Origin of the sequence: Variovorax pasteuri (genome assembly GCF_051216435.1) — a bacterium.
GTDB lineage: Bacteria > Pseudomonadota > Gammaproteobacteria > Burkholderiales > Burkholderiaceae_C > Variovorax.
In genome coordinates this window covers 55,995-111,057 of the sequence record NZ_JBPJZS010000009.1, presented here as the reverse complement: position 1 = coordinate 111,057, position 55,063 = coordinate 55,995, and the positions used below count along the sequence as shown (strand labels likewise).

The 55,063-nt window shown below is 69.3% G+C and carries 53 protein-coding genes (2 of these 53 only partly in view); 30 read left to right on the top strand and 23 right to left on the bottom strand.

Going from position 1 to position 55,063, the window contains the following annotated elements; translation table 11 throughout:
- A protein-coding gene (locus ACSFBM_RS27170; protein ID WP_435487187.1) for a Bug family tripartite tricarboxylate transporter substrate binding protein crosses the window boundary here: on the bottom strand, positions 1–860 show its 5' portion. The gene continues 136 nt to the left of window position 1, outside the view; only the first 860 of its 996 coding nucleotides appear in the window; its start codon is at positions 858–860; its stop codon lies beyond the left edge, outside the window.
- A gap of 124 nt (positions 861–984) precedes the next feature.
- Here ACSFBM_RS27170 and ACSFBM_RS27165 point away from each other — a divergent pair, with 124 nt between their 5' ends.
- Entirely contained in the window at positions 985–1,929 is a 945-nt protein-coding gene (locus tag ACSFBM_RS27165) for a LysR family transcriptional regulator (RefSeq protein WP_435487186.1), read from the top strand.
- Here the strand turns inward: ACSFBM_RS27165 and ACSFBM_RS27160 are convergent.
- The 11 genes from ACSFBM_RS27160 to argE all read right to left on the bottom strand — a co-directional run bounded on the left by ACSFBM_RS27160 (position 1,914) and on the right by argE (position 14,886).
- A complete protein-coding gene (locus tag ACSFBM_RS27160; protein ID WP_435487313.1) occupies positions 1,914–2,216 on the bottom strand; it encodes a Dabb family protein in 303 nt (100 codons plus the stop codon). The genes ACSFBM_RS27165 and ACSFBM_RS27160 overlap by 16 nt on opposite strands.
- 17 nt (positions 2,217–2,233) lie before the next feature.
- Positions 2,234–2,545 (bottom strand): YciI family protein, encoded by a 312-nt coding sequence (locus ACSFBM_RS27155; RefSeq protein WP_435487185.1) that lies wholly within the window; start codon positions 2,543–2,545, stop codon positions 2,234–2,236.
- A gap of 135 nt (positions 2,546–2,680) precedes the next feature.
- Complete coding sequence (locus tag ACSFBM_RS27150; RefSeq protein WP_435487184.1) at positions 2,681–3,844, bottom strand: acyl-CoA dehydrogenase family protein; 1,164 nt, start codon at positions 3,842–3,844, stop codon at positions 2,681–2,683.
- Positions 3,845–3,854: 10 nt separating this feature from the next.
- Complete coding sequence (locus ACSFBM_RS27145; protein WP_435487183.1) at positions 3,855–5,015, bottom strand: acyl-CoA dehydrogenase family protein; 1,161 nt, start codon at positions 5,013–5,015, stop codon at positions 3,855–3,857.
- A gap of 25 nt (positions 5,016–5,040) precedes the next feature.
- Positions 5,041–5,952, bottom strand: a complete 912-nt coding sequence (locus tag ACSFBM_RS27140) for an SDR family oxidoreductase (RefSeq protein ID WP_435487182.1) — start codon at positions 5,950–5,952, stop codon at positions 5,041–5,043.
- Between the two features lie 34 nt (positions 5,953–5,986).
- The gene (locus ACSFBM_RS27135) at positions 5,987–7,876 is read right to left on the bottom strand and encodes an acetyl/propionyl/methylcrotonyl-CoA carboxylase subunit alpha (protein WP_435487312.1); all 1,890 of its coding nucleotides are present in this window, start codon (positions 7,874–7,876) and stop codon (positions 5,987–5,989) included.
- A gap of 118 nt (positions 7,877–7,994) precedes the next feature.
- Entirely contained in the window at positions 7,995–9,605 is a 1,611-nt protein-coding gene (locus ACSFBM_RS27130; protein ID WP_435487181.1) for an acyl-CoA carboxylase subunit beta, read from the bottom strand.
- A 104-nt stretch (positions 9,606–9,709) separates the two neighbouring features.
- Positions 9,710–10,489 carry an MHYT domain-containing protein gene (locus ACSFBM_RS27125; RefSeq protein WP_435487180.1) on the bottom strand — a complete coding sequence of 260 codons (780 nt, stop codon included), beginning with the start codon at positions 10,487–10,489 and terminating at the stop codon, positions 9,710–9,712.
- 137 nt (positions 10,490–10,626) lie between these two features.
- Positions 10,627–12,318, bottom strand: a complete 1,692-nt coding sequence (locus tag ACSFBM_RS27120) for a Vgb family protein (RefSeq protein WP_435487179.1) — start codon at positions 12,316–12,318, stop codon at positions 10,627–10,629.
- A 121-nt stretch (positions 12,319–12,439) separates the two neighbouring features.
- Entirely contained in the window at positions 12,440–13,672 is a 1,233-nt protein-coding gene (locus ACSFBM_RS27115) for a DUF445 domain-containing protein (protein WP_435487178.1), read from the bottom strand.
- Between the two features lie 47 nt (positions 13,673–13,719).
- A complete protein-coding gene (gene argE / locus ACSFBM_RS27110; protein WP_435487177.1) occupies positions 13,720–14,886 on the bottom strand; it encodes an acetylornithine deacetylase in 1,167 nt (388 codons plus the stop codon).
- Positions 14,887–14,985: 99 nt separating this feature from the next.
- Here argE and ACSFBM_RS27105 point away from each other — a divergent pair, with 99 nt between their 5' ends.
- The 3 genes from ACSFBM_RS27105 (at position 14,986) to ACSFBM_RS27095 (ending at position 18,566) form a co-directional block, all read left to right on the top strand.
- Positions 14,986–16,182 carry a glycerophosphodiester phosphodiesterase gene (locus ACSFBM_RS27105; protein WP_435487176.1) on the top strand — a complete coding sequence of 399 codons (1,197 nt, stop codon included), beginning with the start codon at positions 14,986–14,988 and terminating at the stop codon, positions 16,180–16,182.
- Positions 16,183–16,272: 90 nt separating this feature from the next.
- On the top strand, positions 16,273–17,475 hold the full coding sequence (locus tag ACSFBM_RS27100) for a M20 aminoacylase family protein (protein ID WP_435438876.1): 1,203 nt from the start codon (positions 16,273–16,275) through the stop codon (positions 17,473–17,475).
- Positions 17,472–18,566 (top strand): M14 family metallopeptidase, encoded by a 1,095-nt coding sequence (locus ACSFBM_RS27095; RefSeq protein ID WP_435487175.1) that lies wholly within the window; start codon positions 17,472–17,474, stop codon positions 18,564–18,566. Before ACSFBM_RS27100 ends, ACSFBM_RS27095 begins: the two co-directional genes overlap by 4 nt.
- Here the strand turns inward: ACSFBM_RS27095 and ACSFBM_RS27090 are convergent.
- Positions 18,556–19,686: an ABC transporter substrate-binding protein gene (locus tag ACSFBM_RS27090; RefSeq protein WP_435487174.1), complete on the bottom strand. Its 1,131-nt coding sequence runs from the start codon at positions 19,684–19,686 to the stop codon at positions 18,556–18,558. The genes ACSFBM_RS27095 and ACSFBM_RS27090 overlap by 11 nt on opposite strands.
- A gap of 51 nt (positions 19,687–19,737) precedes the next feature.
- On the opposite strand from ACSFBM_RS27090, the gene ACSFBM_RS27085 reads away from it, so the two are divergent.
- Genes ACSFBM_RS27085 through ACSFBM_RS27075 form a run of 3 tightly spaced genes read left to right on the top strand, consistent with a single transcriptional unit; the run spans position 19,738 to position 23,232 of the window.
- Complete coding sequence (locus ACSFBM_RS27085; RefSeq protein ID WP_435487173.1) at positions 19,738–21,801, top strand: molybdopterin-containing oxidoreductase family protein; 2,064 nt, start codon at positions 19,738–19,740, stop codon at positions 21,799–21,801.
- Complete coding sequence (locus tag ACSFBM_RS27080) at positions 21,798–22,925, top strand: aminopeptidase (RefSeq protein WP_435487172.1); 1,128 nt, start codon at positions 21,798–21,800, stop codon at positions 22,923–22,925. The genes ACSFBM_RS27085 and ACSFBM_RS27080 overlap by 4 nt, the downstream gene beginning before the upstream one ends.
- Positions 22,918–23,232: a polyhydroxyalkanoic acid system family protein gene (locus tag ACSFBM_RS27075; RefSeq protein WP_435438881.1), complete on the top strand. Its 315-nt coding sequence runs from the start codon at positions 22,918–22,920 to the stop codon at positions 23,230–23,232. Before ACSFBM_RS27080 ends, ACSFBM_RS27075 begins: the two co-directional genes overlap by 8 nt.
- Positions 23,233–23,253: 21 nt before the next feature.
- Here the strand turns inward: ACSFBM_RS27075 and ACSFBM_RS27070 are convergent, their stop codons facing one another.
- A complete protein-coding gene (locus ACSFBM_RS27070; RefSeq protein ID WP_435487171.1) occupies positions 23,254–24,780 on the bottom strand; it encodes an FGGY-family carbohydrate kinase in 1,527 nt (508 codons plus the stop codon).
- Positions 24,781–24,872: 92 nt separating this feature from the next.
- Here ACSFBM_RS27070 and ACSFBM_RS27065 point away from each other — a divergent pair, with 92 nt between their 5' ends.
- On the top strand, positions 24,873–26,111 hold the full coding sequence (locus tag ACSFBM_RS27065; RefSeq protein ID WP_435487170.1) for a CaiB/BaiF CoA transferase family protein: 1,239 nt from the start codon (positions 24,873–24,875) through the stop codon (positions 26,109–26,111).
- Positions 26,112–26,123: 12 nt separating this feature from the next.
- On the opposite strand, the gene ACSFBM_RS27060 is transcribed toward ACSFBM_RS27065, so the two are convergent.
- From ACSFBM_RS27060 to ACSFBM_RS27035, 6 genes are all read right to left on the bottom strand, one after another.
- Positions 26,124–26,381 carry an acyl-CoA-binding protein gene (locus tag ACSFBM_RS27060; protein ID WP_198083495.1) on the bottom strand — a complete coding sequence of 86 codons (258 nt, stop codon included), beginning with the start codon at positions 26,379–26,381 and terminating at the stop codon, positions 26,124–26,126.
- 63 nt (positions 26,382–26,444) lie between these two features.
- The gene (locus ACSFBM_RS27055) at positions 26,445–27,281 is read right to left on the bottom strand and encodes a tetratricopeptide repeat protein (RefSeq protein WP_435487169.1); all 837 of its coding nucleotides are present in this window, start codon (positions 27,279–27,281) and stop codon (positions 26,445–26,447) included.
- Between the two features lie 4 nt (positions 27,282–27,285).
- Positions 27,286–27,993, bottom strand: coding sequence for a TetR/AcrR family transcriptional regulator (locus tag ACSFBM_RS27050; protein WP_435487168.1), 708 nt, complete (start codon positions 27,991–27,993; stop codon positions 27,286–27,288).
- Positions 27,994–28,138: 145 nt separating this feature from the next.
- The gene (locus ACSFBM_RS27045; protein WP_435487167.1) at positions 28,139–28,651 is read right to left on the bottom strand and encodes a phasin family protein; all 513 of its coding nucleotides are present in this window, start codon (positions 28,649–28,651) and stop codon (positions 28,139–28,141) included.
- 88 nt (positions 28,652–28,739) lie between these two features.
- Entirely contained in the window at positions 28,740–29,189 is a 450-nt protein-coding gene (locus ACSFBM_RS27040) for an acyl-CoA thioesterase (protein WP_435438887.1), read from the bottom strand.
- Between the two features lie 97 nt (positions 29,190–29,286).
- Positions 29,287–30,183: a LysR family transcriptional regulator gene (locus ACSFBM_RS27035; RefSeq protein ID WP_435487166.1), complete on the bottom strand. Its 897-nt coding sequence runs from the start codon at positions 30,181–30,183 to the stop codon at positions 29,287–29,289.
- A gap of 144 nt (positions 30,184–30,327) precedes the next feature.
- Here ACSFBM_RS27035 and gtdA point away from each other — a divergent pair, with 144 nt between their 5' ends.
- From gtdA to ACSFBM_RS26995, 8 genes are all read left to right on the top strand, one after another.
- The gene (gene gtdA, locus ACSFBM_RS27030; protein ID WP_435487165.1) at positions 30,328–31,389 is read left to right on the top strand and encodes a gentisate 1,2-dioxygenase; all 1,062 of its coding nucleotides are present in this window, start codon (positions 30,328–30,330) and stop codon (positions 31,387–31,389) included.
- Between the two features lie 63 nt (positions 31,390–31,452).
- The gene (locus ACSFBM_RS27025; RefSeq protein WP_435487164.1) at positions 31,453–32,157 is read left to right on the top strand and encodes a fumarylacetoacetate hydrolase family protein; all 705 of its coding nucleotides are present in this window, start codon (positions 31,453–31,455) and stop codon (positions 32,155–32,157) included.
- Between the two features lie 28 nt (positions 32,158–32,185).
- A complete protein-coding gene (locus ACSFBM_RS27020; protein ID WP_435487163.1) occupies positions 32,186–33,457 on the top strand; it encodes a 3-hydroxybenzoate 6-monooxygenase in 1,272 nt (423 codons plus the stop codon).
- Between the two features lie 68 nt (positions 33,458–33,525).
- Positions 33,526–34,503: a Bug family tripartite tricarboxylate transporter substrate binding protein gene (locus tag ACSFBM_RS27015; RefSeq protein WP_435487162.1), complete on the top strand. Its 978-nt coding sequence runs from the start codon at positions 33,526–33,528 to the stop codon at positions 34,501–34,503.
- Between the two features lie 79 nt (positions 34,504–34,582).
- Positions 34,583–35,560, top strand: a complete 978-nt coding sequence (locus ACSFBM_RS27010) for a Bug family tripartite tricarboxylate transporter substrate binding protein (RefSeq protein ID WP_435487161.1) — start codon at positions 34,583–34,585, stop codon at positions 35,558–35,560.
- Positions 35,560–36,909 (top strand): FAD-dependent oxidoreductase, encoded by a 1,350-nt coding sequence (locus ACSFBM_RS27005; RefSeq protein ID WP_435487160.1) that lies wholly within the window; start codon positions 35,560–35,562, stop codon positions 36,907–36,909. Before ACSFBM_RS27010 ends, ACSFBM_RS27005 begins: the two co-directional genes overlap by 1 nt.
- A 42-nt stretch (positions 36,910–36,951) precedes the next feature.
- Positions 36,952–37,665 (top strand): hypothetical protein, encoded by a 714-nt coding sequence (locus ACSFBM_RS27000; protein WP_435487159.1) that lies wholly within the window; start codon positions 36,952–36,954, stop codon positions 37,663–37,665.
- Positions 37,666–37,768: 103 nt separating this feature from the next.
- Positions 37,769–38,677: an acyl-CoA thioesterase gene (locus tag ACSFBM_RS26995; protein ID WP_435487158.1), complete on the top strand. Its 909-nt coding sequence runs from the start codon at positions 37,769–37,771 to the stop codon at positions 38,675–38,677.
- Here ACSFBM_RS26995 and ACSFBM_RS26990 read toward each other — a convergent pair.
- Positions 38,643–39,371, bottom strand: a complete 729-nt coding sequence (locus tag ACSFBM_RS26990; RefSeq protein ID WP_435487157.1) for a GntR family transcriptional regulator — start codon at positions 39,369–39,371, stop codon at positions 38,643–38,645. The genes ACSFBM_RS26995 and ACSFBM_RS26990 overlap by 35 nt on opposite strands.
- A gap of 147 nt (positions 39,372–39,518) precedes the next feature.
- Here ACSFBM_RS26990 and ACSFBM_RS26985 point away from each other — a divergent pair, with 147 nt between their 5' ends.
- The 13 genes from ACSFBM_RS26985 (at position 39,519) to ACSFBM_RS26925 (ending at position 52,083) form a co-directional block, all read left to right on the top strand.
- The gene (locus ACSFBM_RS26985; protein WP_435487156.1) at positions 39,519–40,298 is read left to right on the top strand and encodes an SDR family NAD(P)-dependent oxidoreductase; all 780 of its coding nucleotides are present in this window, start codon (positions 39,519–39,521) and stop codon (positions 40,296–40,298) included.
- Between the two features lie 45 nt (positions 40,299–40,343).
- The gene (locus ACSFBM_RS26980; protein ID WP_435487155.1) at positions 40,344–41,558 is read left to right on the top strand and encodes an ABC transporter substrate-binding protein; all 1,215 of its coding nucleotides are present in this window, start codon (positions 40,344–40,346) and stop codon (positions 41,556–41,558) included.
- 16 nt (positions 41,559–41,574) lie between these two features.
- Positions 41,575–42,477, top strand: coding sequence for a branched-chain amino acid ABC transporter permease (locus ACSFBM_RS26975; RefSeq protein WP_435487154.1), 903 nt, complete (start codon positions 41,575–41,577; stop codon positions 42,475–42,477).
- Complete coding sequence (locus tag ACSFBM_RS26970) at positions 42,474–43,457, top strand: branched-chain amino acid ABC transporter permease (RefSeq protein ID WP_435487153.1); 984 nt, start codon at positions 42,474–42,476, stop codon at positions 43,455–43,457. The genes ACSFBM_RS26975 and ACSFBM_RS26970 overlap by 4 nt, the downstream gene beginning before the upstream one ends.
- Positions 43,458–43,518: 61 nt before the next feature.
- Complete coding sequence (locus tag ACSFBM_RS26965; RefSeq protein WP_435487152.1) at positions 43,519–44,295, top strand: ABC transporter ATP-binding protein; 777 nt, start codon at positions 43,519–43,521, stop codon at positions 44,293–44,295.
- Entirely contained in the window at positions 44,288–45,007 is a 720-nt protein-coding gene (locus ACSFBM_RS26960; RefSeq protein WP_435487151.1) for an ABC transporter ATP-binding protein, read from the top strand. Before ACSFBM_RS26965 ends, ACSFBM_RS26960 begins: the two co-directional genes overlap by 8 nt.
- A 25-nt stretch (positions 45,008–45,032) precedes the next feature.
- Positions 45,033–45,782, top strand: coding sequence for an SDR family NAD(P)-dependent oxidoreductase (locus ACSFBM_RS26955; protein ID WP_435487150.1), 750 nt, complete (start codon positions 45,033–45,035; stop codon positions 45,780–45,782).
- Between the two features lie 25 nt (positions 45,783–45,807).
- Positions 45,808–46,551: an SDR family NAD(P)-dependent oxidoreductase gene (locus ACSFBM_RS26950; protein ID WP_435487149.1), complete on the top strand. Its 744-nt coding sequence runs from the start codon at positions 45,808–45,810 to the stop codon at positions 46,549–46,551.
- Positions 46,551–48,266, top strand: coding sequence for an FAD-dependent oxidoreductase (locus ACSFBM_RS26945; RefSeq protein ID WP_435487148.1), 1,716 nt, complete (start codon positions 46,551–46,553; stop codon positions 48,264–48,266). Before ACSFBM_RS26950 ends, ACSFBM_RS26945 begins: the two co-directional genes overlap by 1 nt.
- A 51-nt stretch (positions 48,267–48,317) precedes the next feature.
- Entirely contained in the window at positions 48,318–48,926 is a 609-nt protein-coding gene (locus ACSFBM_RS26940) for a glutathione S-transferase (RefSeq protein WP_435438907.1), read from the top strand.
- 5 nt (positions 48,927–48,931) lie between these two features.
- Positions 48,932–49,576, top strand: a complete 645-nt coding sequence (locus tag ACSFBM_RS26935; protein ID WP_435487147.1) for an SMI1/KNR4 family protein — start codon at positions 48,932–48,934, stop codon at positions 49,574–49,576.
- Between the two features lie 75 nt (positions 49,577–49,651).
- The gene (locus tag ACSFBM_RS26930; RefSeq protein ID WP_435438909.1) at positions 49,652–50,365 is read left to right on the top strand and encodes an SDR family oxidoreductase; all 714 of its coding nucleotides are present in this window, start codon (positions 49,652–49,654) and stop codon (positions 50,363–50,365) included.
- A 260-nt stretch (positions 50,366–50,625) separates the two neighbouring features.
- On the top strand, positions 50,626–52,083 hold the full coding sequence (locus tag ACSFBM_RS26925) for a SulP family inorganic anion transporter (protein WP_435487146.1): 1,458 nt from the start codon (positions 50,626–50,628) through the stop codon (positions 52,081–52,083).
- Between the two features lie 41 nt (positions 52,084–52,124).
- On the opposite strand, the gene ACSFBM_RS26920 is transcribed toward ACSFBM_RS26925, so the two are convergent.
- Positions 52,125–53,090: an AraC family transcriptional regulator gene (locus ACSFBM_RS26920; RefSeq protein ID WP_435487145.1), complete on the bottom strand. Its 966-nt coding sequence runs from the start codon at positions 53,088–53,090 to the stop codon at positions 52,125–52,127.
- Positions 53,091–53,168: 78 nt separating this feature from the next.
- Between ACSFBM_RS26920 and ACSFBM_RS26915 the strand changes: the two genes are divergently transcribed.
- Positions 53,169–54,380, top strand: a complete 1,212-nt coding sequence (locus ACSFBM_RS26915) for a multidrug effflux MFS transporter (RefSeq protein WP_435487144.1) — start codon at positions 53,169–53,171, stop codon at positions 54,378–54,380.
- On the opposite strand, the gene ACSFBM_RS26910 is transcribed toward ACSFBM_RS26915, so the two are convergent.
- Positions 54,377–55,063: the 3' portion of an ABC transporter ATP-binding protein gene (locus tag ACSFBM_RS26910; protein ID WP_435487143.1), read on the bottom strand. It continues 33 nt past the right edge of the window; only the last 687 of its 720 coding nucleotides appear in the window; the start codon falls outside the window, past its right edge; its stop codon occupies positions 54,377–54,379. The two genes, ACSFBM_RS26915 and ACSFBM_RS26910, sit on opposite strands and share 4 nt — an antisense overlap.

The window sequence follows — 55,063 nt, the reverse complement described above, 5'->3', positions numbered from 1 at the left end:
TGCGGGTTCTTCAGCGCTGCTGCAATCGCGGCGTTCAGCCGCTCGGCCACTGGCTGTGGCGTGCCCTTGCGCACCATGTACGAGGTCCAGATGCCGAAGTCGAACTCCTTCATCTCCTTGCTCTGCGCGCTGGTCTGCAGCGTGTCGAAGGGCGCGGGCAGGCGCTTGCCCGGCGAGAGCGAGCCGACGAGGCGCAGGCGGCCCTGGTTCACGTAGTCCACATAGAAGGCCTGGTAGGGCATGAACGCGAAGTCGATCTGCCCGCCGAGCAAGTCCTGGATGATCGGCGCGCCGCCTTTGTAGGGCACGTGCGTGAGTGCCGCGCCAGTGCGCTTGGTGAAGAGCTCGCCCAGCAGGTGGTACAGCGTGCCCGCGCCCGGCGTGCCGTAGCTCAAGGGGGCGTCTTTGCGGGTGCGCGCCAGCGCCACGAACTCGTCGAGCGTGTGCACCGGCAGCTTGCTGTTGACCACCAGCACCAGCGGCGAGGTCGCCACCGGCGCGATCCACTGGAAGTCTTCGGGCTTGTAGCGCGTGCTCCTGTTCACCAGCCCCGACAGGATCAGTTCGTTGGGCGAGCCCTGGAACAGGTAGTGGCCGTCGGCCGGCGCGGCGAGCACCTTGGCCGCGGCGATGGCGCCGGTCGCGCCGCCGATGTTCTCCACGATCACCGGGCCGCCGAGCGCCTTGGCGAGGGGCTCGCTCAGCGCCCGCGCTGTGAAGTCGCTGGCCGCGCCGGCCGGGTAGGGAACCAACAGCGTGACCACCTTCGAGGGGAAGGTGGCCGTCTGCGCCTGCGCCGTCCCTGTCGTTGCGCAGCCTAGAAAAGCGAGCGCGCAGAGCCATCGAGCGAACCGTTTCATGGGGAATTCCTGGGTCTTGAGTGGTATGCGCTGGATGCTAGGAATCGTTCTTTCATCCGTCCAATGCATTGTTTTTGTCATTACCATGCGCACTACTCATGCATACGACAACTCGCCGCCCGCCATGAACCTCCAGCAACTCGACCATCTGCTCGCGCTCGCGGAAACCGGCTCCTTCAGCCGTGCTTCAGAGAAGGTGCACCTCACGCAGCCGGCGCTCAGCCGAAGCATTCAGATGCTCGAGCAGGAACTGGGCATGCAGCTCGTTGACCGCATTGGCAAGCGCAACGAGCTCACACCCTTCGGCGCGATGGTGCTGGCGCGCGCCAAGCGCATCTCCACGGAAGCGCACGAACTCAAGCGCGCCGCCGCGCTGCTGGCCGACGGACAGGCGGGCTCGGTGAGGCTGGGGCTCGGCGCGGCGCCCGGCGCGTTGTTCTCGGGGCCCTTGCTGATCGAGATGCTGCGCAACCATCCACGCGTGGGCCTGCAGCTGCACGGCGGCAGCCCTGAGCTTCAGCTGGCGGCGCTGCGTGCGCGCACGCTCGACGCGCTGGTGCTCACCTACCGTGCGGTGCCGCCGCGCGAAGACCTGCACATCGAGGTGCTTCCGACCATGCGTTCGGGCTTCGTCTGCCGGCGCGACCATCCGCTGCTCGAGCAGGGTCGCCGCAAGCCCGTGCGCTTCGACGCGCTCACGCGCTACCCGGTGATCTCGACGATGGTCAGCGACGACGTGGCACGCACGCTGGTGGCGCGCTACGGCAGCGACGCCAGCCCGCAGCGCTGGCTGCACGTGTCATCGGAAGACATCGGCGCGCTGATCGGCGCTGTGCGCAACACCGACGCCATCTTGCTGGGCGTACTGGCGGCCACGCGTGCGCTGCAGGACAGCGGCGAGCTGGCCGAGTTGAAGGTGCATCCCGCGGCGGGGCTGAGCGCGCAGTTCGCTTTCGTCACGCTCGAAGGCCGCACCGAGGCGCCAGCGCTGCAACTGGTGCGCAGCTTCTGCGTGGCGCAGGCGCGCTCCGGCGCCGGTCGACCCGCCTCGGATCAACCTGCCGTGTAGTCCACCTGGTGCCGCGCAATGCGCAGCTCGCCCAGCTCTTCGCGAATGCGCAGGTGCGCGGGGTGCGTGGCGTAGCCGTCGAGCGCGGCCTGGCTGTCGAACTCGCTGTAGAGCACCACGTCGCAGGCGTAGCCCACGCCGCTTGAATCGACGCCCACTTCCAGGTGCCGCAGGCCCGGCACCTGCCCGCGCAGCGACTCGAACTTGCGCTTGAGCAGCTGGCAGGCCTGCGCCTTTTCTTCCGGCGTGTCGCCGCGCAGGTTCCACATCACGATGTGCTTGACCATGGAGGCAGCGCGCTCGCTCATTCGGCCGGCGCAAAGCCGGCCTTCTGCGGCCACAGGTTGGTGAAGGCCAGGACCGAGCTCGAATTGCTGGCATAGAGCCCGGCGCGCGTGAAAGGCTCGTTCGCCTGCCATTGCTCGGCAGCCGCGCGGCTGACGAATTCGATGGCCAGCAGGCTGCCCACCATCGTCTTTCCGTCGTCGGCCAGCAGCGGGCCGGCGAAGGCCATGCGGTCGGCCACCTGCGCCAGGTAGGCCTTGTGCTCCGGGCGCACCGCGGTGCGCAACGCGGCCGAACCGGGTTTGTCGAGAAGATGGAAGACGAAGATCACACGGGGCTCCTGCTGTGGGTGGCCGCTCGATGCTAAGCAGGCGCGGCGCAGAACGCCATGCACCGGCAGCCTCGCCGGTGAAGAACAGTTTTCCGCTGGCGTGCGATCGGTCTGCGGTGCGCCCGGCCTGGCCGCTCACCAGCCCATCTGCCTGGCCGCCAGCTCCTTCATGATCTCCTCCGCCCCGCCGCCGATCATCATGACCTTCACCTCGCGGTAGATGCGCTCGCTGACGGTGCCGCGCATGAAGCCCATGCCGCCCAGGATCTGCACCGCCTGGTCGGCGCAGAACTGCATGGTCTGCGTCGCGTGGTTCTTCAGCATGCAGATCTGCGCCACCCACTCGGGCGCATTGAAGCGGCCGGCCGCCTCGAGCGCATCGCCCTCGGCCGACACGGCCTCGATCCATGCTTCGGTGGAGGCGATGCGCATCTGCATGTCCACCAGCTTGTGGCGCACGGCCTGGTGTTCGATGAGCGCGGTGCCGAAGGTCTTGCGCTCACGCGACCAGGCCAGTGCTTCGTCGAGGCAGGCCTGCGCGAAGCCGAGCGCCCCGGCGGCCAGCCCGATGCGCTCGCCGTTGAAGTTGCCCATGACCATGCGGAAGCCCGCGCCTTCGTCCCCCAGCAGGTAGCGCGCCGGCACGCGCACGTTGTCGAAGTGCAGCGTGGCGGTGTCGGAGCACAGCCAGCCCATCTTCGCCAGGCGCGTGCGCGAGAGGCCCGGCGTGTCGCCCGGCACCAGCAGCATCGAGATGCCGCCCGCGCCGCGGCCTTCGCCGGTGCGCACGGCCACGGTGATCCAGTCGGCGCGCATGCCCGAGGTGATGAAGGTCTTCTCGCCGTTCACGACGTAGTCGTTGCCCTCGCGCCGTGCGGTGGTGCGCAGCGCCGCCACGTCGGAGCCGCCGCCGGGCTCGGTGATGGCCAAGGCCGCGATCTTCTCGCCGCGCAGCACCGGCGGCACCACCTCCCGGCGCACCGCCTCGCTGCCGTGCAGCACCACGGGCGGCAGGCCGATGTTGTGCGAGAACAGGCTGGCGAGCACACCGCCGCTGCGTCCATGGCGCGCGAGCGCGATCCATGCAGGCAGCTTCAGCGAATACGAGGCGGGCGTGCCGCCCAGTTCCTCGGGATAGCTCAGGCCCAGCAAGCCGAGCTCGGCGGCGCGCGTGTAGAGCGCGCGCGGAAACTCGCCCGCGTCGTCCCATGCCTGCACGTGCGGCGCGATCTCGGTTTCGGCGAAACGCCGCACCGTGTCGGCGAGCGCGGCGCGGTCGGCTTGCAGTTCGGCGTTCATGGCCGCGTCTTCAAACGCGCGGCGCCCGCTTGGCGATGCCCATGGTCTTTGCGAGGATGCCCAGCATCACCTCGTCCGCGCCGCCGCCGATGGAGCCCAGCCGCCCGTCGCGGTACAGGCGCGACACGCGGTTTTCCAGGGTGAAGCCCATGCCGCCCCAGAACTGCAGGCAGGTGTCGGCCACCTGCCGCGTGAGGCGCCCGGTCTTGAGCTTGGCCATCGAGGCGAGCTCCAGCACGTCCTCGCCCTGCACATGCAGGTCGCAGGCGCGGTAGGCGAGGGCACGCAGGGCTTCGACTTCGGTCTTCAGCTCGGCCAGCTTGAACTGCACCCACTGCTGGTCGGCCAGCGTGCCGCCGAACATCTGGCGCTGCTGCGCCCATTCGATGGTCTGGGCGATGCAGTCTTCCATCGCTTCGAGCGAGCTCGCCGCGGCCCACAGCCGCTCTTCCTGGAACTGCTGCATCTGGTAGATGAAGCCCTGGCCCTCCTCGCCGACGCGGTAGCGCTGCGGCACGCGCACGTTGTCGAAGTAGATGAGCCCGGTGTCGCTCGAGTTCATGCCGATCTTGCGGATCTTCTTCGCCTTCTCGATGCCGGGGCTGTCCATCGGCACCATGACGAGCGACTTGTTGCGGTGCACCGGTCCGTCGCCGGTGTTGACCAGCATGCACATCCAGTCGGCCTGCAGGCTGTTGGTGATCCACATCTTCTGGCCGCTGATGAGGTAGTCGTCGCCGTCCTTGCGCGCATGGCTCTTCAGGCCCGCCACGTCGCTGCCCGCGCCGGGCTCGCTCACGCCGATGCAGCCGACCATGTCGCCCGCGATGGCGGGCGCCAGGAACTCGCGGCGCAGTTCGTCGCTGCCGAAGCGCGCGAGCGCGGGCGTGCACATGTCGGTCTGCACGCCGATGGCCATGGGCACGCCGCCGCAGCTGACGTGGCCGAGCGCCTCTGCCATGGCCATGGCGTACGAGTAGTCGAGCCCGCCGCCGCCGAAGGCCTCGGGCTTGTTCAGGCCCAGCAGGCCCAGGTTGCCGAGCTTCTTGAAGACCTCGTGCGCGGGGAATATTTCGGCGGCTTCCCATTCGTCCACGTGCGGATTGATCTCTTCGTCGATGAAGCGGCGCAGGGTCTTCTGGATCTCGAGGTGCTCGTGCGTGTACTGCATGGGGTTGTCTCCGTTCGTTCTTTCTTCACTTGTCCTGCGCGTCCTGGAACACACGCGGCGTCTGCGCCAGGTGGAAGCCGTCGAAGGGCTTCACCGCGCCGCGCTGCCGCGCCTGGGCATCGGGTAGTTCCATCGGCCAGCCCATGCGCACCTGCGGCCGCGCGCCGTCCACGCGCAGCACGGTGCCGCTGATGAAGCTGGCCGCGGGGCACAGCAGGAAGGCGATGGCGGCGGAGGTCTCGGCCTCGGTGCCGAAGCGGCCCGCGGGCAGGGTCTTGCGCATGGCGCGCAGCATGTCGCCGGCCTCGGGCGGGTAGTGGTCCATGCCGCTCGATGCGATATAGCCCGGCGCCACCGCGTTCACGCGCACGCCGCTCACGGCCCATTCGGCGGCGGCCGTCTCGGTGAAGCTCACCATGCCGGCGCGCGCCGCGCCGCTGTGGCCCATGTTTGGCATGGAGCCCCAGATGTCGGCCACGATGTTGACGATGGCGCCGCCGTGCGCCTGCATGCTTTGCACATAGCACTCGCGGGCCACCAGGAAGCCGCCCGTGAGGTTGGTGTGGATCACCGCCTCCCAGCCCTTGGCCGAGATGGCGGCCAGCGGCGTGATGTACTGGCCGCCCGCGTTGTTGACGAGCCCGTCGATGCGGCCCTGCGCGGCGACGACGGCGCCGATGGCCGCGCGCACCGCGTCTTCCTGGCGGATGTCGAAGGCCTGCGTGCTGGCATGGCCGCCGGCGGCCTCGATCTCGGCTCTCACCGCGTCGAGTTTTTCCTGTTTGCGGCCCACCAGCACCACGTGCGCGCCCAGCGCCGCGAGTTCGTGCGCGGTGCAGCGGCCGATGCCGGAGCCGCCGCCGGTGACGACGATGACCTGCCCGTCGAACAGGCCGGGGGTGAAGACGGAGCGGTAGCGGGAAGAAGAGGCGTTCATGCGAAGGACTTTCGGAAACTTGTCTTGCGGTGCGTCATGCGCCGACGACCTCGGCCACCACATGCCGCGCGGCCACCTGCGCGCCGACCGCGACGTGCAGCGCGACGCGTCCGGCGCGCGGTGCGCAGTGCACGTGCTCCATCTTCATCGCCTCCAGCGTGACGAGCGGCTGGCCCGCGGCGACCGCATCGCCTTCGGCCACCAGCAGCGCGATGACGCGGCCGTTCATGGAAGCGCGCAGCAGGCCGTCGCGGCCGGCATCTGCGGCGCGTGCCACGGCCACGTGCGTGAGGTTGTCGAGCCGGAACGCGCGGCCACGGAAATGGAAGAAGACGCGGCCGGCCTCGCGCACCACCAGCGCCTGCTCGGCCAGTCCGCCGCACGAAAAGCGCAGCGTGCCGTCGTCCTGCAAGGCCACCAGCGCGATCTGCGCGGGCGCCTGGTCGTCCAGCACCACATCGAAGGCGCCCTTGCCGCGCGGCGTCACTCGGGCCGTGTGCACCGCGCCGTCGAGCGCAAAGCGCAAGGCATTGGGCAGCGTGTGCGCCAGCGGCGACGGCCAGCCGCGCTCGCCGAGTTGCAACAGCAGGGCCGCGAGCAGCGCGGCCTGCGTGTCGGCCGGGGCATCGGGCGCGAGCAACGCGCGCGAGTGATCTGCAATGAAGGCCGTCGTCGCCGCGCCGCTGGCGAACACTTCGTGCGACAGCGCGCGCTGCAGCAGTGGCTGGTTGGTCGCGATGCCGAGCGCCACCGTGTCCTGCAGGCCCGCAATGAGCCGGTGCCTGGCTTCCTCGCGCGTGCGGCCGTGCGCCACCAGCTTGGCGATCATCGAGTCGTAGAAGGGCGGCACGGCCGCGCCGTCGCGCAGCGCGTGTTCCGTGCGCAGCGCGGGCGAAGGCCGCCACGCCGCGAGCGTGCCGCTCTGCGGCATGAAGCCCTGGTTCGGGTCTTCGGCGCACAGGCGCACTTCGATCGCCTGGCCGGTGATGCGCACGTCCTGCTGCGCCAGTGGCAGCGGTTCGCCGGCGGCCACGCGCAACTGCAACTCGACCAGGTCGAGCCCGGTCACGGCCTCGGTCACCGGGTGCTCCACCTGCAGCCGCGTGTTCATTTCCATGAACCAGTACTGGCCTTCGGCATCGAGCAAGAATTCAAGCGTGCCCGCGCCTTCGTAGGCAATGGCCTTCGCCGCCGCCACGGCCGTGGCACCCATGCGCTCGCGCAAGGCCTCGGACACCGCGGGCGAGGGCGCTTCCTCGATCACCTTCTGGTGCCTGCGCTGCACCGAGCAGTCGCGCTCGCCCAGGTGAATGGCGTGGCCGTGCCGGTCGGCGAACACCTGGATCTCGATGTGACGCGGCGCGACGATGGCGCGCTCCAGGATGACGGTCGCGTCGCCGAAGGCGTTGAGCGCTTCCGACTGCGCGCTGCGCAGCAGTTCGTCGAACTGCGCGGCAGATGCCACGAGCCGCATGCCGCGCCCACCGCCGCCGGCCGTGGCCTTGATCATCACGGGCCAGCCGATGCGCGCGGCTTCGGCGGCCAGCCGCTCCGTGCCCTGGTCGTCTCCCTGGTAGCCCGGAATGCACGGCACGCCCGCGGCCTGCATCAGGCGCTTGGCGCCGGCCTTGTCGCCCATGGCGCGAATCGCCTCGGGCGACGGTCCGATGAAGACCAGGCCCGCGTCGCGGCAGGCCTGCGCGAACTCGGCGTTCTCCGCGAGGAAGCCGTAGCCCGGGTGCACCGCGTCCGCGCCGCTGGTGCGTGCGGCCCCGACGACGGCGGCGATGTTCAGGTAGCTCTGCGCGGGCAGCGACTCGCCGATCCACACGGCCTGGTCGGCCTGGCGCACGTGTTCGGCGTCGGCGTCCGCGCTGGAATACACGGCCACGGTGCGGTAGCCCATCGCGCGCGCCGTGCGCATCACGCGAACTGCGATTTCTCCGCGGTTCGCAATCAGGATCTTGTGAAAGGCACTCACTGAAAAACCTCCGTGCTGCGCGCTGCGGTGCGAGCTTGCCTGGGGCGGCCCGGCGCTTCGCTCATGGCCGCGCCACCGAAAACTGCATGGCTTGCGGCACGCGCGCATCGGCATCGCGGCAGACCGACAGCACCTCGGCCAGCACGGCACGCGTGTCGCGCGGGTCGATCACGCCGTCGTCCAGCAGCAGCGCGCTGGTGGTGAACACGCTCATCTGCCGGTCGAAGCGCTCGACGATCTGCTGCTGCATGGCGTCGATCTTCGCGTGGTCGACCGCGCCTTTGCGTGCCATGCCGGCCTCCATCACGATGGCCATGGTCCTGGCGGCCTGCTCGCCGCCCATCACCGCGGTGCGCGCGTTGGGCCAGCTGAAGCAGAAGCGCGGCGCAAAGCCGCGCCCGCACATGCCGTAGTTGCCCGCCCCGTAGGAGGCGCCGCAGTGCAGCGTGATCTGCGGCACCGTGGCGCTGGTCACGGCCTGGATCATCTTGGCGCCGTGCTTGATGATGCCGGCCTCCTCGTGCGCGCGGCCCACCATGTAGCCGGTGATGTTCTGCAGGTAGACGATGGGCGTGCGCGACTGGCAGCAGGCCTGGATGAAGTGCGTGGCCTTGGTCGCGCCGTCGGAGTCGATGGGGCCGTTGTTGGTGATGAGGCCCACCGCGTGCCCTTCGAGCCGGATGTGGCCGCAGACGGTGGCGCTGCCGTAGTGTTCGCTGAACTCGAGGAACTCGGAGCCGTCGGCGATGCGCGCGATGACCTCGCGCATGTCCACCGGCCGCCGGCCGTCGCTGGGCATGAGGCCCAGCAGATCGTCGGCGTCGTGGCGCGGCGGCGCGAAGGGGCGCGGCTTGTCTTCGCGCGCCCAGTCGATGCCGCCGAGGATGGAGCGCGCGATGCGGATGGCGTCTCGGTCGTCTTCGGCCAGGTAGTCGCCCAGCCCGGAGATGTGCGTGTGCATCACCGCGCCGCCCAGTTCTTCTTCGGTCGCGATCTCGCCGGTGGCGGCCTTCAGCAGCGGCGGCCCGGCCAGAAAGGCCCGCGTGCGGTCGCGCACCATGACGATGTAGTCGGACAGGCCGGTCTGGTAGGCCCCCCCCGCGGTCGATGAGCCGTGCGTCACCGTCACCACCGGCAGCCCGGCGGCCGACAGGCGCGCCAGGTTGCGAAAGATGCCGCCGCCGCGCACGAAGTCCTGCACGCGGTATTGCATGAGGTTGGCGCCCGCGCTTTCCACCAGCTGCACGTAGGGCAGCTTGTTTTCGAGCGCGATCTCCTGCACGCGCAGCTGCTTGTCCAGGCCCATGGGCTGCAGCGCGCCGGCGTCGATGCCCGAGTCGGACGCGCTCACCATGCAGCGCACGCCCGACACCCGGCCGATGCCTGCGATCACGCCGCCGCCGGGCACGCTCTTGGACAGGTCGGGGTTGTCCTGGCCCAGCCCGGCGAGCGAGGCCAGCGGGAGAAAGGGCGCGCCGGTGTCCAGCAGCAGCGCGATGCGCTCGCGCGGCAGCAACTGGCCGCGCTTGGCAAAGCGCTCGGCCGATGCGCCGGACGCCGCCGCGGCGCGGGCCTCGTGCGCGCGCACCTCGCCGAGCAGCGCGAGCATGCCGGTGCGGTTGGCCTGAAAGGTGTCGCTGGCCGCGTGCAGCCGGGATTCGATGACGGGCATGGGGTCTGTACGGATCGTTGTTGTCGCTCTGTACGGACTTTAGGAGGGGCCCGCTGCCCCTGCTTGCGCCAACTAGCTGGTGGGCGCTCCAGGGCGCCGGTGCGTCAGTGGGCCGTGGGCCGCCGCACGCCGGCCGCCGGTGTCGTGTCGAGGCTGCTGCCGGTGACCACCCAGTAGATGAAGATCAGCACCGCGCCGGCCGTGCCGAACACGATGAGGCCCATCGAACTGCCGCCGATGGCCAGCGCGTCGACCGGCGCGGCGGCGGTGCAGACCATGCGGGCGGCACTCATGCCCACGTAGTGCATGGTGCACACGGCCACGCCCATCACGGCGGCGGCCGCCGCCTTGTGGGAGAACTTGCGCAGGTTGAACGCCAGCCACAGCGCGGCAGCGGCGGCGCTGACGGCAATGACCACCGACAGCGCGACCCACGCCACGTCGAAGTCCATCTCGGCGCGCATGTTCATTGCGAACATGCCCATGTAGTGCATCACGCACGCGCCGGCCCCGGCGAGCAGGCTGCCGCCCAGCCAGCCCGACTTGCTGAACCGGTGCCGGCCGCCGGCCATGTACAGCGCAATGCCGGAGATGAGCACGGCCGCCACCAGCGACACCGCCGTGAGCGGCACGTTGTACGAAATGGCCACCGGCAGCCGGTACGCCAGCATGCCGATGAAGTGCATCGACCAGATGCCGATGCCGCCCAGCGCCACCGCGGCGCAGGCCACGACGGCAAGGTCGGGCCTGCCGTCCGCGCCGACCATGCGCCCGGCGCATATGAGCGCCACCAGCGAGCCGGCGAACGAGATGAAGAAGGAGAGCGCCACCATGCCCAGGGAATATTCGGGCAATAGCAGCTGGCCTGCGACGAGCGGAGTCATGCGTGTTCCTTTCGATGAAAGAAAGGACGGCTCGCGAACCCCCGAAAGCGGAATGGGACCGGGACGCCGCGAGACGTCCCGGTCAGTTTGTAATGTTTGTTTTAAAAAGTAAACGGGTAATTACACTTCTTGTTACGCTACCTTACGGCGCGAATCCGATAGATCGCATTGTTGCGGTCGGCCGCCATGTAGATGGTGCCGTCGCGCCCCACGGCCACGCCGGTCACCACGTACGGCGGCGGCAGCCCGGGGCCGGGCGCGAGGCCGATCGGCAGGTTCTCGGCCACGGTGCGGCGGCTGCCGTCGGCCGGGTCGATCTCCACCAGCCGGCGCGCCGCGCTCTCGGCCACGATGAAGCTGCCCCAGGGCGTTTGCGCCACGCCTTCGGGCAGCGCCAGCCCGTCGGCCACGGTGCGCAGCGGCGCGCTGGCGTCCAGCGGAATGCGCAGCAGCTTGCCGGCCGCCTCGGTCACGTAGAGCGCGCCGTCCTGCCCGATGACCATCTGCACCGGCCCGTTCAGGCCGCTGGCAATGACCGACTTCCGGGCGAACTTCGGCCCGCTGGCGCGCGTGATGCTGCCGGTGGCGATTTCGGCGTAGATCACGCTGCCGTCGGGCATGGGAATGGCGTCGAACGGCGCCTTCAGGCCGTGGATGGTTTCCACGGTCTTCAGCGTCTGGCGGTCCACCAGCTGCACCGTGCCGGTGAACCACGAGGTCAGCGCGAACAGCCTGGGCGACAGGCCGACCGCGAACGGGTAGTCGAGCTCGGGCTCGCGCTGCATGCGGAACACGTCGCGCACCTCGCCCGTGCGCACGTCGACCTGTCGGAAGCCGAACACGTCGGCCACCCACAGGTCGTTGCCGTCGATCTTCATGCCGGCCGGCACCGCCACCTTGCCGCTGGTGAGCGTGCGCAGGTCCCCGGTGGCGGGGTTGAAGGCCAGCACCTCGTTGTTGGCCATGTTCGACACGTAGATCGTGCCGTCCGGTGCAATGGCGAGGTTGTCCAGCGAAGGCCGCAGTTGCCTGGCGACAGTCTTCTTGCCGCTTGCAAGATCGACCCGCACCAGCTCGCCGCTGCGCGCATCGGCCACCCAGAGGTTGCCCTTGCCGTCCAGGTTGGCGGCGGCCGGGATCTTGAAGCCGTCGGCAATCACGGTCATGTCGCCGTTCGCGGGGTCTATCTTCACGACCTGCCCCTTGAACCACAGCGGCCCGTAGAGCAGGCCGTCGGGCCCGACCTCGAAGCCGTTGAAGCCGCCCATGTCCTTCTTGATGAGCCGTGGCGGCTTCTGGCCCGTGCGGTCGATTTCCCAGAGCGCGTCGCCCAGGAACACCTGCGAGGCATAGAGCTTGCCGCTGCGGCGGTCGAAGTCCAGCGAGTTCAGGCCGGGCAGGTCCTTGGCGAGCACCTGCAGCGCGGCGGTGTCGTTCTCGCGGTAGCGCAGCATGCCCATGAGGTAGTTGGTCCAGGCCAGCTCGCCCCGGGGGCCCACCGCGATGTCGTCGGCCTGGCCTTCGGGCGCGTCGACCAGCACCTTGGCCGCGCCGGTGGTGCGGTCGACCTCCCACAGCATGTTGCCCAGCACCGAGCCCGCCAGCAGGCGGCCCTTGGCGTCGATGGCCAGGCCGTGCACGCCGGCGAAGGCGGAAGGCGCGACCAGCGCTTCGGGTGCGGCCCACGACACGGGCCGTGCAGGCCGGGTGGTGAGCGGCTCGGCGGACGAGGTGAAGGAAGGCGGGGCCAGCGTGCTGCAGGCGCCCAGCAGGGCCAAGGTGGCGGCCAGCGCGGCGGCGCGAAAAACGCCGGACGAACGACGGGGCATGGGTTTGTCTCCTCTTGTGATGGCGCGAGCAGTCTAGGAGGCCGCCGGGGCCGCGGAGTCTCTCCGGGGACACGGTGCGGACTTTCGTCCGCTGGGGCTTACCCGCCCGGGGGAATCGCGCTCAGCCGCGCAGCAGCTGCGTGACCGTGTGGATCAGCAGCCCCACCAGCCCGCCCACCAGCGTGCCGTTGATGCGGATGAACTGCAGGTCGCGCCCGATGTGGCGCTCGAGTTCGACGGTCATTTCCTGCGCGTTCCACTCGCCCACGCGCTCCTCGATGTAGCGGCGGATGTCCTCTCGGTAGCGCTCGATGGCCAGCGGCGCGGCGGCCTCGATCTGCTCGTTGATCCAGCGGCGAATGGCCTCGTCGCCCTGCAGCCGCGTGCCCAGCGCGCCGGCCATCGACGCGATGCGCTGGCGGATGGTCGAGTCGTGGCGGCCCAGGTCGTCGTGCAGCCACGCCAGCAGCTCGCCCCAGAGGCCGTGCAGGTAGTCGCCCAGGGCAGGGTGCGCGATGAGCTCGGCGCGAATCTGCTCGCCGCGCCGCTGGAATTCGGGGTCCAGCTTCAGGCGCACCACGAAGTCGTCGACGAAGTGGTCGAAGCGCTTGCGCATCGGGTGGTCGGGCTCGGCCGCCAGCTCGCCGAGGGTGTGCGCCACGGCCGCCACGATCTTGCGCGTGGCCAGCTTGGCCGCCACCTGGTCCAGGCCCACGTAGCGCAGCGTCTTGATCTCGCGCGCGATGGCCTCGGTGATGTGCGCCTGCAGTTCGTCGCCCTCGAGCAGGCCGGCCACCTGCTGCAGCACGTCGTCGAGCAGCGCCTGGTGGCGCCCGCCGGCCGTGAGCGCATCCAGCGCTTGGCCGGTCAGGCGCGAGAGGTCGATCTTCTCCAGGCCCGCCGCCGCGGCGCGGCCCATGAAGGCGCGCACCCGTTCGTCGTCGAAGGCCGTCAGGCCGTAGCGCGCGGCGGCCACGCCCCATTCGCCCAGCTTCTCTCCGCTGGCCGGGCGGGCCAGCCAGTCGGCGATGCGCCCGGCCGCGTCGAACTGGCGCACCTTGCCCAGCACCTGCGCGGTGCTCAGGAAGTTGTCGCAGATGAAGCCCGCGAGCTTGGCGCCGATGCGGTCCTTGTTGCTGGGGATGATGGCCGTGTGCGGAATCTTCAGGCCCAGCGGATGGCGAAACAGCGCCACCACCGCGAACCAGTCGGCAATGGCGCCGACCATCGCGGCCTCGGCGAAGGCCGCCACATAGCCCGGGGACACCCAGGCCGGGTGCTGCGCATGCAGCACGCTGGCCACCGCATAGAGCAGCGCGGCACCGCACAGCAGGCCGAGCGCGACGCGCTTCATGCGCCGCAGCGCGTCGCCTGCGCCACTGTCGCCGGTGTCAGCCAATATCAGCCGATGGTGGGCGAGGTGGCCAGCCGTTCCATGAACAGCTCGCAGCGCGCCAGCTGCTCCAGGCTCACGAACTCGTCGGGCTGGTGCGCCTGCTCGATGCTGCCGGGGCCGCACACCACGGTGGGGATGCCGGCGTTCTTGAACAGGCCCGCTTCGGTGCCGAAAGCCACCAGCGTGGTGCGGTCCTCGCCCGCCAGGCGCTGGGCCAGCAGGGTGATGGGGTCGCTGGCCGAGCCCAGGAAGCTCGGAATTTCGCAGATGGTCTCGAACTGGAAGCCGGCGTCCTTGGCCACCTTCTTCATCGAAGGCTCCAGGCCGCCGGCGTAGGCCACCACGTCGGCCTGCATGCGCCTGGCGTCGGCGGTGGGCAGGTCGCGGAATTCATAGCGGAATTCGGCGTCGCGCGGCACCACGTTGTCGGCGATGCCGCCGTGGAACTGGCCCACGCTCGCGGTGCTGAAGGGCACGTCGAAGCCCTCGTAGCGCGGCTCGCTGCGCTCGAAGTCCTCGGCCATGTCGCGCACCTTGCCGATCACGCGGGCGGCCATCTCGATGGCATTCACCGACTTGGGCGTGAGCGACGAATGCGCCTCCTTGCCGCGCACGCAGCACTTGTAGCGGTACACGCCCTTGTGGGCGATGGCCGGCACCATGCTGGTGGGCTCGCCCACGATGCAGGCCAGCGGCCTGATGCCCGCGTCGCGCATGTCGGCAATGAGCTCCTTCACGCCGAAGCAGCCGATCTCTTCCTCGTAGCTGAACGCGAAGTGCACCGCGAAGGGCGAGTCGCTTTCCAGGAAGCGGTGGGCATTGGCCAGCGCAATGGCGATGAAGCTCTTCATGTCGGCCGAGCCGCGGCCGTAGAGGCGCTCGTTCTGCACCACGGCGGAGAGCGGGTCGACGCTCCAGTCCTGGCCGTCCCAGGGCACCGTGTCGGTGTGGCCCGAGACGATCACGCCAGCCGGCTTGCCTTCGCCCAGCGTGGCGAACAGGTTGGCCTTGGTGCGTTCGGCGTTGTAGGTGATGCGGCTCTTCACGCCCAGGGCGGCCAGATGGCTCTGGGCGAAGTCGATCAATTGGAGGTTGCTGTTGGCGCTGACGGTGTTCATGCGAACCAGCGTCTGGGCCAGCAGAAGGCTTTGGGGGGAAAGCGTATGGAGCATGCAACACATTCTCCCGGAAGTCGGCGCGCCGCGCCGGGAGGGGTCGATGCTGTCACGCGAAGCGGGTACGCTGCGCCTCTTTTGGACGGAGAAAAATCCATGCGCACCCTTCAGCTCGCCCTGACCGCGACCGCCGCCCTGTGCGTTGCCGCCTGCGGCACCACCGGCAATTCCGGTTCCGCCAACAAGCTGCTGACGCTCGACGGCAACCCGCCGCTGGTCATTGCACACCGTGGCGCCTCGGGCTACCTGCCTGAAGAAACGCTGGAAGCCTATTCGCGCGCCATCGAGCTGGGCGCCGACGTGATCGAGATGGACCTGGTCTCCACCAAGGACGGCGTGCTCATCGCCCGCCACGACCCCAACCTGGCCATCAGCACCGACGTGGCCAAGCACCCGCGCTTCGCCTCGCGCAAGAAGACCATCAAGGTCGACGGCGAAACCCAGACCGGCTGGTTCAGCAACGACTTCACGCTGGCCGAGATCAAGACCCTGGGCGGCATCTCCACCGATGCCGAGCGGCCGCAGGAGTTCAACGGCAAGTTCAAGGTCGTGACCTTCCAGGAAATCATCGATTTCGCCAAGGCCAAGACCAGGGAAACCGGCCGCACCATCGCCATCTACCCCGAGTCGAAGAACCCGACCTACTTCCGCGAACTCGGCCTGCCGCTGGAAGACAAGATGATCGCCGCCATCACGGCCGCCGGCTGGAACAACAAGACCGCGCCCATCTACGTGCAGTCCTTCGAGCCGGGCAGCCTGAAGTACATGAAGAGCAAGGGCCTGAACACGAAGATCATCCAGCTGATCGACGGCGACAGCGTCGACCTGCGCACCGGTGCCGTGACCTTCGCCGTGCCCAGCGACCGCCCCTACGACTGGACCAAGGCTGGCGACAAGCGCAACTTCGACGCCATGGTCACGCCCGCCGGCCTGGCCGAAATCAAGACCTACGCCGACGGCATCGGTCCGTGGAAGCGCTACATCGTGAGCATCAAGGGCACCATCGGCGCCGACGGCAAGCCGGTGGACGTGAACAAGGACGGCAAGATCAACGACGCCGACGCCACCTCGATGGCGCCCACCACGCTGATCGCCGACGCCCACAAGGCCGGCCTGTTCGTGCACCCCTTCACCTTCCGCAACGAGTCGCGCCGCCTGCCGTCGGACTACAACAAGGACGGCAAGAACGAATACGGCGTGTACTACAAGCTGGGCGTGGACGGCGTGTTCACCGACTTCACCGACACCGCCCTGGCCGCGCGCGCGGACTACCTGAAGAGCATCGGGCGCTGAGCCTTGCGTCGAGCGGATCGTTGAGCGCAGCCTGAGGGTTTGCCCGGCACGGTCTTTGCGGGTGTTGTCGCAAAGCCTAGACTGTGAAACATGAAACTCATCGATTCGCTCGTCACGCAGGCGGCCGGCATCGCCGCCGTCCGACGTGACCTCCACGCCCATCCCGAACTCTGCTTCGAAGAAGTCCGCACCGCCGACGTGGTGGCAGGCAAGCTCACCGAATGGGGCATTCCCATTCACCGCGGGCTGGGCACCACCGGCGTGGTGGGCATCATCAAGAACGGCACCGGCAACCGCGCCATCGGCCTGCGCGCCGACATGGACGCGCTGCCCGTCACCGAACTCAACACCTTCGCCCATGCCAGCCAGCACCACGGCAAGATGCACGCCTGCGGTCACGACGGCCACACGGCGATGCTGCTGGCGGCCGCGCAGCACCTGGCCAAGAACCGCAATTTCGACGGTACCGTCTACCTGATCTTCCAGCCCGCGGAAGAGGGCGGCGGCGGCGCGCGCGAGATGATCAAGGAAGGGCTGTTCGAGCAGTTCCCCATGGACGCCGTGTTCGGCATGCACAACTGGCCCGGCATGAAGGCCGGCCAGTTCGCCGTGAGCCCCGGCCCGGTGATGGCGTCGGGCAACAAGTTCCACGTCAACGTGATCGGCAAGGGCGGCCACGCCGCGCTGCCGCAGACCGGCATCGACCCGGTGCCGATCGCCTGCGAGATCGTGCAGGCCTTCCAGACCATCCTCACGCGCAAGATGAAGCCGACCGATTCGGCCGTGATCTCGGTCACCACCATCCACGCGGGCGAAACCAACAACGTGATTCCCGACAACTGCGAGCTGTCGGGCACGGTGCGCACCTTCTCGCTGGAAGTGCTCGACATGATCGAGGCCAAGATGGAGCAGATCGCCAAGCACATCTGCGCGGCGCACGACGCCACCTGCGACTTCCGCTTCGAGCGCTACTACCCGCCCACCATCAACACCGAGGCCGAAGCCGACTTCGCCCGCCGCGTGATGGGCGAGATCGTCGGCCCCGACAACGTGCTGCGCCAGGAGGCGGCCATGACGTCGGAAGACTTCGCCTTCATGCTGCAGGCCAAGCCCGGTGCCTATGCCTTCATCGGCAACGGCGACGGCGCGCACCGCGACGTGCACCACGGCGAAGGCCCGTGCACGCTGCACAACGCAAGCTACGACTTCAACGACGACCTGATTCCGCTGGGCGCGACCTGCTGGGTGCAACTGGCCGAGCAGTTCCTCAAGCCCGGCGGCGCCGCCGCATGATCGGCATTGCCGAAGCTTTTTCGCCGCGCTACGCCCAGGCGCGCCAGAAGTTCCTGCAGGCCTGCGTGAGCGCGGGCCTGACGGTCGAGCCGCACGCGCACCCGCTGAAGGGCCGCGACGGCGAGGAACTGTCGATGGACGTGGCGCTGGACGGCAACGCCGACGCCGAGCACATGCTCATCGTCACCAGCGCCTGCCATGGCGTCGAAGGCCATTGCGGCAGCGGCGTGCAGGTGTTCGCGCTGCACGACGCCGAGTGGCGCGAGAAGGCCAGGGCGCAGGGCGTGGCGGTGCTGTACGTGCACGCGCTCAACCCGCACGGCTTTTCGCACGGCCGGCGCGTGACGCACGAGAACGTCGACCTGAACCGCAACTTCATCGACTTCTCGAAGCCGGTGCCGGTGAACGAGCCCTACGCCAGGCTGCACGAGCTGCTGCTGCCCGCCACCTGGCCGCCCACGCCCGAGAACCAGGCGGCGGTGGCCAAGTGGATCGACAAGCACGGCACCACGGCCTACCAGGCGGCCGTGACCAGCGGGCAGTACCAGTTCGACGACGGCCTGTTCTTCGGCGGCAAGGCGCCGACCTGGAGCAACAGGACGATTCGCAAGGTGCTGGGCACCCACGCGGGCCGCGCGAAACGCCTGGCGTGGATCGACCTGCACACGGGCCTGGGCCCCAGCGGCCTGGGCGAGCGCATCTACGCCGGCAAGGACGACAAGGCCGCCTACGCGCGCGCCAACGCCTGGTGGGGCACGCCGGCCGCGCCTGTCACTTCGATCTACGACGGTTCCTCCACTTCGGCGCTGTTGCGCGGGCTCATGTGGGACTCGGTGTACGAAGAGTGCCCGCAGGCCGAGTACACCGGCATCGCGCTGGAATACGGCACGCTGCCGATCCTCGAAGTGACCGGCGCCTTGCGCGCCGACCATTGGCTGCACAAGCATCCGGAAGCGCCGGCCGACCTGGCCGACGGCATCCGGGCGCGGATGGTGGAGGCGTTCTACACGGACACCGACGCCTGGCGCGGGCAGATCGTCAGCCAGGCCCGCCAGGCCATGTTCCAGGCCGTGGACGGGCTCAGGTCCTGACCCGCCCGTCGCCCGTCAGCATCGAAAGCTCGACGAACTTCGAGGCCACGTGGTTCTTCGCGGAGAACGACACCTCGAACCCGCCGAACTGCTGGCGGTCGATGCTTTCGAGCCCGGCCACGAGGCTGTCGCGCGTCGGCTTGCCCGGCGCCCTGCGCAGCCCCTCGGTCAGCACCTTCGCGGCCAGGTAGCCTTCCATGCTCGAGAAGTTGGCGCTGGCACCGTTGCCGGCCTTGCGCACGGCGTCCGCGAACTCGCGCGCCAGGGTGTTGGCCGGGTTGTAGGGCGAGGGCACCACCTGCGTGACCATCACGCCCGCGGCCTCCTTGCCCAGTTCGTCGGCCAGCGCCTGCGTGCCGACGAAGGACACGTTGAAGAACGTGCCGCCGTAACCCGCCTTGCGCGCCTCGCGGATGAACGCCGCGCAAGCCTTGTAGGCGCCGACTTGCACCACCGCGTCCGGCCGGGCGGCCACGAGGGTCTTCACCGCCGCGGCCACGTCGTTCGAGTTGCGCTGCACCGTGGCCAGCGCCACAGGCTTGAGCTGCTGCTGCTCGAGCGCCAGCGTCACGCCGTCGAGCCCGGCCTTGCCGTAGGCGTCGTTCTGATAGAACACCGCGATCTTCTTCTGGCCCAGGTGCGTCAGCTGCTTCACCATCAGCGCCGTCTCGTCGTTGTACGAGGCGCGCAGGTGGAACACGTTCTTTTGAAACGGCTCGCGCAGCGACATGGCACCGGTGAGTGGCGCGATGAACGGCACCTTGTCCTTGACCGCCAGCGGCATCGCCGCCAGGCTGGTCGGCGTGCCGATGTAGCCGAACAGCGCGAACACGTCCTCGTCGATCAGCTTCTGCGTGTTGGCGGCGCAACGGTCGGGCTCGTAGCCGTCGTCCAGGTTCTTGATCACCACGTTGCGGCGGCCCGGCTGGGCGTTGTAGGCGTCCAGGAACACCTTGGCGCCCTGGTGGAACTGGATGCCCAGTTGCGCCGCCGGGCCGGTGAACGGCGCCGATTGCCCCAGCACCAGCGGTGCCTCGCCCTGCGCCCGGGCGATGCCGAAGCTGCCCAGCGTGGCGGCCGCGCCTGCGGCCAAAGAAAAACGTCGTCGATTCATCACCATGCTCAAAACCCCCTCCCGCGCTTTGACTCGCGCACAAATTAGACTTGCCCGATGCCCCACGCACCGGATTCTCTGCTCGAAGAAGCACCCCCGCCCACCGCTGTGTCCACCGTCCTGGGCGCCTGCCCCCATGACTGTCCGGACACCTGCGCGCTCGTCACCACCGTCAAGGACGGCGTGGCCGTGAAGCTGCAGGGCAATGCCGCGCATTCGCACACCGGCGGCGTCCTGTGCACCAAGGTGTCGCGCTACATCGAGCGCAACGACCATGCCGAACGGCTGGTTCAGCCGCTCAAGCGCGTCGGTCCCAAGGGCAGCGGCCAGTTCGAGCCGGTGAGCTGGGATGAAGCGCTCGACGACATCGCCGCGCATCTTGAAGTATTACAGGGAAAACCCGAAGACATTCTCCCCTACAGCTATGCGGGCACCATGGGCCTGGTGCAGGGCGAGTCGATGGATCGGCGTTTTTTCCACAAGCTGGGTGCCAGCCTGCTGGACCGCACCATCTGCTCCATGGCGGGCGGCGAGGCCATGGTCTACACCCTGGGCGCCAAGGTCGGCATGCGCATCGAGTTCTTCGCCGAGGCGAAGCTCATCCTGATCTGGGGCAGCAACTCCATCGCCAGCAACCTGCATTTCTGGCGCCACGTGCAGGTGGCCAAGCGCGCCGGCGCGCGGGTGGTGTGCATCGACCCGCGCAAGACCGAAACCGCCGACAAGTGCGACGAGCACGTCGCGCTGCTGCCCGGCACCGACGCCGCCCTGGCGCTGGCGCTGATGCACGAACTCATCGTGCACGACTGGCTCGACCACGACTACATCGCCGACCACACGCTGGGCTGGGAGGAGCTGCGCGAGCGCGCGCTGCAATGGCCGCCGTCGCGCGCGGCCGAGGTCTGCGGCATTCCCGAAGCGCAGATCGTGTCGCTGGCCAAGGCCTACGGCACCACGAAATCGGCCGCCATCCGCCTGAACTACGGCATGCAGCGCGTGCGGGGCGGCGGCAACGCGGCCCGCGCCATCGCCTGCCTGCCGGCGCTGGTGGGCGCCTGGCGCGACCGCGCGGGCGGCCTGCTGCTGAGCAGCTCCGGCCACTATCCGGTCGACCGTGCCGCGCTGCAGCGCCCCGACCTGCTGGCCGGCCGCCGGCCGCGCACCATCAACATGAGCACCATCGGCGACGCGCTGCTGGACACCGTCCGCCCCGTGAAGGCCATCGTGGTCTACAACAGCAACCCGGTGGCGGTGGCGCCCGAGTCGGCCAAGGTGGCGGCGGGCTTTGCGCGCGAAGACCTGTTCACCGTGGTGCTGGAGCAGTTCCGCACCGACACCGCCGACTACGCCGATTACCTGCTGCCCGCCACCACGCAGCTGGAGCACTGGGACATCCACTGCAGCTACGGCCACACCGACGTGCTGCTGAACCGCCCGGCCGTGGCGCCGCGCGGCGAGGCACGCAGCAACGCCTGGGTGTTCCGCGAGCTGGCGCGCCGCATGGGCTTCACCGAGCCCTGCTTCTCGGACTCCGACGAGACGCTGTGCCGCACCGCCTTCGCCGAGAACGCCATCGACTTCCCCCAACTGCTGGAACAGGGCTTCACCAGTGTGAAGCTGCCCGAGGCGCCGTTCGCCGAAGGCAAGTTCCCCACGCCCTCGGGCCGCTGCGAGTTCTTCAGCGCCCGGCTGGAAGCCATGGGCATGAACCCCGTGCCCGATCACGTGCCCAACTGGGAGCCGGCCGGCAGCTCGAAGGAGTTCCCGCTGGCCATGATCTCGCCGCCGGCGCGCAACTTCCTCAATTCGACCTTCGTCAACGTGACCAGCCTGCGCGCCATCGAGGTCGAGCCGCTGCTGGAAATCCACGCGGACGACGCCGCCGCGCGCGGCATCGAAAACGGCGCGACGGTCCGCGTGTTCAACCAGCGCGGCGAGCACCGCTGCCGTGCCGAGGTGTCGCGCCGCGCGCGACAGGGCGTGGTGCACGGCATGGGCATCTGGTGGCGCAAGCTGGGCATGGACGGCACCAACGTGAACGAGCTGACCAGCCAGCGCCTGACCGACATCGGCCGCGGCCCCACGTTCTACGACTGCCTGGTCGAGGTCGAGCGGGCGTGAAGCTGCTTTCAGCGCTCGCGCTGGCCGGCTCGCTGCTGCTGACCGGCTGCGCCGACCTCGGTTACTACTGGCAATCGGCCAGCGGCCACATCGGCATCATGCGGGCGGCCAAGCCCGTGCCCGAGTGGCTGGCCGACCCGGCCGTGTCCGCCCCGCTGAAGGCCAAGCTCGAACTCACGCAGCGCATCCGCCGCTTCGCGTCCCGCGAGCTTGGGCTGCCCGACAACCCCAGCTACAAGTCTTATGCCGACCTGCACCGCGCCGCCGCCGTATGGAACGTGGTGGCCGCGCCGCCGTATTCGCTCACGCTCAAGAGCTGGTGCTTTCCGGTGGCGGGCTGCGTGGGCTACCGCGGCTACTACAGCGAGGACGCGGCCAAGGCCGAAGCCGAGGCGCAGAAGAAGCTCGACCTGGAAGTCGCCGTGTACCCCGTGCCAGCGTACTCCACGCTCGGCTGGATGAACTGGGCCGGCGGCGATCCGCTGTTGTCCACCTTCATCGGCTACCCCGAAGGCGAGCTTGCGCGCATCGTGTTCCACGAACTTGCGCACCAGGTGCTCTATGTGCCCGGCGACACGGTGTTCAACGAGTCGTACGCCACGTCGGTCGAGCGCATCGGCGGCGCGATGTGGCTGCAGCGCGAGGCCGGCGAGGCGGCGCGCGGGGAGTACACGCAGTTCGACGCGCAGCGCCAGGGTTTTCGCGCGCTGGCGCTCGACACCCGCCGCGCACTGACCCAGGTCTACGAATCGTCCGAAGCCAAGGCCGGCGACTGGGCCCGGGTCGAAGCGATGAAGCAGGCCGCCATGGCCGACTTTCGCGCGCGCTACGAGAAGCTGAAAGCGGGCTGGACCGGCCCGCGCCAGAATGCCTACGACGGCTGGGTGGCGCGTGCCAACAATGCGGCCTTCGGCGCGCAGGGCGCGTACGACGACCTGGTGCCCAGCTTCGAGAAACTCTTCGATCGCGAAGGCCGCGACTGGCCGCGCTTCTACACTGAGGTCAAGCGCATCGCCGCGCTGCCGACCGCCGAGGAACGCCGCGGCGCGCTGCAAGCGGCCACCGGCATCCTGCAAACCCGCTCCAGCCCCCACAAAGACAACAAGGAAGATCACGGTGCCTGACATCCATATCGAACGCAACCACACGCTGGGCATCGCCGGCGCGCGCGCCGTCGCACACCGATGGATCGAGCAGGCCGAGCAGGAGTTCGGCCTCGAATGCGTCTACACCCAGGGCGACGACCGCGACGTGGCGACCTTCACCCGCGCCGGCATCGACGGCACCGTCGAGGTGACGGCCAGCACCTTCACGCTGGACGCGACGCTGGGATTCCTGTTCAGCAGCTTCAGCGAAATGATCGAGCAGAAGATCACGCGCAACCTCGACGCGATGCTTGGCGCGCCCGGCGGCGGTACCCGCCTCGCCTGAGGCGCCGAGCGGCGCCAGGCTTCAGGTCAGCCGGTGCATCGCATCGCGCAACGCCGGGTAGAGCGACTTGTAGATATCGAAGCGTTCGCGGTACACCGCCTGCGCCTCGGGCCGGGGCCTTGCGCGCTCCACCAGCGTGACCCAGCCGCGCTCGGCCGTCGCCGCATCGACCAGCCCCGCACCCAGCGCCGCGAGCATCGCCGCGCCCAATGCAGCCTCGACTTCTTCCTCGATGGTGAACACCAGGTAGCCCGTGACGTCCGCCACGATCTGCATCCACAGGTCGGAGTGCGCCGCACCGCCGACCACGATCAGGCGGTCGTCCAGCGGCTGGCCGCTGCGTCGCCCCGCCTCGATGTTGTGCTGCAACGCGAAGCTCACACCTTCGAGCACCGCGCGGTACAGGTGCGCGCGGCTGTGCGCGAGCGACAGGCCGATGAACGCGCCCTTGGCCTGTGCGTCCCAGATGGGGCTGCGCTCGCCCATCAGGTACGGGAGGAAGACGAGGCCTTCGGCGCCGGGCGGCACGTCGACGGCCTTGCGCTCGATCAGCGCGTGCGCGTCCGCTCCGGTGCGCGCGGCCTCGGCCACCTCGGCCTGGCAGAACGCTTCGCGGAACCAGGTGACGGCCGCGCCCGCCGTGATCGCGCCGCCGAACACATAGCTGCGGTCCGCGCCGCGGTACACGTGCGGCATGGTGATGAGCTTGTGCCGCGCATCGACCGTAGGGCTCACGAAGCCCCAGCACATGCTGGTGCCGATCATCGCGACATGGTCGCCGCTGCCGGTCACGCCCGCGCAGAAGGTGGCCACGGCCGCATCGACCCCGCCCGCCATCAGCGGCATGCCTTCGGCCAGGCCCAGCTTCGCCGCCCACCCGGCGCTCAGCCCGCCGACCACGTCGCTCGATTCCACAAGGCGCGGCGGCATCAGGTGCGCCGGAATGCCGAGCATGCGCATCGCCTCTTCGGACCACTGCCGGCGCTCGGCGTCGTACACGCCGCCGATGTTGCCGGCCGAGCTGTGGTCCACCGCGAGTTCGCCCGTCAGCCGCCAGTTGATGTAGCTGTTGGGCGGCAGGAAGTAGCGCGTGGCCTCCCACACCTGCGGCAGGTGCTCGCGGACCCACAGGATCTTGGTGAAGCCGTGGTAGCTGTCCACGCCGTTGCCGGTGATGGCCTCGAGCCGCGGCACGTCCACGTTCGCGTTCACCCACGCGACCTCGGCAGTGGCGCGGCGGTCCATCCAGATCAGGCAGGGGTGCAGCGGCTGCATCGCTGCATCGACCGGGATGCCCGCGCCGCCGTACAGGCTGCTCACGCACATTGCCGCAATGTCCGCGGGCGCCAGGCCGCTGGCTGCCACGCAGGCGCGCACGCTTTCGCACACCGCGTCGAACCACACCGCGCAGTCCTGCTGCGCCCACAGCGGCTTGGGCGTCTCGGGCTGGTAGGCCACGCTGCGTTGCGAATGCACCTTGCCGTCGATGCCGACCAGCAGGCATTTGGTGCTCTGCGTGCCGATGTCGACGCCGATCACGTATTTCATGGTGTTTTGTCTCTTGGAATCGGGGTTGCGGCCGGTGCAGCCCCGGGTTGGAATCCAGCCAGTTTGCCAGCGACACGGCACACTCTGGCGCCATGACGACGACAACCTCTTCTCCACCGGCGGCCGGCCCGCTGGCCGGCCTCAAGGTCATCGAGCTCGGGCAGCTCATCGCCGGGCCTTTCGCGGCGCGCACGCTGGCCGACTTCGGCGCCGAGGTCATCAAGATCGAGCCGCCCGGCGCGGGCGACCCGCTGCGCACCTGGCGGCTGCTGAAGGACGGCACCTCGGTGTGGTGGCAGGTGCAGTCGCGCAACAAGCGTTCGCTGGCGCTCGACCTGCGCGAGGCCGAGGCTCAAGCGATCGTGCGGCAACTGGCGGCCGAGGCCGACGTGCTGATCGAGAACTTTCGCCCCGGCGCCATGGAAGGCTGGGGCCTGGGCCCCGACCAGCTGCTGGCGGCCAACCCCGCGCTCGTGATGCTGCGCATCAGCGGCTACGGCCAGAGCGGCCCCTACCGCGACCGGCCCGGCTTCGGCGTGGTGGCCGAGGCCATGGGCGGGCTGCGCCACCTCACGGGCGAGCCGGGCCGCGTGCCGGTGCGCGTGGGCGTGTCGATCGGCGACACGCTCGCGTCGCTGCACGGCGTGATCGGCGTGCTCTTGGCCATGCAGCACCGGCATGCCACGGTGAGCGCCGCCCACCCGAAGGGCATCGGCCAGGTGATCGACGTGGCGCTGTACGAGGCGGTCTTCAACTGCATGGAAAGCCTGCTGCCCGAGTACGGCGCCTTCGGTGCGGTGCGCCAGGCGGCCGGCAGCGCGTTGCCGGGCATCGCACCGACCAACGCGTACCGCTGCAAGGACGGCGGCTACGCGATCGTCGCGGGCAACGGCGACAGCATCTTTCGCCGCCTGATGGCATGCATCGGCCGGCCCGATCTCGCGGCCGACGCGGCGCTGGCGGGCAACGCAGGGCGGGTGGCCCAGGTGCAGATGCTGGACGCCGCCATCGGCGACTGGGCCGCGCAGCGCACGGTCGACGAGGTGCTGGCCGCGCTCGACGCGGCGCACGTGCCGGCGGGGCGCATCTACACCATCGCCGACATCGCGGCCGACCCGCACTATGCCGCGCGCGGCATGCTGCAGCAGGTGCGCATGCCCGACGGCAGCGCGCTCGCCGTGCCCGGCTTCGTGCCCAAGCTGTCGCTCACGCCGGCCAGCCACCGGCACAACGCGCCGGCGCTGGGCGCGGACACCGATGCGGTGCTGAAGGAAATCGGGTTGAGCGCCGAGCAGATCGCCGCGCTGCATGAACGCGGGATCGTGGGTTGAAGCGGGTGCCGATCAGCCCCGCAGCGACTCGATCAGGTCGATGTATTTCTGCTTGGCCTCGTCCGCGCTCGCACCCTTCTGCGCGGTCCACGCATCCCACTTGGCGCGGGCCACGATGTCGCTGAAGCTGGGTTTCTTGGCGGTGTTGTCGCCTTCGGTGGCCTGCTTGAAGAGGCCGTAGATCTTCAGCAGCGTGGGGTTGTCGGGGCGCTCGGCGAGCAGTTTGGAGTTGGCCTGTGCGGCTTCGAACTGGGCATGGAGATCGGACATGTCGGTCGGTTTGAAAAGCTGGAAACGCACATCTTAAATTGCGCGGTACCCATGGGTACCGGCTCAGTCTTTCAGGCCCGCACGCGCCAGTTCCACATCGAACCGTTCGCGCGCGTCGGCCGGCTTCAGCGCCGCTGCCTGCTCGTACAGCTCGGTGGCTTCGCCCATGCGCGAGTCTCCGTGCAGCATCAGCAGCGCGCGCGCGTACTCCATCTTCCCGGCGGCGGAATGCGGGTGCAGCTCGAGCCCGCGTTCGAACAGCGCCATCGACGTTTCCGCCCGCACGCCATAGGTCATGCGCCCGACCAGCGCACCCACCTTGTCGATCACTTCGGCGTGGAACGACGCCAGCGCCAGGTGCGCATCGGCATGCCGGGGCTGCAGCTCGATCACGCGTTCCAGCGTGCCCTTGAGCCTGCTGCCCAGCCCCTGCGCCAGCGCGCGCGCCACGCTGATGCCCTGGCTGTAGCGGCCCAGCGCATAGGCCTGCCAGTACAGCGCCTGGCAGTTGTCGGGCTCGGCCGCGGCCTGCGCGCCGGCGCGCTCGATCACCTGGCGGAACATGGCGAGCCGCACGGCCTCGCGCGGCTCCAGGTAGTTGGCGTAGATGGCGGTGGCCTGGTTGGCCAGCGCCAGGCCTTCGGCCCCGTGAAGCAGGCCCAGCGTGGCGGCACGCTCGAACTCACCGCTGTGGTACAGCGCCCAGCCGTCGGCCAGCGGCGAGCGCTCGTCCGGCACCGGCAGCTCATGGCCGGCATGCAGGCGTGGCCAGTGCGAGGCCACGCTGCGCGCGTCGTAGCGCGGCACGTCGGCCCAGGGAAGCGGCTTCCACGGGTCGGCGTTCGCGGCCGCCGGGTGGGCGGACATCAGCGAGAGGGGTTGGAAGTCGGGGTGGGGCATGTGTCTAGACCGCCATGTCGACAGAAGGTGTCGCGTTGCTGCCGCGCTGTGGGGCATCTTCGCCGTTGTAGGCATGGCTGAGTGTCAGCAGATGTCGCCGCTGCTCCCGCTCGAGGTACGGCGCGAGCTGGTGCAGCGCGTGATGGGCGCCGCGCATCAGCGCGCCCTGCGCATGCGAGGGCTCCAGCGCCTCGCGCGGGTTGCGCACGTACTCGTAGCTCAGCCAGTAGGTCAGCACGACGACCATGCTCTGCGCGAGCGTGTCGACCTCGTGCGCGTCGATCTCCAGGTGGCCGGCGCGGCTCAGTCCGGCAATCAGCTGGCGAATGGCGCGCGCCTTGTGCTTCAGCACCAGCTGGAACTGCGTTTCCAGGTGCCGGTTCTTGCTGAGCAGGTCGTTCAGGTCGCGGTACAGGAAGCGGTAGCGCCAGATCAGCTCGAACAGCGTGTGCATGAAGAACCAGGCGTCCTCCACGTCGTGCACGCCCTCGCTGGCATGCAGCAGCTCGTTGAGCTCGGCCTCGTAGCCGTCGTAGAGCTTGTTGATCAGCTCTTCCTTGGCCGGGTAGTGGTAGTACAGGTTGCCCGGGCTGATGTTGAGTTCGCCCGCCACCAGGGTGGTCGAGACGTTCGGCTCCCCGAAGCGGTTGAACAGGTCCAATGCGGCTTCGAGGATGCGTTGCGCCGTGCGTCGTGGCGCCTTCTTTGCCATGTCGGTGCCCCCGTTTGTCTCGTGGTCTGTTGGGGACACTCTAGCGTATGTGCACCGCGCCATGAATGGCGCAGGACATGTTTCGCGGGACTGATTTTTGGTGCAGTGCCGCAATACGGGCAGGCCGCGTTCGGCCTGCGCGGGGTCAGCCGGCGTTGCTGCGGCGCAAGGTGGTCTTCTTGGCGGCGGGGGCCGCCGTCTTGCGCGCGGCGCTGCGGCTGGCGCGCGCCGGGGCGGCTTCCTTGGGCGCGCCGACGTGCTGCTTCTTCAGTTGCGCCTCGAGCGCGTCGACGCGTGCCTGCAGCGCGGCCATGTCGGCGGCCGTGGGCGTGCCGAGCTTTTCGAGCGCGCGCGCCACGCGCTCTTCGAAGATGTTCTCCAGCTTGCCCCACTGGCCGGCGGCCTTGGTGCCGAACTCGCTGGCGAAGCCGGCCATGCGGGTCTGCGCCTGGCTCAGGGTTTCCTCGGCGGCCTGCTGGGTCTTCTTCTGCATGCCGGCGCCGTCCTTGACCAGCGCCTCGAAAGCCTTGCTGCCTTCCTGCTGCATCTTGGCGAAGGCGCCGAGCCCGGCCAGCCAGATCTGCTGGGCCGAGTCCTTGATGCGGTCGGAGGATTTGCCGTTGTCGCTGCTGTCGTCGTGGTTGCCGGAGGTGGCCATGCGAGAAATTCCTTGAAAGGGGTCGGGTCGCAGGACTCTAGCCGCCCGCGCCCCTCGCCGTTAGAGCTTTCCGCCTAGCCGGGCACCCTCAGGGCGTGGCGCCTGCCGCGCGGCTGGCGTCCAGGTGGGCCTTGGCGCGCTCGGCCAGCGCCATTTCGCCGGGCGTTCCCGGCGCGAAGGCCTCGACCGGCAGCGGCCGGCCGTGCGAGTCGACCGACACGAACACGACCAGGCATTCGGTGGTCTTTTCCATCACGCCGCCCTTCATGTCGCCGCTGCGCACCTCGACCGAGATGTTCATGCTGGTGGTGCCGGTGTAGGCCAGGCGGGCTTCCACCTCGACGAGGTCGCCGATCATGATCGGGCGGTGAAAGCGGATGCTGCCGATGAAGGCGGTGACGCAGTAGCGCTTGGCCCAGCTGGTCGCGCAGGCGTAGCCGGCCTCGTCGATCCACTTCATGACCGTGCCGCCGTGGACCTTGCCGCCGAAGTTGACGGTGCTGGGTTCTGCGAGGAACCGCAGGGTGATCGAGGACATGGGGGCCGCCTTTTTCGTAGGGCTGTGGGTTCGGGAGCCGCGATTATGCGAGCGCCCGAATACCCGAGGACGCCGCCTGTCGCTCCGGCATGCGCGCTCAGCTGCCGCTGAACAGCTGGGCCAGCGTGCGCCGCAGCCAGGCGTTGCCCGGGTCGGCATGGAAGCGCTCGTGCCAGTGCTGCTTGACGGCGTAGGCGGGCAGGGCGAAGGGCGGCTCCAGCAGCTTCACCGGCTCCTGCGTGACCAGCACCTGGCCCAGGATGCGCGGCACCACCACGATCAGCTCGGTGTGCGCCACGATGCGCGCCACGCTCAGGAAGCTCGACAGCCGCACCACCACGTCGCGCTGGAGCCCCAGCCGGGCGATGGTCGTGTCGACGATGGCATGTCCGGTGCCCGACGTGGACACCACCGCGTGCGCCTCGGCCTCGAAGCGCTTGCGCGTGAGCTTGGCGCCGATGCGCGGGTGGTTGCGCGCCGCCAGGCACACGAAGTTCTGCATGAACAGCGTCTGCTGGTAGAAGCCCGCGTCCAGCTGCGGCATGAAGCCCACGGCCAGGTCGACCTCGCCGTCCTGCAGGCGGCGCCCGCTGATCGTGGAGATGATCTCGGTCTCGATGTGCACGCCCGGCGCCGCGCGGCGCAGGTGGTCGAGCAGGCCAGGCAGCAGCACCACCTCGCTGATGTCGGTCATGCAGATGCGAAAGCGCCGCTGCGCCTGGGCGGGCTCGAAGCTGCTGCGGTTGCCCTGGGCCTGCGCCAGCTGGGCCAGCGCCTCGCGCAGGTTCGGGTAGATGCGCTCGGCGTGCGGCGTGGGCTGCATGCCCTGCGCGGTGCGGGTGAACAGGCGGTCGTCGAAGTGCGCGCGCAGCTTGTTCAGCGCGGTGCTCGCCGCCGCCTGCGCCATGCCCAGCCGCTCGGCCGCCTTGGACACGTTGCCGGTCTTGTAGACCTCGTCGAACACGGCGAGCCATTCGAGATCGAGCTTGGACATGGACAGGTTTCCTCTGGCGCCGGTTGGAATGCGAAAGCTGCGAAAAGCACCATTATCGAAATTTCGAATTCCGTGTATTGGCCGCCGGTCTTGAGGAAATAGTGGTGCCGCTCAACAATGCCCGCAACGGAGACACCCACGCCCATGAAAACCGCGCCATCCAATGCGGCCGAGCGCAGCGACTACTACGCCCGCATCCGCCCCCTGAACCTCACGCCGCTGTGGGAATCGCTGCATGCCCTGGTGCCGCGCGAGCCGCAGACGCCCTGCGTGCCCGCCCTGTGGCGCTACGACGAGATCCGCCCGCTGCTGATGGCGTCGGCCGACCTCATCACCGCCGAAGAAGCCGTGCGCCGCGTGCTGGTGCTGGAGAACCCGGCGCTGCCGGGCAACTCGTCGATCACGCAGTCGATCTATGCCGGCCTGCAGCTCATCATGCCGGGCGAGGTGGCGCCTTCGCACCGCCATGTGCAGTCGGCGCTGCGCTTCATCGTCGACGGCAAGGGCGCGTACACCACGGTGGGCGGCGAGCGCACCACCATGTACCCGGGCGACTTCATCATCACGCCCTCGTGGGCCTGGCACGACCATGGCAACGAGGGCATCGAAGGCGTGAGCGAGCCGGTGGTGTGGCTCGACGGGCTGGACATTCCGATGCTGCGCTTCTTCGACGCCGGCTTCGCCGAGAACGACGACGCCAAGGTGCAGCATGTGTCGCGCCCCGAAGGCCACAGCCTGGCGCGCTTCGGCCACAACATGGTGCCGGTGCGTCACGACCATGTGTCTGCCACCTCGCCGATCTTCAACTACCCCTATGCGCGCAGCCGCGAGGCGCTGGCCCAACTGCAAAAGCAGGAGGCGCCCGACGCCTGGCTGGGCCACAAGCTGCGCTACATCAACCCGCTGACGGGCGGCTCGCCGATGCCGACCATCTCGACCAACCTGCAGCTGCTGCCCCAAGGCTTCGCGGGCAAGACGCACCGCGCGACCGACGGCGCCGTGTACAGCGTGGTCGAAGGCCACGGCACGGCCGAGATTGCCGGCCAGCGCTTCGACTTCGGTCCGCGCGACACCTTCGTGGTGCCGTCCTGGGCACCGCTGCGGCTGTTGTCTCCGAACGAAGACACCGTGCTTTTCAGTTTCTCCGACCGCCCCGTGCAGCAGGCCATGGGCATCCTGCGCGAAGCCTTCCTCGAAGACGCCTGAAGCCCGGCGCTCATTCTTGTTTTCTCCTTGACCGTTTGCCGCCATGCGCGGCAGGAACCTCCCATGTCATTCGTTTTCACGCCTCCTACCATCGTCGGCCTACCCATCGTGGATTCCGACAAGCTGTTCCCCGTGCGCCGTGTCTACTGCGTCGGCCGCAACTACGCGGCGCACGCCCGCGAGATGGGCTTCGACCCGGACCGCGAACCGCCGTTCTTCTTCTGCAAGCCCAACGACGACGCGTCGGTGGTGCCCGTCGCCGAAGGCGCGACCGGCCGCATTCCGTACCCGACGCAGACCAGCAACTACCACTACGAAGCCGAGCTGGTGGTGGCCATCGGCAAGGGCGGCAAGGACATTGCCATCGACCAGGCCGCCAGCCACATCCACAGCTACGCGGTGGGCCTGGACATGACGCGCCGCGACCTGCAGATGAAGATGCGCGAGCAGGGCCGCCCGTGGGAAATCGGCAAGGCCTTCGACTTCTCCGCGCCCATCGCGCCGCTGCGCACGCTGGCCGACGTGGGCGAGATCAACGCCGGCAGCATCACGCTGGAAGTCGACGGCCAGGTGCGCCAGAACAGCGACATCACGCACCTGATCTGGTCGGTGAACGAAGTCATCGCCAACCTGTCGACGCTGTTCACGCTGCAGCCCGGCGACCTGATCTTCACCGGCACGCCCGAAGGCGTGGGCGCGGTCAAGCCCGGCCAGACGATCAAGGTGAGCATCGAGCGCCTGCCGTCGCTGACGGTTCGCATCGACTGAGTCCGAACGAGAAAGCACAGGCCGCCCCATGACCGCATCCGCCCCCAAGAACCCTCCCACCGTGCTGCTGGTCGGCGGCGGCATCGGCGGCATGGCCGCCGCGCTGGCGCTCGCGCGCATCGGCGTGGCCGTCGACCTGCTGGAGCAGAGCGCCGCCATCGGCGAGATCGGCGCCGGCCTGCAGCTGGGCCCCAACGCCTTCGCCGCGCTCGACGCGCTGGGCGTGGGCGAGGCGGTGCGCCGGGGCTCGGTGTTCACCGACCGGCTCGTGATGATGGACGCGGTCGATTGCGGCGAGGTGGCCTCGGTGCCGGTCGGCGAAGCCTTCCGCGCGCGCTTTCGCAACCCGTACGCGGTGAGCCACCGCGCCGACCTGCACGGCGCCATTCACGAGGCGGTGAAGCAGCATCCGCTGATCCGCTTCCACACCTCGGCGCAGGTCGAGGCCGTCGACATCGGCGGCCAGGGCGTGACCGCCGTCACCCGCGACGGCCGCCGCTTCAAGGCGGACGCCATCGTCGGCTGCGACGGCGTGAAGTCGGTGGTGCGCCACGCGCTCATCGGCGACGCGCCGCGCGTGTCGGGCCACGTGGTCTACCGCGCCGTGGTGCCCGCGGCCGACATGCCTGCCGACCTGCGCTGGAACGCGCCCGTGGTCTGGGCCGGCCCCGACTGCCACCTGGTGCACTACCCGCTGCGCCACGGCGAGCAATACAACCTGGTCGTCACCTTCCACAGCCGCGAGAAGGAAGAGTGGGGCGTGAGCGACGGCAGCAAGGAAGAAGTGCTCTCGTACTTCGAGGGCGTGCATGCGCGCCCGCGCCAGCTGCTCGACCGCCCGACCTCGTGGCGCCGCTGGAGCACCGCCGACCGCGACCCGGTCGCTCGCTGGAGCGAGGGTGCGGCCACGCTGCTGGGCGACGCGGCGCATCCCATGATGCAGTACCTCGCGCAGGGCGCGTGCATGGCGCTCGAAGACGCGGTGACGCTCGGCGAGGCCGTGAAGGCCTGCGATTTCGACATGCCCGCCGCGTTCAGGCTGTACGAGGCGGCGCGTGTCGCCCGCACCGCGCGCGTGGTGCTGTCGGTGCGCGAGATGGGGCGCCTGTACCACGCCAAGGGCGTGGAGCGCCTGGTGCGCAACAGCCTGTGGGTCGGCCGCTCGCCGGAACGCTTCTACGATGCGGTCGAGTGGCTCTACGCCTGGCGGCCCGAGCAGTGCCTGGACGATGCACCCGAGGCACTGCACGCGCGGGCTTCGGCAAGGACCGAGGCGGCCGCCGCGCTTTCGCCGCACTGACACCTGTTTCTTTCATCATCCACAACCATCGAGGCGGCCACCAAGGTCACGCCCAGGAGACAAAAGACATGAATTTCTCGCGCGCACTGCTGGCAGGCGTCCTTGCCCTGACGGCGGCCACCGGGGCGCTGGCCCAGGCCGGCGACTATCCCAACAAGCCCGTGACCCTGGTCACCCCGTTCGCGGCAGGCAGCGGCCCCGACGCGGTGCTTCGCCTGGTCTCCGACAAGCTCTCGCGCCTGTGGAACCAGCGCGTGCTGATCGACAACAAGCCCGGCGGCGGCGGCTTCATCGCCATCGACCAGGCCCGGCGCGCCGCGCCCGACGGCTACACGCTGCTGCAGCTCGACAGCGAGCACATTGCCGCGCTGCCGCACCTGTACAAGTCGAAGAACTTCGTGACGCTGCAGCACTTCGACCCGGTGGCCTCGCTGTTTCGCACGCCCTTCTTCGTGGCGGTGGGCAGCGACTCGAAGTGGAAGACCATGGGCGACCTGATCGCCGCGGCCAAGGCCGACCCCGACGGCGTGGTCTACGGCTCGTGGGGTGTCGGCAGCCCGGGCCACCTGGGCGCGCAGCAGCTCGAGGCGCTCACCGGCATCCGCATGCGCCACGCGCCCTACCGCGAGGTGTCGCAGCTGTATGCCAACGTGGGCGCCGGCGAGGTGCCATGGGCCTTCGCCAGCATTCCGTCGAGCCAGGGCATCTACAAGGCCGGCAAGCTGCGTTACATCGCGGTGGCCGCGGCCAGGCGCATTCCGCAGATGCCCGACGTGCCCACCATGGCCGAGGCCGGTGGCCCGGCCTCGCTGGAGGTCAATTCCTTCGTGTCGCTGCTCGCGCCCAAGGGCGTGCCGGCGGCCGTCAAGGCGAAGATCAACGCCGACGTGGCCAAGGTCATCGCCGACCCCGAAATTCGCGCCCGCTTCGACACCTTCGCCTTCGAGCCGCTGGCGTGGTCGCCCGAGGAGATCGAGCGCAATGCGGAGGCCAAGTCGAAGGTGTACGGCGAGCTGGTGCGCAGGGGCAACATCAGCCTCGAATAGCGCGGGCCGCGCCTTGCCCAGCCTTCCGCTCGGCAGTTAAGCTGGCCCTCCTTGTTTTTTGACAATTCTTCACATTTCCATGCACGCCACCAAGAGAGCCCTCCTGATTGCCTGCGGCCTGGCCGCCGCCGCCGCGTTGCCGCTGACCGCCAGCGCGCAGAACGCCGCCTGGCCGACCAAGCCGATCCGCCTGCTGGTGGGCTTCCCGGGCGGCTCCACCCCCGACATCGCGGCGCGCACCATCGCCGAGCCGCTGTCCAAGGCGCTGGGCCAGCCGATCGTGGTGGACAACAAGGCCGGCGCCTCGGGCAACATCGCGGCCGACCAGGTGGCCAAGGCCACCGACGACCACACGCTGGGCATCGTCATCAACGGCAACCTCACCTCGTCGAAGATGCTGTACGCCAAGCTGCCGTACGACCCGGTCAAGGACTTCACCTACCTGTCGCTGATCGCGACCGCGCCGCTGGTGCTGGTGGCGCAGAACAACCTGCCCTCGGGCACCGCCTTCTTCGACGCGGGCCGCAAGGCCGGCGACAAGTGGAACTACGGCTCGGTGGGCATCGGCTCGGTCGGCCACCTGGGCATGGAACTGCTCAAGACCCGCGTGCCCGGCTTCAAGCCCGAGCACGTGCCCTACCAGGGCAACCCGCAGGTCATCACCGCCATGCTGGGCGACCAGGTGCAGATGGGCCTGATTCCCCCGGGCGTGGCCATGCCGCAGATCCGGGCCGGCAAGCTCAAGGCCATCGGCCTGACCGGCGGGCGCAGCGCGCTGGTGCCCGAGATTCCGCCGCTGGCCGACGCCGGCGTGAAGGACTTCAACCTCGAGGTGTGGGTGGCGCTGCTGGGCCCGGCCAACCTGTCGAAGGCCGCGCAGGCGCGCATCAGCCGCGAACTCGAAGTCGTCATGAAGGACCCGGATGTGCGCCGCAAGCTCTTCGAGCAAGGCTGGCAGGCCGTGGGCACCTCGCCGGACGGCATGCGCACGCGCGTGACCGAAGAGGCGGCCATCATGAGCAAGATCATCTCGGCCCGCGGCATCAAGTTGCAGTGATGAGCACCCATACCCTGCATGAACCGGCACGCGAGCTGCCGGTGTTCGGCGAGTACGACGTGGTCGTGGTCGGCGGCGGCCCCGCCGGCATCGCCGCGGCCGTGAGCGCGGCGCGCCACGGCGCCAGCACGCTGCTGGTGGAGCGCTACGGCTTCCTCGGCGGCATGGGCACCGCGGGCGGCGTCACCAACTTCGCGGGCCTGTACGGCAAGCGCAAGGGCGAGATGACGCAGCTGGTGCACGGCGTGGTCGACCAGCTGATCGAGCGGATCGCCGCGCTCAACGGCATGAACGATCCGCAGAACGGCATGGGCGGGCGCATCTGCGTGCGCTCGTACGACACCTCGGCGTACAAGCTGGCGGCCGACCAATTGCTCGAAGCGGCGGGCGTGAAGCTGCTGTTCCATGCCTATGCGGCCGCGGTGATCCGCGACGGCAGCCGCATCGCGGCGCTGGTGGTGGAGACCAAGTCGGGCCGCCAGGCCATCCGCGCCAACGCCTTCGTCGACGCCAGCGGCGACGCCGACGTGGCCGCCTTCGCGGGCGTGCCCTTCGAGGTGGGCGACGGCCACGGCAGCGGGCTGTTCCCGACCACCATGTTCCGCATCGGCCAGGTCGATGCGCCGGCCGCGCTGGAAGCGGTGGGCGAGTTCAAGGCCATCAACGACTTCATGGCGCGTGCCGAGGCGCAAAAGCCCGGCGTCTACAAGTTCCCGCGCGAAGGCGCCATCCTGCGGCCCAACAAGGACCCGCGCGAGTGGCGCGCCAACGTCACGCAGATCCGCAACGCCCAGGGCCGCGCGATGAACGGCGTGGACGCGCAGGAGCTCACCGACGGCGAGCTCGAGGGCCGCCGCCAGATCACCGAGTACTTCAGGTTCCTGAAGGCCGAGGTGCCGGGCTTCGGGCAGTCGGCCATCGTGGAGATCGCGCCGCAGGTGGGCATTCGCGAGACGCGGCGCATCCAGGGGCTGTATGCGCTGCAGCGCGAGGACATCCTGGGCTCGGCCAGGTTCGACGACAACATCGGCCTGAACGCCTGGCCGATGGAAATGCATGCCGACGGCCGCATCGAATGGGCCTTCCCGCGCGACGAAGACAACGCCTACAACCACCTGCCGTGGCGCATGCTGGTGCCGCAGGCGCTCGACAACCTGCTGGTGGCCGGGCGCTGCGCGTCGATGACGCACGAAGGCCAGTCGGCCGCGCGTGCGAGCGGCGGCTGCTTCGTCATGGGGCAGGCCGCGGGCACGGCGGCGGCGTCGCTGGGCAGCGCGGCCTTTGCCGCGGTCGACGTGGCGGCGCTGCAGAAGAAGCTGCTCGCCGACGGCGCCGACCTCGACCGCTGAGCGCGGCGAACACGGCGGGATGACGCTAGAGTCCGGGGCTTGATGAACTCGAACCCCGGACGAAAAGTGCACTTCCTGTCGTTGCCGACCACCGCGCGTCGCATTCTCCTGGCGCTGTCCTGCGCCACCCTCGGCCTGTTGCAGATGGGCTGCGCCAGCACCCCCGAAGGCGACCCGGTCCATGGCAAGGACCGCATCCTGAGCTTCGTGGCGGCCAAGGACGGCCGCAAGGTCGCCATCGCCGGCGAGAAGTACCACTACGTGTTCGACGGCGACCCCTCCGTGGCGGCGCTGCTGCGCTGGGACGGCCGCGCCAAGGTCGTGCCCGCCCTGATCGGCGAGTTCAAGGTGGCGCGCAACCAGAGCTTCGAAGGCCAGTACGTGCTGATGGCGTTCGACGCCGACCTGACGCCCGAAGACCGCACCTTTCTGGTCCAGACCGGCTTTGCCAAGGCGGACGTGAAATACGGCGACCGCACCGGTCCGGCGCTGCGCTACTTCGGCACCGTCTACGGCAGGCGCTACGAAGCGGCGCCGCTGAAGTCGGCCGACAAGGTCGACTTTTCCAAGCGCCAGTACCTTGCCTACGTCGAGCAGGAAACGCTCAGCGGCGCCTTCACCAAGGCCGCGCCCACGCCGCTGGTGTACGCCGACGACGGCTCGATGCTGCTGGGCGGCGTGCCCGTGCGCGTGGTCCAGGGCGGCACCGATTTCACCTGCAGCGCCCGCGTCATGGGCTTTTGCCTGTACCGGTAGCCGCGCCGGCAATGCGTGCTGACCGGGCCGCGACAGCCTGCGGGCCCGGCCTTTGCTATGGTTGGAGCTTGCCTTCTTGCCAGCCCCTGACTGCTCCTTCCCGATGATCATCGACCCCGCCACCGCCGCCCGCCTCGTCAACGAACTCGTCTCGCTCATGCAGCTCGAGCCCCTGGGCGGCGACCGCTTCCTGGCGCAGAGCGAGGACATCGGCACCCCCGCCGTGTTCGGCGGCCAGGTGCTCGGCCAGTCGCTGATGGCCGCCAGCCTCACGGTCGGCGCCGACCGCCCGGTGCACTCGATGCACGCCTACTTCCTGCTGCCGGGTGAGCATGCGCCCATCGAATACAGCGTCGACCGCGTGCGCGACGGGCGCAGCTTCACCACCCGCCATGTGGTGGCGCGCCAGCAGGAGCGCATCATTTTCGAGATGTCGGCCTCGTTCCAGACCGTGGACGACGGCGTCGAGCACCAGTTCGACATGCCCGAGCTGGGCGGCCCCGAAGGCCTCGTGAGCGAGCTCGACCAGCGCATCGCCCTGGGCGACCGGCTGCCCGAGCCCTGGCGTGCCAAGGCGACGCAGCCGCACGGCATCGAGTACCGCCGCGTCGACCCCGAAGACCTGATCGCTCCCGAGGTGCGCCCGACCTCGGCCCAAAGCGCCATCTGGATGCGCGCCGTCGCGCCGCTGCCCGACGACCCGATGGTGCACCGCGCGCTGTTGGCCTATGCGTCCGACCACGGCCTGCTGCGCGCCGCCATGCTGCCGCACGGCCTGAGCTTCATGAGCGGCCAGGTGCGCCCCGCCAGCCTCGACCATGCCATGTGGTTCCACCGCGATTTCCGCATGGACGACTGGCTGCTGTACGTGCTCGACTCGCCCAGCGCGGGCGGCGCGCGCGGCCTGTGCCGCGGCAGCCTTTATTCGCGCGACGGCCGGCTGGTGGCCTCGGCCGCGCAAGAGGGCATGCTGCGCATCAGGAAGCCGGCGGCTCGGCAGGTTCGGTCATGAGCGTGGGCGGCAGCCCTTCGCGGCTGCGTTCGTCCAGCAGACGCTGGTAGTTGTCGCGCAGCAGGATGCCCGCGTAGTACACGTGCTCGCGCATCAGCTGCTCGGCGCGCGCGGCATCGCCTGAAATCACGGCCTGCACGATGCGGTGGTGGTCGTCGTGCGAACGCAGGATCACGCCGTGGTCGTTCCACAGCATGATCCGGTCCGACGCGAACGGCACCGCCTGCGCCTGCGCGCCGAAGCGCATCACCCACGGGTTGCGCGCGCCGTGCATCAGCGTGTTGTGCAGCTTCACGTTCATCTGCTGGTAGGGCGCCAGGTCGTCCAGCAGCAACCGGCCCTTCGCCAGTATTTCGTCGCCTTCGCGCAGGCACTCGCGCAGCAGCGCGGCGGTGGCGTCGTCCACCCCCAGTGCGGCGAAGCGCCGGCAGGCCAGCCCCTCCAGCACCGAGCGCACCTCGTAGGCCGCCAGGATGTCCTCCAGCGCGAACGAGCGCACCAGGTAGCCCTTCTTCGGCTGGTGGTCGATCAGCCCTTCCATCGCCAGCGCGGCCAGCGCGGCGCGCACCGGCGTGCGCGACACCTTGAGGCTTTCCGCGATCGGCACTTCCTCCACGCGCATGCCCGGCGCGAGCCGTCCGTGAAGGATCCAGGTGCGCAGCGTCTCAGTGACTTGTTGGGAGAGTGTGTCCATGTCAGGTATACATGATGCCCTTAAATTGGGACGATAGCTCGACTTGTTAGGGAAAACGAGGGCGCATGGATGTGTTCATGTATACACAATGCGACCCTCGATCAACTTTCAAGCCGCCCCGCAGGCGGCCCGGAGACCTTGAAGCCCATGGCGGACCATCATGCACAACCCCACGGCCGGCTGGCCCTCGTGACCGGCGGCGGCCGCGGCATCGGCGAGGCCGTGTGCCGCCGCCTCGCGGCCAGCGGCTACCGCATCGTCGTGGCCGACATCGACGGCGACAACGCGCGCGCCGTGGCGCAGTCGCTGGGCGAGGGCCACCACTTCCGCCAGTTCGACGTGAGCGAAGAGGCCGCGGTCGAAGCCGCGTTCGACGACATCGAGGCCAGGCTCGGCCCGGTCGCCGCGCTCATCTGCGTGGCCGGCGTGCTGCTGCAGCCCGGCGGCGAGCGCTCGCCCATCAAGGACACCACGCTGGAGAACTGGGAGCGCACCTTCGCCGTCAACGCGCGCAGCGTGTTCCTGTGCGGGCGCGCCTACCTGCGCCGCCGCGAGGCGGCGCCCGTGGCGCACGGGCGCATCGTCACCTTCGGCTCGGTGGCGGCGCAGCTCGGCGGCTACCGCGCGAGCGCGACCTACATCGGCGCCAAGTCGGCGGTGCTCGGCCTCACCAAGGCCATGGCGCGCGAATCGGCGCACCTGGGCGTCACCTGCAATTCGGTGGCCCCCGGCCTGATCGACACCGACATGCTGCGCGGCACCGTGCAGAGCAGCGGCGCGCTCACGGCCGCCGCCGCCAAAATTCCGCTCGGGCGCATCGGCACGGTGGACGACGTGGCGGGCGCGGTCGACTACCTGGCCTCGGAGCAGGCGGCGTACATCACCGGCAACGTGATCGACGTCAACGGCGGCTACCGCATGCAGTAGGCGCGCGGGTTTTCTTTCACTCACCCATTCCAACGGAGACAGCCCATGAAAAAGAACTTCCTGATTTCGGCCCTGGCGCCCCTCGCGCTGTGCGCCTTCGCGGGCGGCGCCGCCGCGCAGGCCGAACCCGGCCTCACCGACAAGACCATCAAGATCGGCATGTTCTCGCCGATGTCGGGCGCGTCGATGAACTACGGCTTCGACGTGATCAACGCCGCGAAGATGTACTACGACAAGATCAACAAGGAAGGCGGCGTGAACGGCCGCAAGATCGAGCTGGTGGTGGAAGACGACCGCTGCAACGCCAACGACCTGCTGGCCGCGGTGAAGAAGCTCACCGAGCAGGACCAGGTGTTCCTGCTCAACGGCGGCTCCTGCTCGGCCGCCGTGGTGGGCGCGCGCGAGTACGTGGAGCGCGCGAAGATTCCGCTGGTGATGCTCAACGCCTCGGGCGACGGCGCGCTGTATCCGCCGTCGAAGTACATCTACGGCGCGTTCTCCATCTCGCAGCACGCCGTGGGCGGCTCGATGGTGCAGTTCGCGAGCGAGCAGCTCAAGGCGAAGAAGATCGGCTACATCAACCACGACGACGCCTACGGCGGCTGGAACCTCGAGTCGGCCCAGGCGCAGGCCAAGGCGCTCGGCGGCGTCGACCTGCAGGTGCAGTCGGTCAACCCGAACATCACCGACGTCACCGCGCCCATGCTGAAGATCAAGGCCGCCAACCCCGACGTGCTGCTGCTCACCACCTATGCGCGGCCCGTGAGCCTGATCGTCAAGCGCGCCTTCGAGCTCGGCTTCAACAAGCCCATCGTGCTGGCCGTGAACTCGACCGCCGACCTGAAGCAGCTGGTGGAGAACGTTGGCAACAAGGACGCGTTCAAGAACGTCTACATCCAGGAAGTGCTGGCCGACGTGCCCGGCGGTCCCAAGCTGAAGTGGGTGTACGACATGTACAAGGCCGCCTACCCCGACCTGGCGTCCAAGCCCGGCCATCCGCAGGCCTACATGCCCTACGGCATCCCGCCCGCGATGGCGGTGGTCAACGCCCTGAAGGCGGCCGGCCCGAACCCCACGCGCGAGAAGGTGCTCACCGCGCTGTCGACCATGAAGTTCGACTCCGGCGTGATGGCCGGCCCGATCGAGTTCGGCCCCGACGACCGTGCCGCGCAGGAGGCGGCCATCTACATCAAGTTCGACGGCAGCAACATGGCGCTGGTGCCCGGCAGCTACAAGAGCGTGTGGAAGTACAAGCCCTGAGGGCGGCGGCGATCCCATGAGCCTCTCCGACATCTGGCTTTTCCTGCAGCAGGGCGTGCTGTCCGGCATCGTGACCGGCAGCGTCTACGCGCTGCTCGCGGTGGCGATCGTCATGGTCTTCAAGACCACCGACGTGCCGAACTTCTCGCAGGGCGAAATCTTCATGGCCGGCGGGTACGCCGCGCTGTTCCCGCTGGTGGTGTGGGGCTGGCCCTACTGGGCCGCGGTGCTCGCGAGCATCGTGGTCACCGCCTTGCTCGCCGCGGCGTTCCAGCGCGTGGTGATGCAGCGCGTGACCGCCTCGCGCGGCGTGGGCGTGCAGCTCGTCATTGCCACCCTCGGCTTCGCGTACCTGCTCAAGGGCCTGGTGCGCAAGACCGGCCTGGGCGACACGCCGCGCTCGCTGCCCTCGCTGGTGCCGCAGGACCCGATCATGATCGGGCAGGCCTCGCTCACGCTGCTCGACCTGGCCATCTTCGGCTCGGCCGTGGTGGTGATGGTGCTGCTGTACCTGATGTTCACGCGCACCCGCACCGGCCAGGCCATGCGCGCGGTGGGCATGAACCCGCGCGGCGCGCAGATCGTGGGCGTGAAGCTGGGCTCCATCCGCATGAAGATCTGGGCGCTCACGGGCGTCATCTCGGCCATCTCGGCGCTGCTCATCACGCCGAAGATCCTCATCACGCCCGACATCGGCCACATCGCCATCCTGGCCTACGCGGCGGCCATCGTCGGCGGCTTCACCAGCCTGCCGGGCGCGGTGGTCGGCGGTTTCATCATCGGCGTCGTCGAGAACCTGGTGGGGCTTTTCATTTCGTCCAATGCCATCGTGGTGGCGCCCTTCGTGGCGATCATGGTGGTGCTGCTGGTGCGTCCGCAAGGGCTGCTGGGCGGCAAGCCGCAGGTGAAGAAGGTATGAGCGCGTCCACAGTTTCGTCCCCGTGGTGGGACCGCGGCGTGCTGCTCGGCATGGCCGTGGTGCTCGCCGTGCTGCCCTTCACCACCAGCGGCTACGTGCTGTACGTGGTCAACCTGCTGATGGTGTTCTCGGTGCTGGCGCTGGGCATGCACCTGGTGATCGGCGAGACGGGGCAGTTCGCGCTGTCGCACGCGGCCTTCTTCGGCATCGGCATCTACACGGCCGGGCTCATCAACAACCATTGGCAGCCGCCGTTCTTCGTGTCGATCCTTGCGGGTGCGGTGCTGTCGGCGGGGCTGGGCTGGGTCATCGGGCTGCTGGCGCTGCGCATGCGCGACATCTACCTGGCGCTGGCCACTTTCGCCTTCGGCGAGGCGATGCAGTGGGTGTTCCTGAACTGGGAGTCCGTGACCAACGGCTCCAACGGCTTGCAGATGAAGCCGGCCTCGCTCGGCGGCTACCAGCTCATGAACGACCTGCAGGCCTACCCCTTCGTGGTGACCATCGCGGCGCTGATGCTGTGGCTCACCGTCGCGCTGGCGCGCTCGCGGCTGGGCTCGTCGTTCCGCGCGGTGCGCGAGAGCGACGTGGCGGCCGTGGCCATGGGCGTGAACACGCGCGCGGTGAAGGTCACGGCCTTCGTGCTGTCGGCGGCCTTCGCGGGCGTGGCGGGCGGCATGTACACGCTGTTCACCTCGTTCATCCACCCCGAGAGCCTGGGCTTCCAGACCACCATCCTGATCCTCACGATGGTGGTGGTGGGCGGCCTGGGTTCGGTGCGCGGCGCGGTGGCGGGCGCCATCGTGTTCGGCCTGGCGTCGGAGCTGCTGCGCCAGGCCCCGTCGTACCAGGAAATCATCTACGGCGGCATCCTCATGCTCTTCATGATGTTCCTGCCCAAGGGCATGGCCTCGCTGTTCGTGGCGCGCCGCAAGTCGCAGCGCGCGACCTCCGTGAACGCAACGGAGAAGCACGCATGAGCGCCGCGCTGGGCCGCCCCGAGCAAGCTCGCACCGTAGCGCGCAGCGCGGAGGTTATTCAATGAACACGACAGCATTCCTCGACGTGCGCGACATCAGCGTGGTGTTCGGCGGCCTGAAGGCCGTGAACGGCCTCTCGTTCCAGGTGGAACAGGGGCGCATCCACGCGCTCATCGGGCCGAACGGCGCGGGCAAGTCGACCACCTTCAACTGCATCTCGCGCTTCTACACGCCGAGCAGCGGCAGCGTGAGCTTCGAGGGCCGCGAGCTCACGCGCGTGTCGCCGCACCGCATGGCCTCGCTGGGCATCGCGCGCACCTTCCAGAACCTCGAACTGTTCGCCGAACTCTCGGTGCTGGAGAACGTGCTGCTCGGCACGCACGCCCGCGGCGCGAACACGCTCGGCCGCCTGCTGCGCCGCCCCGACCGCGAGACCGAAGACTTCGCCATGCACCTGCTGGAGCGCGTGGGCCTGGCCGGCGAGCGCCACCAGCCGGCGCGCGACCTCGACTTCGGCCGCCAGAAGCTGCTGGAGCTGGCGCGCGCGCTGGCCATCAAGCCGAAGCTGCTGCTGCTCGACGAGCCGGCCGCAGGCCTGCGCAACCGCGAGATCGAAAGCCTGGACCGGCTGCTCAAGGAGCTGGTGGCACGCGACGGCATCACCGTGCTGCTGGTGGAGCATGTGATGCAGCTGGTGATGTCCATCTCGGACCGCATCACCGTGATGGCCTTCGGCGAGAAGATCGCCGAGGGCACGCCCGCGGAGATCGGCAGCAATGCGCGCGTCATTGAGGCCTACCTCGGCAAGGAAAAAGCAAAGGAGGCCGCGCATGGCTGAAGCACTGTTGTCCCTGCGCGCCATCTCGGCCGCGTACGGCCGCATCCAGGCGCTGTGCAACGTGTCGGTGGACGTGCCCGAGGGCGAGATCGTCGCGCTGCTCGGCAGCAACGGCGCGGGCAAGACCACCACGCTGAACTGCATCTCCAACCTGGTGGACTGCACCGAGGGCGAGGTGCGGCTGGACGGCGAGCGCATCGACCGGCTCGGCTCCGATGCGCTCGTCGCGCGCGGCATCGTGCAGGTGCCCGAAGGCCGCCAGGTGTTTCGCGACATGAGCGTGCGCGAGAACCTCGACCTGGGCGCCTACCTGCGGCGCGACCGCGCGGGCATCCGCAACGACCTCGAGGCGGTGTACGCCATGTTCCCGCGCCTGAAGGAGCGCCAGCACCAGATGGCCGCCACGCTCTCGGGCGGCGAGCAGCAGATGCTGGCCATCGGCCGTGCGGTGATGGCGCGCCCGCGCGTGATGCTGTTCGACGAACCGTCGATGGGCCTGTCGCCGCTGCTGGTGGAGCAGATGTTCGAGATCATCGAGCGGCTGCACCGCGAGCAGAGGCTCACCATCCTGCTGGTCGAGCAGAACGTGCAGCTTGCGCTGGCGGTGGCCAGCTACGGCTACATCCTGGAGAACGGCGAGATCTCGCTGCATGGCCCTGCCGCACAGCTTGCCAATGACGAAGCGGTGCGCCGCGCCTACCTCGGCGTCTGACGCCGACCCCTCCGAAGGAAAGTTCATGCTTCTCGAAGACAAACTCTCGCTCGTCACCGGCGCCGCGCGCGGCCTGGGCGAGGCCATTGCGCGCCGCATGGCGGCCGAAGGCGCGCACGTGCTGGTGGTGGACCGCGACCTCGACGTGGCGCAGCAGGTGGCCGCATCGATCCGCGAAGCCGGTGGCCGCGCCGACGCCGAGAGCGCCGACGTGAGCGACGCGGCGGCGGTCGATGCGCTCGCCGCGCGCGTGGCGGCGTCGCACGGCGACATCGACATCCTGGTGAACAACGCCGGCATTTCCGCGCGCTCGAAGTTCGACGAGCCCGGCGCGCGCGAGGCCTGGGACCGCGTGATGTCGGTCAACCTGCAGGGCGTGTTTAACGTGACGCAGTCTTTCGTGCCCGCGCTCAAGCGCACGCACGGCAACATCGTCAACCTGTCGTCCATCGTGGCCTTCGGTGCGGGCATCTCGTCGGCCGGCTACGTGGTGGCCAAGGGCGGCGTGCGCTCGCTCACGCAGGTGCTGGCGCGCGACCTCGCCCCGTACGGCGTGCGCGTGAACGCGGTGGCGCCGGGCCTCATGGTCACCGACATGACCGCGGGCCAGCGCGAGACCGAGCATGGCACCGACTGGTACATGAGCCGCGTGCCCATCAAGCGCCACGGCGAGGCCGACGAAATTGCTGGGCCGGTCGTCTTTCTTGCCTCCTCGATGGCGAGCTACGTCAATGGCGTGGTGCTGCCGGTCGACGGCGGCTACCTGGCGGTCTGAGCGCCGCCGCACCCCGGAAAAAAACATGAACAACAGCAGTGAAGACAAACGCCTGGTCCTGGTCACGGGCGGCGCCAGCGGCATGGGCCGCGCCATCGTCGAGCGCATGGCGCGCGACGGCTGGCGCGTGGTGATGGCCGACTACAACGGCGAACTCGCCGAGCGCGAGACGCAGGCGCTGCGCGCCGCCGGCCTCGACGTGGCGTGCCGCGCCATCGACCTCACCGACGAGGCGGCCGTGCGCGCGATGGTGCAGCAATTGCCGCCGCTCACCGCGCTGGTCAACAACGCGGGCATCTTCGACGAGCGCGCCTTCCTTGACGTGACCTCGGCCGACTTCCGCCGCATGTACGAAGTGAACCTCCTGGCCGTGGCCACGCTCACGCAGGAGGCCGCGCGCAAGATGGCCCACGGTGCGCGCATCGTCAACATTGCGTCGCGCGCCTACCTGGGCGCGAAGAACCACGCGCACTACGTGGCCTCGAAGGCCGCGCTGGTGGGCTACACGCGCGCCAGCGCGATGGAACTGGCGGCGCGCGGCATCATGGTCAACGCCATCGCGCCCGGGCTCATCGACACGCCGCTGCTGCGCGCGCTGTCGCCCGAGCGGCTGGCCGCACAGCTGGCGTTGCAGCCCACGGGCGCGGCCGGCACGCCGGAGGACATCGCCAACGCCGTGGTGTTCTTCGCCTCGCCCGCGACCTGCTTCGTCACCGGGCAGGTGCTGTTCGTCGACGGCGGCAAGTCGCTCGGAGGCTCGGGGTCGTGATGGCGAAGTCACCGGAACAGACGACGTACGACGTCGTCGTCATCGGCAGCGGCGCGGGCGGGCTCAGTGCCGCGCTCACCGCAAAGCTCGAAGGGCTCGACGTGCTGGTCGTCGAGAAGACCGACCGCATCGGCGGCTCCACCGCCATCTCGGGCGGCGCCGTGTGGATACCGCTCAACGACCAGGCCGAGGCCGCCGGCCACCCCGACACGCGCGGCAAGGCCTGGACCTACCTGCAGAACACCGTGGGCGCGGCCGGCGACGAGGAGCTGCGCCACGCCTTCCTCGACGCGGGCCCGCTCGCGCTGCGCTACCTGCGCGAACGCACGGAGGTGAAGCTCGCCGCGCGCACCTACTCGCCCGACTACTACCCCGACCGCGAAGGCGCCGCGATGGGCGGCCGCTCGCTCGACCCCATCGAGTTCGACGGCCGGTTGCTCGGCGCGCACTTCAAGACCTTGCGCGACCCGCTGCCCGAGTTCTGCGTGCTCGGCGGGATGATGGTGAACATGACCGACGTGAAGCACCTGCTCGGCGTGTGGCGCTCGTTCGCCTCGTGGAAGCACGGCGTGAAGATGGTGCTGCGCTACGGCGGCGACCGGCTGCGCGGCCACCACCGCGGCACGCGGCTGCTGCTGGGCAATGCGCTGGCAGCGCGCCTCTTTCACAGCGTGCTGCAAAAGAACATTCCGTTCTGGCTCGACACGCCGGCGCTCGGCCTGGAGAAGGATGCGAGCGGCGCGGTCACTGGCGTGCACCTGCGCCGTGACGGCAAGGAGATCACGGTGCACGCGCGGCGCGGCGTGGTCATTGCCACCGGTGGTTTTCCGTGGAACGCGGCCATGCGCGGCCAGCACTATCCCGCGCCGACCGGGCCGTACTCGATGTCGCCGCAAGACAATGCCGGCGAAGGCATCGCGATGGCGCGGCAGGCGGGCGGCGTGCTCGGCACGGGCCACACCGGACCCGCGCTGTGGGCGCCGGTGTCGATGCTCACGCGGCCCGACGGCAGCGTGCTGCGCTATCCGCACCTGGTGTGGGACCGCGCCAAGCCCGGCCTGATTGCGGTCGATGTGCGGGGCGAACGCTTCGTCAACGAGTCGACCTCGTACCACGAGTTCGTGCGCGGCATGTACCGCGCGAACGACAAGGCCATGGCCGTGCCCGCGCTGCTGGTGTGCGACAGCGCCTTCATGGAGAAGTGGGGCCTGGGCCTTGCGCTGCCGGGCGGCCGCCCGCGCGAGCACCTGGTGCGTGCCGGCTACCTGTACCGCGCCGGCACGCTGGAAGAGCTGGCGAAGCAGGCGGGGGTGGACCCGGCCGGCCTGGCGCGCACGGTCGCACGCTACAACCCGCTCGCCGCGCAGGGGCAGGACCCCGCATTCGACAAGGGCGGCAATGCCTACAACCGCTACCTCGGCGACCCCGACCACCAGCCCAACGCCTGCCTCGCGCCGGTGCAGCAGGGGCCGTTCTACGGCGTGAAGGTGTACCCCGGCGACATCGGCACGGCGCTCGGCATTCGCACCGACACCAATGCCCGCGCGCTCGATGCACAGGGCGCGCCCATCGCCGGCCTGTACGTGGCCGGCAACGACATGCACTCGGTCATGGGCGGTGAGTATCCTGCGCCGGGCATCACGCTCGGCCCTGCGCTAACCTTCGGCTGGGTCGCCGGGATGCACCTGGCGCACGGTGCCACGGAACACGTTTGAGACTCGCCCGGCATTGCACCTGACATCGCGCCTGAAAGACATCACTTCATCATGCAAATCTTCTTCTCCCCCGCTTCCCCCTTCGTGCGCAAATGCATGGTCGTGGCCCACGAGCTCGGCATGGCCGATCGCATCGAGAAGCTGCCCAGCGCCGCCGGCCCGGTGGTGCGCGACGCCACCATCATTCCGAAGAACCCGCTGGGCCAGGTGCCGACCTTCATCACCGACGACGGCCAGGTGCTGTTCGACAGCCGCGTGATCTGCGAGTACCTGAACGCCACGCAGTCGGGCCACCTGTTCCCGGCCGAAGGCGCGGACCGCTGGGCGCGCCTGACCGAGCTGGCGCTGGCCGACGGCATGACCGGTGCGGCATTGCTCGCGCGCTACGAGAACGTGCTGCGGCCCGAGGCATTGCGCTGGGCCGACTGGACCGACGGCCAGCTCGCCAAGGTACGCACCGGCCTCGAATGGCTGGAAACGGCCGCGCCGTCGTTCGGCGAGCGCGTCGACATCGGCACCATCGCCTTCGCCTGCGCGCTGGGCTACATGGACTTCCGCTTTCCCACGGTCGACTGGCGCGCCGATGCGCCGAACAGCGCGAAGTGGTTCGATGCCTTCAACCAGCGCCCGTCGATGCGCGCGACCCTGCCGCCGGCCTGAGCGCGATGACCTTCGACGACCTGTCGGTGCGCACCGGCATCGCGTTGCCGGCGTTGCTGCGTCAGCTCATTGCGAACGCACCGCAGGCGCTGGGCAGCACCTACGACTTCGAATGGCTGAGCGCCGCAGAGGCTGCCAGCGTCCTCGACGCGTGGCTGGACGCGAAGTGGCAGGGCGGCCGGCGCTTGCTGCCCTTCGCGCAATCGGGTGGGGGCGATGCGTACTGCCTGGTGCCGCTGGCGGGTGACGCGGGGGAAGCGGTCGGCGTGGCCTTCGTGTGGCATGACGCCGAGGAAAGCCGCACGGACCACGGCTCGTTCACGGACTTCGTCTGCGCGAAGTTCCTGGAGAGCTTCGCGGACCTGAGCCACCTCGAAGACGACGATCTGTCGGAAGAGGAAATGGCGGCGCGCATCAGCGACGACGTGGCGTCGGTCGCAGCGTTCATGGACGCAGAAACGGCCGCATGGCTGCAGGCCCTGAGCCGCCTGCCGGTCGAGTCGCGGCCCTTCAAGACAGGGCCGCGTGCCCAGCCCGAGCAGGTGCCCTCGCTGATCTCGCAAGCGCAGCGCGAAGAGGAACTGGCGCGCTTTCAACTGCAGGGCGCGGAGCCATTCGCCGTGAAGCCGCGCTGGGAAATCGGCGAGTAGGCAAAGAGCCCCGGCCTGGCAAGCTTGCCCATTCCTTGGCCAAATGCGGTTCTCGCATGAACCAAGGAACCCTGCATGTCTTCTGAAGCACAGAAAAAAGTAGCCATCGTCACCGCCGGCGGCAGCGGCATGGGCGCCGCCGCGGCGCGCAAGCTCGCGGACGACGGCTTTCGCGTGGCCATTCTTTCGTCGTCCGGCAAGGGCGAGGCGCTCGCGGCCGAGCTGGGCGGCATCGGCGTGACGGGCTCCAACCAGTCGAACGACGACCTGAAGCGCCTCGTGGACCGCGTGGTCGACGAATGGGGCCGCGTCGACGTGCTGGTCAACAGCGCCGGCCACGGCCCGCGCGCGCCCATCCTGGACATCACCGACGAAGACTGGCACCGCGGCATGGACGTCTACCTGCTGAGCGCCGTGCGCCCCGCGCGGCTCGTGGCGCCGCTGATGGTGAAGCAGGGCGGCGGCACCATCATCAACATCTCGACCTTCGCGGCCTTCGAGCCCGACCCGGTGTTCCCGACCTCGGGCGTGTTCCGCGCGGGCCTGGCGGCCTTCACCAAGTTGTTCGCCGACAAGTACGCCGCGCACAACGTGCGCATGAACAACGTGCTGCCGGGCTTCATCGACAGCCTGCCCGAGAAGGCCGAGTTCCGCGCGCGCATTCCCATGGGCCGCTACGGCAAGAGCAGCGAGATCGCGGCCGTCATCGGCTTCCTGGCGTCGGAGGGCGGGGGCTACATCACCGGGCAGAACCTGCGCGTGGACGGCGGGATCACGCGCTCGGTGTGACGCCGGCGGGCGGCGAAAGAGACAGCCGGAAAAGGCCGCTCCCTACAATCGCGCCCCATGTGCTCGAGGATGCCCCGCTTTCCCATTCGCCGCCGGCAGTCCGGCTGCTCGCGGCCGACGCCTCCTTGACGACCGTGCAGTGATACGCGTCGGCTCCGGCCGCCGCCGCACACACGCGGGGCCGCGAATGCCGGCCCCTGCGTCCTGCCCACGTCCCGCACCGCCTTTCCCGCGGCATGCGGGCTGCTTTCCTTTTTCTCATGACCTCCCCACACAGTCGCCTGCGCACCGAGTGGTGCCCCAGCATTCCCCGCGAGCTGATGGCCGGCGCCGTCGCCACCTTCGCGCTCATTCCCGAAGTCATCGCCTTCTCTTTCGTGGCCGGCGTCGATCCGGCGGTCGGGCTGTTCGCCTCCTTCGTCATCGGCATCGTCATTGCCTTCACAGGCGGGCGGCCGGCCATGGTGTCGGCCGCGGCCGGCTCGGTGGCCCTGGTGGCCGCGCCGCTGGTGCATGCGCACGGCCTGCCTTATCTGCTGGCCGCCGGCGTGCTCGCGGGCGCCATGCAGATCGTGTTCGGCCTGCTGCGCCTGGGCGTGCTGATGCGCTTCGTGTCGTCGTCGGTGCGCACCGGCTTCGTCAATGCGCTGGCCATCCTGATCTTCGCGGCGCAGATGCCGCACTTCATCGGCGCCAACACCGCGACCTGGGCCATGGTGGGGCTGGGCCTGGCCGTCATCTACCTGCTGCCGCGCCTCACCACCGCGGTGCCGTCGCCGCTGGTGTGCATCGTGGTGGTGACGCTGGCGGGCCACTGGCTGGGCCTGCCGTTGAAGACGGTGGCCGACCTCGGGCAACTGCCGAGCGCGCTGCCGGCCTTCGCGCTGCCCGCCGTGCCGCTCACGCTCGAGACGCTGCGCATCATTGCGCTGCCTGCCTTCGCCATCGCGATGGTCGGCCTGCTCGAATCGATGATGACCGCCAGCGTGGTCGACGAACTCACCGACACCCCCAGCTCGAAGAACCGCGAGTGCAGCGGCCTGGGCGTGGCCAACGTGGCGGCCAGCTTCTTCGGCGGCATCGCGGGCTGCGGAATGATCGGCCAGACCGTGAGCAACGTGCGCTACGGCGGGCGCGGGCGCCTCTCGACGCTGTTCGCGGGCGCGTTCCTGCTGATCCTGATGGTGCTGCTCAAGCCCTGGGTGTCGCAGGTGCCGGTGGCGGCGCTGGTGGCGATCATGGTGATGGTGTCGGCCTCGACCTTCGACTGGGGCTCGATGCGCACGCTGGTGCGGCACCCGCGCATGTCGAGCGCGGTGATGCTCGCGACGGTGGCCGTCACCGTGGCCACCGACAACCTCGCGACGGGCGTGGCGGTCGGCGTGATGCTGAGCGGCGTGTTCTTCACCTTCAAGGTGGCGCGGCTGCTGCAGGTGCATGCCCAGGCCGACAGCGAAGGTGTTCGCGTCTACCGCGTCACCGGCCAGGTGTTCTTCGCTTCGTCCGACATGCTGGTGGACGCCTTCGACGTGCGCGAGATCGACGGCGCGCCGGTGCGCATCGACGTGTCGCACGCGCACTTCTGGGACGTGACCGCCGTGGCCGCGCTGAAGAAGGTGGTCGAGCGGCTGCGCAAGCACGGCAGCACGGTGGACGTCACCGGCATGAACCAGGCGAGCCGGGACCTGGTGCTGCAGCTCGACGCGACGCCCGACTGACCCACGGCCGAACGGCCGAACGGCTGGAAGTGCGACCGGCCTCAAGCCGCCGCGGCGCCTTGCCTCGCACGCGCCTGCGTGCGAAAGCGCCCGGGGCTCTCGCCGATCTCGCGCTTGAACGCCGCGCTGAACGCCGTCTCCGACTGGTAGCCGATGCGCTCGGCGATGCGCGCGATGCCCTCGTCGCTGTGGCGCAGCGCATTGCGCGCCACCGTCATGCGCCAGCCGCCCAGGTAGTCCAGCGGCGTCGATCCCGTGAGCGCCTTGAAGCGCACCGCGAAGGCCGTGCGCGACATGCCCGCGGATTGCGCCAGCCGCTCCACGGTCCACGGCTGCGCGATGTCGCCGTGCATGCGCGACAGCGCGCAACCGATGCGCGCATCGGCCATCGCGCCCAGCCAGCCTTCGGGCTGCGGCGCATTCGCCAGGTGCACGCGCAGCGCCTGCACGAGCACCAGCGCGGCAAGGTTGGTGCGCGCAATCGATGCGCCCGGCCGCAGCTCGGCGGTTTCCCAGCCCAGCAGGTCGAGCAGGCCCACGAGCGGGCGCGCGCCTGGGTCGCTCGCGCGCAGGTGGATGAGCGGCGGCAGGTGGCGCAGCAGCAGTTCGCCTGCTTCGCCGTCCAGCGTGAAGCGGCCGGTGGCCAGTGTCACCGCCGGCCCTCCGTCCGGCCCCTCGCCAGCGCCCTGGCCCTCGTAGCGCAGCACGCCGTCGGCGCCCCGGTGATCGCGGCTGACCTGGACGCCGTCCTGCAGCGGCCCCGGCGGATCGGTGCACGCCATGAAAGGCTGGCCGTTGGTCAGCAGGAAGAAGTCGCCCGCCTCCAGCAGCACCGACGCGTCCGCGCCCTCGATCTGCATGCGCAGCCGGCCCGTGAGCACGCAGCCCAGCTTGATGTGCGAGGCGTAGCGCGGATAGCGAAAGGCCCACAGGCCGCGCGCCTCGAAGCGCGAGGACAGCGTGCTGCTCACCGTGAGCATCGAGAGCACATCGGACAACGGATCCATGGTGTTTGTGTACGGATGAATAAGAAAAACGGTCTTTTGATTATTCAATCATTCAGCCTGAAGCGCGAGCATTGAGCCATGACCTCTTCGAACGCTCAACTTTCACGCTACGCCGTCGTGCTGGGCCTGCTCACCGCGATCGGCCCCTCGGCCATCGACATGTACCTGCCCGCGCTGCCCGTCATCGGCCGCGCGCTCGGCGCCGACGCGCATGCGGTGCAGGCCAGCCTGATGGCCTTCTTCATCGCCACCGGCGCGGGGCAGCTGGTGGCCGGGCCGCTGTCGGACATGTTCGGGCGCAAGCGGCCGATGTATGTGGGCCTGGCCGTGTTCGTGGCCGCGAGCATCGGTTGCGCGCTGGCACCGGGCATCGGCGCGCTCATCGCCTTTCGCTTCCTGCAGGGGCTCGGGGCCTGCGCGTGCATGGTCACGCCGCGCGCCGTGGTGCGCGACCTGCACACCGGCACCGAGGCGGCGCGGCTGATGTCGCTGCTGATCCTGGTCTACAGCGTGTCGCCCATCCTCGCGCCGCTGGCCGGCAGCGTCGTGGCCGAGGCGGCCGGCTGGCGCGCGGTGTTCTGGGTCGTCGCCGCGCTCGCGGTGCTGGCCGCGGCCATGGTGGCGCTGCTGTTGCCCGAGACGCGTCCGCCGGCGGCGCGCGCACACAGCAGCCTGCGCGGTGCGCTGGCGGGCTACGGCGTGCTGCTGCGCGACCGGCACTTCCTGGCGGTGGCCCTCATGGCCTCGCTCACGCTGTCGGGCTTCTTCGTCTACGTGGCGAACTCGTCGTTCGTGATGAGCGTGCACTTCGGCGTGTCGCCGCGCGTGTATGCGGTGCTGTTCGCGCTGAATGCGGTGTCGATGATCGTGGTCTCGCGGATGAACGGCTGGCTGGCGGCGCGCTTCGGCATCCGGCGGGTGCTGCGCGCGGCGGTCATCGCGGCGGCGGCCATGGCGGGCTTGCTGCTGGTGCTGACGCTGGCGGGTGTCGACCGGCTCGGTGTGCTGGTCGGGCTGCTGATGGGGGTCTACGGCCTCAGCGGCGTGATCGTGCCGTCGACCTTCGTGGTGGCAATGGAAGGGCATGCGGCGCGCGCCGGTACCGCATCGGCATTGCTCGGCACGCTGAACTTCGTGGGCGGCGCGGTGGCGATGGCGCTGGTGTCGCCGTTCGCGAACGGCACGCCGTTGCCAATGGTGGTGGGCGTGGCGTGCTGCTCGTTCGGGGTGCTGGTGCTGGCGCTGCGCACGCTGCGACGCGCGCAGGTCGCGTCACCTGCCGGGGCCTAGACGCCCAGGTACCGCGTCCACAGCGACCGATCGGCATCCAGCGCGGCCGAGTCGCCCTGCCACACCACGCGCCCGCGCTCCAGGATCACGTGGCGGTTGGCCAGCGGCAGCAGGCGCTGCACGTACTTGTCGACCACCAGGATCGCTTCGCCCTCGGCCTTGAGCGTGGCGATGCAGTGCCAGATCTCCTCGCGGATCACCGGGGCCAGGCCTTCGGTGGCTTCGTCGAGGATCAGCAGGCGAGGGTGCGTGGAAAGTGCCCGCGCAATGGCCAGCATCTGCTGCTCGCCGCCCGAGAGCTGGTTGCCCGCGTTGGCCTTGCGCTCCGACAGGCGCGGAAACAGCCCATACAGCGCCTCGACCGTCCAGCGCGGCGCGCTGCCCGGACGCGGCCGTGCAAAAGCGCGCAGGTGCTCTTCCACGCTGAGGTTGGGGAACACGTGCCGCCCCTCGGGCACGATGGCCACGCCGCGCCGCGCAATGGCGTCGGGCTTGTGCCCGCCGATGGCCGCGCCGTCGAAGTGCACGCTGCCGCGCATTGGCGAGAGCGTGCCCGTCAGCACCTTCAGCAGCGTGCTCTTGCCCATGCCGTTGCGGCCCAGCAGGGCCAGCACTTCGCCGGGGCGGATGTCGATGTCGATGCCGAACAGCACCTGGCTGGCGCCGTAGCCGGCTTCGATGGA

Bases quoted from the DNA above. Each gene is read 5' to 3' on its own strand.
- ACSFBM_RS26915 (WP_435487144.1), top strand. From the start codon at position 53,169: ATGACCTCTTCGAACGCTCAACTTTCACGCTACGCCGTCGTGCTGGGC.
- ACSFBM_RS26935 (WP_435487147.1), top strand. From the start codon at position 48,932: ATGACCTTCGACGACCTGTCGGTGCGCACCGGCATCGCGTTGCCGGCG.
- ACSFBM_RS27100 (WP_435438876.1), top strand. From the start codon at position 16,273: ATGAAACTCATCGATTCGCTCGTCACGCAGGCGGCCGGCATCGCCGCC.
- ACSFBM_RS27010 (WP_435487161.1), top strand. From the start codon at position 34,583: ATGCACGCCACCAAGAGAGCCCTCCTGATTGCCTGCGGCCTGGCCGCC.
- ACSFBM_RS27095 (WP_435487175.1), top strand. From the start codon at position 17,472: ATGATCGGCATTGCCGAAGCTTTTTCGCCGCGCTACGCCCAGGCGCGC.
- ACSFBM_RS27070 (WP_435487171.1), bottom strand. From the start codon at position 24,780: ATGAAATACGTGATCGGCGTCGACATCGGCACGCAGAGCACCAAATGC.
- ACSFBM_RS27105 (WP_435487176.1), top strand. From the start codon at position 14,986: ATGCGCACCCTTCAGCTCGCCCTGACCGCGACCGCCGCCCTGTGCGTT.
- ACSFBM_RS27025 (WP_435487164.1), top strand. From the start codon at position 31,453: ATGTCATTCGTTTTCACGCCTCCTACCATCGTCGGCCTACCCATCGTG.
- ACSFBM_RS26920 (WP_435487145.1), bottom strand. From the start codon at position 53,090: ATGGATCCGTTGTCCGATGTGCTCTCGATGCTCACGGTGAGCAGCACG.
- ACSFBM_RS27085 (WP_435487173.1), top strand. From the start codon at position 19,738: ATGCCCCACGCACCGGATTCTCTGCTCGAAGAAGCACCCCCGCCCACC.
- ACSFBM_RS27015 (WP_435487162.1), top strand. From the start codon at position 33,526: ATGAATTTCTCGCGCGCACTGCTGGCAGGCGTCCTTGCCCTGACGGCG.
- ACSFBM_RS27145 (WP_435487183.1), bottom strand. From the start codon at position 5,015: ATGCAGTACACGCACGAGCACCTCGAGATCCAGAAGACCCTGCGCCGC.
- ACSFBM_RS27005 (WP_435487160.1), top strand. From the start codon at position 35,560: ATGAGCACCCATACCCTGCATGAACCGGCACGCGAGCTGCCGGTGTTC.
- ACSFBM_RS27120 (WP_435487179.1), bottom strand. From the start codon at position 12,318: ATGCCCCGTCGTTCGTCCGGCGTTTTTCGCGCCGCCGCGCTGGCCGCC.
- ACSFBM_RS26940 (WP_435438907.1), top strand. From the start codon at position 48,318: ATGCAAATCTTCTTCTCCCCCGCTTCCCCCTTCGTGCGCAAATGCATG.
- ACSFBM_RS26995 (WP_435487158.1), top strand. From the start codon at position 37,769: ATGATCATCGACCCCGCCACCGCCGCCCGCCTCGTCAACGAACTCGTC.
- ACSFBM_RS26925 (WP_435487146.1), top strand. From the start codon at position 50,626: ATGACCTCCCCACACAGTCGCCTGCGCACCGAGTGGTGCCCCAGCATT.
- ACSFBM_RS27065 (WP_435487170.1), top strand. From the start codon at position 24,873: ATGACGACGACAACCTCTTCTCCACCGGCGGCCGGCCCGCTGGCCGGC.
- ACSFBM_RS27115 (WP_435487178.1), bottom strand. From the start codon at position 13,672: ATGAAGCGCGTCGCGCTCGGCCTGCTGTGCGGTGCCGCGCTGCTCTAT.
- ACSFBM_RS26970 (WP_435487153.1), top strand. From the start codon at position 42,474: ATGAGCGCGTCCACAGTTTCGTCCCCGTGGTGGGACCGCGGCGTGCTG.
- ACSFBM_RS27050 (WP_435487168.1), bottom strand. From the start codon at position 27,993: ATGGCAAAGAAGGCGCCACGACGCACGGCGCAACGCATCCTCGAAGCC.
- ACSFBM_RS27160 (WP_435487313.1), bottom strand. From the start codon at position 2,216: ATGGTCAAGCACATCGTGATGTGGAACCTGCGCGGCGACACGCCGGAA.
- ACSFBM_RS27130 (WP_435487181.1), bottom strand. From the start codon at position 9,605: ATGCCCGTCATCGAATCCCGGCTGCACGCGGCCAGCGACACCTTTCAG.
- ACSFBM_RS27140 (WP_435487182.1), bottom strand. From the start codon at position 5,952: ATGAACGCCTCTTCTTCCCGCTACCGCTCCGTCTTCACCCCCGGCCTG.
- ACSFBM_RS27045 (WP_435487167.1), bottom strand. From the start codon at position 28,651: ATGGCCACCTCCGGCAACCACGACGACAGCAGCGACAACGGCAAATCC.
- ACSFBM_RS27135 (WP_435487312.1), bottom strand. From the start codon at position 7,876: ATGCGCACGGCGCGCGCGATGGGCTACCGCACCGTGGCCGTGTATTCC.
- ACSFBM_RS26965 (WP_435487152.1), top strand. From the start codon at position 43,519: ATGAACACGACAGCATTCCTCGACGTGCGCGACATCAGCGTGGTGTTC.
- ACSFBM_RS27165 (WP_435487186.1), top strand. From the start codon at position 985: ATGAACCTCCAGCAACTCGACCATCTGCTCGCGCTCGCGGAAACCGGC.
- ACSFBM_RS26960 (WP_435487151.1), top strand. From the start codon at position 44,288: ATGGCTGAAGCACTGTTGTCCCTGCGCGCCATCTCGGCCGCGTACGGC.
- ACSFBM_RS27055 (WP_435487169.1), bottom strand. From the start codon at position 27,281: ATGCCCCACCCCGACTTCCAACCCCTCTCGCTGATGTCCGCCCACCCG.
- ACSFBM_RS26975 (WP_435487154.1), top strand. From the start codon at position 41,575: ATGAGCCTCTCCGACATCTGGCTTTTCCTGCAGCAGGGCGTGCTGTCC.
- ACSFBM_RS27020 (WP_435487163.1), top strand. From the start codon at position 32,186: ATGACCGCATCCGCCCCCAAGAACCCTCCCACCGTGCTGCTGGTCGGC.
- ACSFBM_RS26930 (WP_435438909.1), top strand. From the start codon at position 49,652: ATGTCTTCTGAAGCACAGAAAAAAGTAGCCATCGTCACCGCCGGCGGC.
- ACSFBM_RS27150 (WP_435487184.1), bottom strand. From the start codon at position 3,844: ATGAACGCCGAACTGCAAGCCGACCGCGCCGCGCTCGCCGACACGGTG.
- ACSFBM_RS27090 (WP_435487174.1), bottom strand. From the start codon at position 19,686: ATGGTGATGAATCGACGACGTTTTTCTTTGGCCGCAGGCGCGGCCGCC.
- ACSFBM_RS26950 (WP_435487149.1), top strand. From the start codon at position 45,808: ATGAACAACAGCAGTGAAGACAAACGCCTGGTCCTGGTCACGGGCGGC.
- ACSFBM_RS26990 (WP_435487157.1), bottom strand. From the start codon at position 39,371: ATGGACACACTCTCCCAACAAGTCACTGAGACGCTGCGCACCTGGATC.
- ACSFBM_RS27040 (WP_435438887.1), bottom strand. From the start codon at position 29,189: ATGTCCTCGATCACCCTGCGGTTCCTCGCAGAACCCAGCACCGTCAAC.
- ACSFBM_RS27000 (WP_435487159.1), top strand. From the start codon at position 36,952: ATGAACTCGAACCCCGGACGAAAAGTGCACTTCCTGTCGTTGCCGACC.
- ACSFBM_RS27125 (WP_435487180.1), bottom strand. From the start codon at position 10,489: ATGACTCCGCTCGTCGCAGGCCAGCTGCTATTGCCCGAATATTCCCTG.
- argE (WP_435487177.1), bottom strand. From the start codon at position 14,886: ATGCTCCATACGCTTTCCCCCCAAAGCCTTCTGCTGGCCCAGACGCTG.
- ACSFBM_RS27035 (WP_435487166.1), bottom strand. From the start codon at position 30,183: ATGTCCAAGCTCGATCTCGAATGGCTCGCCGTGTTCGACGAGGTCTAC.
- ACSFBM_RS26945 (WP_435487148.1), top strand. From the start codon at position 46,551: ATGGCGAAGTCACCGGAACAGACGACGTACGACGTCGTCGTCATCGGC.
- ACSFBM_RS26955 (WP_435487150.1), top strand. From the start codon at position 45,033: ATGCTTCTCGAAGACAAACTCTCGCTCGTCACCGGCGCCGCGCGCGGC.
- ACSFBM_RS26985 (WP_435487156.1), top strand. From the start codon at position 39,519: ATGGCGGACCATCATGCACAACCCCACGGCCGGCTGGCCCTCGTGACC.
- ACSFBM_RS27060 (WP_198083495.1), bottom strand. From the start codon at position 26,381: ATGTCCGATCTCCATGCCCAGTTCGAAGCCGCACAGGCCAACTCCAAA.
- gtdA (WP_435487165.1), top strand. From the start codon at position 30,328: ATGAAAACCGCGCCATCCAATGCGGCCGAGCGCAGCGACTACTACGCC.
- ACSFBM_RS26980 (WP_435487155.1), top strand. From the start codon at position 40,344: ATGAAAAAGAACTTCCTGATTTCGGCCCTGGCGCCCCTCGCGCTGTGC.